The sequence below is a fragment of the Puniceicoccales bacterium genome (genome assembly GCA_031283585.1).
Classification (GTDB): Bacteria; Verrucomicrobiota; Verrucomicrobiia; order Opitutales; family LL51; genus JAIRTH01.
In genome coordinates, this window is sequence record JAITBP010000010.1 from 1 (window position 1) to 57,671 (window position 57,671).

Below are 57,671 nucleotides of genomic sequence, written 5' to 3' on the forward strand. Positions count from 1 at the left end.
TAAAAATAATTAAAAAATTAATTGTGATTTGTATGTTTGTATCTGTTTGCTCGTTGTCTAGAGCAGATAAAGTGGACGAATATATCGATAAAAGTGATGTATTTTCCTCGATAAATAAAGAAAACCTGGAAAAAATTGATCGTTATATAAACGCAGTCAATAACGGAATACATAATGTTAAGGTAACCAAAATTCCTGATTTATGTAGTGGAGTCATAGACATATGTAAGTTATTAAAAGAAATGGCAAATTTAATCTTTTTTGCTTCAGGATTGGATAATTATAAAGATAAATTGAGCTTTATTGGTGAAGGTGAAGAAGAAATTAGAGAAATAAAAAAAAGCACAATAATTGCAGCTATATTCAATAATGGAATAGACACCCTTACCCTTAAAGGATGTGATACTGGACCCTTGGGAATTACGCTTAATGATATAAGCAAAAAGGTATATACAAAACTTGGATTATCTAAAGGTAGTGGTTATTATTTTTATATTATTGGATATGATCTTCATAAATTGCTCATTAGGTTCATGGATGCCTTTGTCGGAACAGACTTTAAAGCTTTGATGAAAAAAATAAGGGAATTGCCTGAAGAAGCTACGCAAACTGAATATATTAAACTGTTAGGTGAGGCAGTAAAAATGTCTATAAAGGAAGGCAGATATATACGTTTTTCAAAATTTGTAGATTATTTTAAAAATAAAAAAAATTCAAATTTATTTGAAGAATATTTTAAAAATGAAAAAAATTCAAAATTTAGTGACAGTTATTTACCTATATTTAAAGTAGAAGACGCTTTACGTGATTTTAAAAAGTTATGTAATCCTCAACCCAATAGATAATCTGGAGAATCTTTAACCTTTGAAAATTGCTTAGCACAATATAGAAAATCAGAATAACTGAAATTTCACGATGATTTCAATTTGATTGGTGGGAATTTTTTCCCAGGCCAAAGAGGAATTCTCGATTGCCATCGGTGCCAGTAATGGGCGAATCGGTGACACCTATAAAGGTACTGTTTTCGAGAGAATTTAGTGAAAAATTGATAATGTTATCCCTTATTTTCTCCTGGAGTAATCGGTCTTTGATTACTCCAGCATATTTGTCAGCATCCTTTTTACCAGCTTCAAACTGAGGTTTTATCAACGCTATTAACATGCCATTAACATCCAGAAGTTTCCAAATATTTTCTAACACAAGTTTTAGTGAGATGAATGACAGATCCATTACAATGAGGTCGAACTTCTTGATTGGCAACATGCTAGAATTTACATTACGGGCATTAGTTTTTTCTAAGTTTATCATCCGTGGATCTTTTTGCAGCTTGTAGTGAAGTTGACCATACCCAACATCGATGCCCAGGACGGTTTTGGCCCCATTTTGCAGTAAACAGTCCGAAAATCCTCCGGTGGACGCCCCGACATCAAGACACACACAGTCAGTAACTTTGACATCAAATATCTCTATAAAATGGGCCAATTTTTCTCCTGCCCTGCTCACAAATTTCGCTGGTTGATCTATTAAAAAAGTTTGGCTGACAGGAAATTTTCTACTCGGTTTAGTGACCACATCATCGGCTGATGCTCGAACTTTTCCAGCCATTATTAGGCACTGGGCTATATTTCGACTGGCAGCTTTACCCTGACTGACCAGCAATTCATCGGCTCTCATCAGCCTTTCCATAGGGCGGTGCATCTATTTTGATGTAAATTCCTTAACTTTCATGAATAGTTCACGACTTACCCAGGCATCGGTTGCGGCGTATATTATTTGCTTTTTAGATAGGATTTCTTTGGACCAATCTGTAACTTGTAGCGATTTAGATATTCTATACCTGAGGAAGATGCCGGCCAATGTGCGCAGTCCGGTGTTTTCTATGCCCAAAATTTTTGTCAAATCGCTTATGTCAACAAATCCAGCATCTTCAAAATTTCCAAGCTCCTTGAGTTTGTTGATATCATCTCTTATGGCGATGCCAACCTTTTTTACATCCTGAGATTCCAGGAGCGGTATCAGTGATTTTATGCCATTTATCTTTGCCAGTTTAAACAGATATACGGTTTTGTCCGTGGAAATTTGAACCAATGAAGGTGAATAGCTTTCGCCTTTTCTAAACGCTGGTTTACTTTCGGTATCGAATCCTAACACATTGTGCTTTAATAACAAATCTACCATACGTTCCGCTTCCTGTGGGGATTCTACCAAAATGATTTCACCATTAAAGTTGAACAGCGGCAATTCGGCAAGCTCGGCTTTGCTTATGCTTTTATTAAATGAGAAAATTTTATCTCTTATTGATCGTAATAATTTTCCTAACATTTCAGGACGATTGGTTTTTAATTTTCAGCAGATCATACATATGCTTAGGATTTTTTATTATAATAATTATAATGGTGGAGTCGATCGGATTCGAACCGACGACCTCGTCATTGCGAACGACGCGCTCTACCAACTAAGCTACGACCCCTTTTTCAGCTTAGATACTCGATTCGATTGGCCCAAAGTCAAGGTTTCGTTACAAAACCACCTATATTTCTATTAATTTGCCCCGTTGCGTGCTGTATATGTACTTCTCTGGTATTGTGTTAAAGATCTTGGTTATGGCATAGCCGTAGAGCGTAATCTGGTTGGAATATTTTTTTTCAAAATGCTTTTCCGTGATGGTGAAGTCGGTTTTCCAATCTATTATTATAAAAACGTTGTTTTTGGTCTTTACCAGCATATCGATTCTGCCATCGATCAGGGTTGTTTTTTCATGAATTACACAAAAGCTATACTCGGTTAGAACGATGTCTGATTCCTGGATAATGTGCATAAATGGTGAGCAATTGATTAGCTTATCTATTTCCAGTGCAAGACGTTCATTGTCAGTTTCATGGGCCGTTTTCACCATAGATTGCTTAAAATTTTTGTCATTCCATTGGATTGAATTCAGGGTTTCATGCCACAATGTGCCGTATATTTGTCCACGGATGTCATGATCATCGGTTTTTGGTGGTGTATTTTCAGCGGTTATTCCGGTGTTATGGTCGGCCGAGCTGGGAGAGATTTTGTTGTATAACAGGTAACTTTTCTCATTGGGGTTGTTGAAGCTGTGAAGAAAGTTTCCTCCGGCTGTTGTCCAGGGTTTCGGATCAGGAGGCACAGCAGATGCGGTGGCCGGCTCGTGGTTAAATTTGGCCAAATTGTTAAACAATATAAAGTTATTTGATGCTTCGTCGGTTAGTTTTAACAGGGCTGCTGTTGAGCCTGAATTATCTGCAAAAATAGCCCTATCATCGATAAATATGGCTGAGGATTTTTGCCTTGTAAGTGCTACATAACCAAGGCGTTCGTCATTTTGTCTAGAGGTTAATTTTTGGGTATTTATATAATCGGTTTCCTGGAGTGCATTCAGCATGATTTTGTAGCCCGACTCGGTCCTTACCAACCTTGGGAATTGCGACTCGTGCTGCCTTTTCCCTCTAAACAGGAATGGAAATATAACTACTTCCCACTCAAGACCTTTTGCCTTATGGAATGTGTACAACTGTATGGCATTTTTATCCATGGGCTGAGGTGGTTGTTCTTCGGATAAAAGCTGTTTCAATTGGTGGCAAAACTCATATATTTGGACACCATGTGCGTCGGCATCCTGGGCCAGTGCAAACAGGTAATCCAGTGTGGAAAAAATTTCATCTCTGGCAGCTGGGAAAATTGCTAAGCATTTGTCCACAAGATAGATCGAGGATAATATTTCCTTTAAAATCGAGCTAATGTTTTTGGTATAAATTTCTGCCCTCAATGCCTCAAAAAGTCCATCTATCTCAGCTATATTTTTGTCTTTTTTTATTTTAAAATGATCGGCGGCCGCACTGTCTTTTATTGCGAATATCTCATGCAAAATCCCGGCAAACTCAAATAAATTATCCGGCTCACAAAGGTATATCAGAACCACTGTTACCCAGGAAAAAATCGTACTATCCCCATGGGTCATGGCCTGGGACTGGATTTGTATTTTTGGCAGAAAAAAATCCCCGGAAAATGCTTCCTTTATCTCTGATAGCCAATTTCTTCGTGGACATAGGATGGCTATATCGGACCAGGTTGAAACATGAAAATTTTCAGGGGTTTTGCGAAAAAATAACGACTTTATGGCATTGGTTTCAACGATAACAGGGTCTTCATTTTTTTCATCATTAATGTTGGATACTGAGATTTTAGACCAGGCGGTATCTGTTGCTGAAGTTTTTTCCGAATCCAGCTTTACTAGGCGGACCTGGCCATTTTCCCCATCTAGTATTTTGTCAAAAAGACTATTTATAGCTTTTGCGATATTCCGGCTGAACCTTTGGGTTAATGAGAAGGTCAATTCAGTTGCGATGTCGTTGGCTATCAGGTCATTATGTATCTTTAAATAGGTTGAAACGTCGGTGCGATCTCCGTAGATAGATTGCTGCGGATCACCGACCATGCAAAAGGTACCATTGGTGGGAAAGCTTTGGTAGTTATTTTCAGCATAGTGTTTGTCTACCAGGCCAAGTAGTAGCTTAAATTGTTCAGGATCAGTATCTTGAGCCTCATCTAAAATAACAGAATATTTTTTTTGCTTTAGTTTGATGGCATAGGGTTCACTGGCATAGACCACCCTGTTGGCCAATTTAAGCAGATCATCGAAGGTCAGCTTTCCGATCCCAATCCTATAGGCCAGAAATTTTTCATTTATACTGTTAATCACATAACCATAGGTATTTGTGGCCCAATTTAATACTGGCATGACCGCCGGCCTGTAGATTTCCAAAAAATCCCTGGACTTGGTTGAACACTCAGGGAATCGGTAGGGAAATTTTTCTATGCTATCCAGCCATCTTTTTAATTCATTTTGAATCTTTGTTATATTTTTAGCCCTTGGCCCTGCTTTGAATGCCAAGACCTCTTCTAGATTGATGCCCGGCCAATCATCGATGGAACCAATTGTTGGGTAATGACTTAGGTGAATGTATGAGGCCTGGATATCCTTGTATTTCAGGAATGACAAAAGGCGACTTCTGATGTGTTCAGGTAGGCATGAAAGATGATCGTTTTCTGAAGAAAAATCGTTCCACAGCAAAGAAACGTCCTGTTCTATTTTGAAGCCAGGGTTCAATCCCAAATACATTAGATTTTCACTTATTATTTTTGTGGCCAGCTCATGGATTGTACCGAAAAATATGCCATTAATTTTCTCCGAAACCCTCGATTTTAGTTCCACATTAGTACGCTCAAGTAGTTCTTTTGCAGCCTTTTGGGTATAGGTGACCACCAGCAAAGAGTCCAATTTTTCCGGGACACGCCGGGCAATTTCTGCAATTCTTTTTGCGATGGCCGTGGTTTTTCCTACGCCGGCCGGTGCAATCACAGAAAAATTCATATGATGCTCCTCTAGGAATCTTTTTCTGTTTAGTGTGTCTGTGCTAATCATCGCAGTGCTATCTGGTCCGTTAAACTCAAAAGGCATAAAGCCGCTGTTTCAGACCTTAATATGTTCTGAGTCAATCTGATAAATTTCACACCCCGGGTTAGCATCATTTCATATTCCCGCTGGGAAAAATCACCTTCCGGGCCAATAATTAGATTTACGGTTTGTGCATTGCATATTTCTGTCTGATAATCAGTTATTCGCTTTTCGTCGGTACTGTATAAACTCCCGACTATCGAAATTTCAGTGAATGTATTTAAAAATAAAAAACTTTCGATGGCAACTGGATTTAGTATTTCTGGAACAAATGCCTCGCCGGATTGCTTGCAGGATTCGATTGCTATTGCTCTCCAGTGCAATAACTTGCTGGTTGCTGATTTTTTATCAAATTTTACCTCGGTTCTTTCGGTGACCAGCGGCAAAATTTTTGCCACACCCAGCGCCGAGGCATCTCTGATAACCAGATCCATGGCTTTGTTTTTCAACAGAGCCTGGCATAGTACTAATCGGCTCCGCTTGTAAATACTTACGGCTCCTATTTGCAGTTCGACCAGGTCCCCAATTTTACCGCAAACGGTGGCGTCGGCTATTTCACCATGGCCGTTCATCAGCCGCACAGAGTCAGAGGGTCTAACTCTAAGAACCCTAAGCAGATGATGTGATTCCTGTTTCGAAATTAGGCATCTTGATCCCGGGGCCAATTTTGTCTGTTCACCAACGAAACAACGGATGGTTGACATATGCCTAGACCTTAGGAATTATCGGTTCGATGTCCGTGGTTTTTACCCAGCCACGCACACCAGTTTTGGATTTAATATGAACAAAATTGTTCTTTGAAGAAGATGCTTTAACATACTCGCCTTCATTGACTTGGCCGATTTTTGAGCTCTTGGATACCGGTGCTGCTAGCAGTTCTGCTCCATTATTTATCACAATTGCTGCGGATAGGCCATCGGTGGTCAGTTTATTAATTTCAACGAGTGCCAACGTAAAAATGATGGCAAACAATCCAGCCATTACCGTAGATATTTTTGAGAATTTCCTTGTCATAATAATCAATGAAATGAAGAATACGGCTTTCCAAAACGAAATACATGCCAGGGCTAGCCATAGCTTGATGGTTTTTGGCTGAGAGTATTCTGCCAGGCCGGTGTCGGGCTGTATTCCCAATTTATTTCGAATATCATTTATCTGGCTTAGAACTTTTTTAGATTGGTTGATATGCCTGGCTCTCTCGAAATTAAGCAATGCTAACCCATTGTTGCCATTATATTTATGCGCCATCCCTAGATTGAATAATTTCGCAAATGAATAGCCTTCTTCTGCTATTGCTCCGTTGTAGGATTCGATCGCTTCCTGGTATTTCCCGTTATTAAAGTATTCATTTCCATCGAAAAAACTGTTTTCTGCCAAAGCAGTTGTAACCAAGAATAATTGTAAAAATAGGTATATTATTTTCATTTTACTTCTATTTACCAAAACTGTTTATAAATTTACTGAATTCGCTAGCCAGCTCTTTTGTATGGGTTATGTCCGGCTGATGGCTACTAAACACTACCATTTCGGATTCGCTGAGAAAATTTTTCAGCCAGGCTTTTGTTTCATTAGTTAAATTAACCCTACCAATCGTTTCATCAATATTGTGTAGGCCAGGATCGATTTTTTGGCCCGAAACCAATTCTAATTTCTTTGCGATGGCTATTCTTGCGTGTTCATAAAATGCTTTAGAGTCAGAGGATTTTAACGCAAGTAACGCTGAGTTATAGGCCTTGGAAAATTCCTCTTTTGCGGATAATTTTGTTTTTTGGGATGAGTTTCTTTGTGCGTTACATGAAGCTCTTAGACGAATTATTCCAATTGCCACCAGAAAAAACATTACCAGGTTCAATAACCAGAACCACCTGTCATATATATTCAGCCCAATGGATGGATAATTATTTGAATCTACATAGATAAGCGAATCATCATAGGTTTTGTGTTTTTTCGCTGTGACATTTTTCTGATTTTTCTGATTTTTCTGATTTTTTTGATTATCATCACCGCTAGGCTGGCTAAAATTGCCGGATCTGGAGACAATTACCTCCCTATCACCGCCAATGTCTATTGTTTTATATTCCCTTAGACTAGGATTAAAATAAGAAAATTTCAGACTAGGGATTTTGATCTGACCAGTTGTTTTTGGCGCTATTACATAGTCAAAGGTTTTGCTACCATAATAGCCGATTTTGTCGTCGGCTGTAAAATTTGCTTTGGGTGTATAAACCTTCCAGTTTTCATCCTCATCCAGCCTGGGAATTTTCATTCTCTGGAAATTACCGTTGCCGGTTATCTCGATGCTTAATGTGATTGGATCGTTCACGAGGGCACTATCCGTGGATAATTTAATCCTTCCAAGCTTAAAATCACCGATGGCTTCGGAAAAATCGTTTGGTTGAGAGTTCTGCGGTAATTGCTTTATGTCCAATGCCATAGTGTCACTTGATAAAATAACATCTTTGCTAACCGGAAAAAGTACGAACTCATAGGGTATGGTGACGGTCATCGGCAACTCGTATAAAAATGTGCTATTTCCTGATTTTATTGGAGTTATTGTGGTATCCCAGGAACATGAAATTTTGTCATTACCGGCTAAAGTCGTATGCGCCGAAAATGGCCCATCAGAGAACGAATCACCGACCTTTATAGGTGCGTTGGTTTTCAGCTGCCATTCACAGGCCGCTGACATTTTTGCAATTATTTTAATCGGTATCGATTCTCCAACAAAATACTCCCGCTCTTTATCAAATTCTATGTCTATCCAACCCTGGCGATTTTCATTGGAAGAAACCTTTTTGTGTGCCGATTTTTTGTCCAATATTTTAAGCGTTGCTGCTGGAACATCATAGGACTTTGATCCAATGTTAACCTTATAGCTTGGTATGGTCACCACTCCCGGTGTTGTGGGTATGGCTGAATATATTTTTACGGATTTCTGTGTCACAGCACCATTGATGTTTGTCACGGTGACATAGCTCTGCACCGAATGCCCCAGCTCAATACCATCTACATTTGGAAAATCCAGGTCAACTGCTCTGACTCCGACGAATTCGACCACATATTGACTAGTGTCATTTATGGAGATTTCGTCCGGATCGAACCGGGCAGTTATTTGCATTTCGGCACAAAACCCGATCAGGCTGTGCGACATACATAGGATAAGAAAAAACTTTTGCATCACTTTCATAAATTACCAGAATTTATCGATTTTTTTTGTCTGTTTAATTTTTGCATCGGAAAAAATTACCGGCATAGCATGTTCATCCTGACCGAGGGAATCCAACAGAGCAGCAGCTTCTTTTTGTGTCATCTTGCCATCGGAATCGTCCTTGTCCTGATTGGAGTCGTCTTTGTCAGTTGATTCCTGGTCCTGGTTTTCCTGGTTCTTTTCATCCTTCTGATCCTTCGAATCATCCTTCTGGTTATCGTCCTTCTGATCGGAATTGTCGTTATTTTTTTGTTGATCAGAGTTGTTTTGGTTATTCTGTTTTTGGTCTTCTTTGCGTTTTTTTAACTCCTCTTGATATTTTTTTACTATATCCAGGTTATGCCTAGCGTCTGAGAAATTTTCATCCAGTTCCAAAGCATTTTCGAAGCAACCTATACTTTCATCGCATAGCTTTATGGCCTCATCTAGATTGCTTTTATCTATTGTTTTAGCTTCTTCGACCAGGGAATTTCCTCGATTATAAAACACTTCCCTATTCAATTTATATTTTGTGCCGGTGCTAAGTGCCTCGGCGAAAACTTTACTCGCTTCTTTGTACTGTTTATTGGCTAATAGTGCCGTACCGTAATTAAATTGTAATCTTTGATCGATGCGCTTATTTCCTTCCTGGGCCTTGATTTTATCAGCATAATATTGAGCTGCTTCGTCATATTTACCAGACATATACAATTTTTCACCCTTACTTTGGGTTGCATTTGCTATGGTTGACAACAGAAGATATAGAATTACGAGACTGGCAATGCGCGTATATATCGGATCTCTGGTCCTCGTTTTTACGTTATTTGGTTTCAGTAATAGCTCCAATATCAGCGCGATGATTGCCAAAAATATGACAATCTGAAATTTTTCGTTATATACTTTACTTTCGACAACCTTGTCGGAAGTTTCGTGGATTGATGACACGGTCTTTATTAAATCTTCTATTCCATTGTCCGACATCCTATAATAAATACCACCGGTTTCCTTGGCAATGGCTGTGAGTGTTTCCTCGTCGAGTTTTGTTTTTATCTTATTGCCGGCTTTATTTTTCAAAAAAGTCTGATTGCCAGCCTTATCAATAATTGGGATAAATTCTCCGTCGGGTGATCCCAGTCCTACGGTGTGGATGGTTATCCCGCTCAATTTGGCCTTTTTAGCAGCTGTTATGGCAGAATCTTCAAGTTCTTCACCGTCAGAAAACAGCACCAGTAGTTTATTTGAAGCGTCTTTTGAAAATACATTGCAGGCAACTTCAATGGCCGTACCAACTTCGGTTCCCTGGTTTTGTATGATATCTGTATCCAATGCAGTTAATGATTGGTCAAATGCTCCATAGTCCAGTGTCAATGGGCATTGTAAAAATGCACTGCCAGCAAACGCAATTATCCCAAGCCGGTGGCCCGGAAGCTTTTTTGTCATATCTTTTATTACAATTTTAGCGCGTTCTAATCGGTTCGGATTAATATCGCAGGCCAACATGCTCTTGGATACATCAACGGCGAGCAAGAGATCGGCACCGGCAGCCTGGCGTTGTTCCAGTTTATACCCGATTTGAGGCCTGGCCAATGCCAAACAAATCAACGCTGTGGCTAGACAGAATATGAAATTTTTTACATGCTGTATTTTAAAACTGTAATCCTTTAGTAAAATGGCAAATAGTCTTTCGGAAGCAAACAGCTTTAGCGATTTAGTTTTCCTCTTTAGGCCAATGGCAAATATCATTGCCATCAATAATACAACCAATGGCAATAGATATAAAAAAATGATATTTCCAAATTTCATGGTATACGTTGTAATTTAGTGTTTTTCAATATGGCTTCGAACACCAATAACAATAATGCAAGTATTGCAACCCAATGGAACAATTCATCATATAACGAGTAATTTTTGATTTTTATTTCAGTCTTTTCCAGCGCATCTATGGTTTTATATATTTCTGTCAATTGATACTTATCCGTTGCTTTAAAGCATTTACCTCCACTTACTTCTGCGATATGTTTCAGTGACTCTATGTCTATTTCATTTTTGGCCCGGCCTACCTTTGGTCTTCCAAATTGGTCCGTGAGTATGCCTCCGTTTGGATCCGGAATTATAAATGGCACAATGCCATTGCTTCCGATGCCAATGGTGTATATTTTGATGCCAAATGCGGCGGCGGCCTCCGCAGCAACGCCTGGTGATATGGTTCCCACATTATGGACCCCGTCGGTCAATAGCACGATTATTCTACTTTTGGCCGTAGAATCCTTCAGTCTATTGGCGCACATGGTTAGGGCCGATGAAATTGATGTTCCGTCGTCTTGCACCATACCATAACGAAGCCGTTTTAAATTGTCACTCAACCAATTGTGATTCATAGTCGTTGGACTTATCAGGTATGCGCTTCCAGAAAATGCAACCAATCCAATCCTGTCATAATTCCTCATTTGGATGAACTCATTGATGACCTGTTTTGCCACATCAAGTCTCGTGTCCATTGGGTTTTCTTTGGTAGCAAAATCCAATCCTAGCATTGAACCAGATATGTCTATCGCCAACATTATATCTATGACATTTACATCTGTCTCTGAAAAACCATTTGGCCGTTGTGGCCTGGCCATGGCGATTATTAATAATCCGATGGCTATTGTGCGCAGTATAACTAGAAATCTGCCAGCACTATTCCTGCGACGATTTGCGATGGTTTTTATGACAGAGGTATTTGAGAAAAGTACCGCCACCGGTCGGCCTACCTTTCCCATAGCCCAATATAAAATTGGTAAGACTAGTAGTAACCAAAGGTACTCTGGATTAGCAAATTCTATGCTCAATTTTTACCTCCTTTGGCTTTTGACACAGAATTCGCACTACGCTGTCTGTTCTTTTTACACTCAATGGCCCTGACAAAATTACATGCCTTGACATAAATTTCGCGCTGTTGCAGATCGGAATAGGTTTTAGCGGCAAACTTGGCAAAATCAGAATATTTCAATATATCAGCCAATAAACTAGATGTTAGCCAATCTAACTTCACGCTTTTATCAAAAATTTTCAAAAATTCCTCACTGGTTTTCGAAATCACCCTTATGTTATATTCACGCTGGAGATAACGACGAATGGCATTGGAAACAAGTACAGCAAACTCATCGGTTGTTTCAGGACCAATAAAGCTTCTTGAATGCTTTAAATCTCGTAAAACTTCTTCGAAAGAGGACAACTGTACCGTCGGTAATTTTTTACCATTAAACCGTCGAAAAATCAGATATAATACCAGGACTAGCAATAATAATATCACAACGCCTGCGAAAACCAAAGGCCAGAGATTACCTATTTCGACCGGAGGTATAGACGGCTTCAAGTCGAATACATCGACAACACTTTGCTCATCATCGGAACGAACCAATGCTAGGCTAGAAATTAAAAGTAAAATAAAACACAACACAACTCTCATAATCGCTGCGTTAAATGATCCTACTTTCTGTATGCATCAAGTCAATAAATTCTAATCAAAATCATGCAAGTTTGCAACAAATTTGACACGAAGCAATGTTATGCCCCCTTGCTTTACAAAATTCCCTACCGAATAAAATCATACGAATATGCAGGTCATGCCATTTGGTTTTATCGAACAGATTTTTGAGATCTGCTTCTGTTTGGGCCACATTTTTACCACTGCTAAGCCTCCAGCGCCTGGCCAGTCTATGAATATGCGTATCCACCGGAAATGCATATCCACCAAAGGCTTGAGAATAGACCACCGAAGCAGTTTTGTGCCCCACTCCAGGCAGAGATTCAAGCTCTTCCAGCGAATCTGGTACCTTGCCATTAAACCTCGAGATCAACGTTTCTGCCATATATTTTATAGCCCTTGCCTTGTTTCTGAATAAGCCGCAGGGTCTTATTGCGGATTCCAATGAATTGACCGACAGCTGCAAAATATCACCCGGAGTTGATGCCATACTGAACAGCTCTTTTGTCACCCGATTAACCACCCTATCGGTGCACTGGGCAGATAATATCACCGCAATTAGTAAGGTGAATGGGTCGTTATGACATAGTGGTATATCGATTTTTGGATAGATTTTACTGAGGATTTTTTCCACAAAATTTGCCCGGTCAAATATGTCATTTATTTGCATCTTCAGACAACCTATCTATTACCGCGGCAAAGTCATCAGGAAAATTTGAGAAAAAACCCATTTCCTTGCCAGTTACAGGATGAACTAACTCCAGGTTCATCGCATGCAGCATAACGCGATCACATTCGATGGCATTTGTATTACAAGCTTGGCCATAGGTCCTATCGCCAAGGATTGGATGGCCAATATGGCTCAGATGTACGCGGATTTGATGGGTTCTGCCGGTAATCGTATTTACGCTTAAAAGTGCCGTCGATTTAAAATTATTGCACAGGTTCCATATGGTCCTGGCCTCTCGCCCCTTGGTTGTAACACACATACGTGTTCTTAGGGTTCTACTCCTACCGATCGGTTCATCTATTATGCCGGTTTTGATAGAAAAATTTCCGTGAACTATACAGCTATATTTTTTCTTGATGACATGGCGAGAGAACTGTTTTTGAAGAGATAAGTAGGCTTTATCTGTCTTAGCAAAGATGATTACTCCAGAGGTTTCCTTATCTAACCTATGGACGACGCCTGGCCTGAGCTCACCGCCAAGTTGGCTTAAGTCGCAATGGGAAAGCACCATTTCTACCAGGGTCGTCTCTCTGGTGCCATTTCCTCCATGGACAACAATACCTGGTCTTTTATCAATAACTATCAACGATTCGTCTTCGAAAATTATGTCTATTGGTGCCGGGGTTGGATTCAGGCTGCATTTTTTGGATTTTATCTTTAAAAATTTCACCACGTCACCGGATTTTAACAAAAAATTTTTCTTTACCGGTCTGTCATTAACAAACACTCCATCCGCCGTGAAAAATTTCTGAATATAGGTCCTTGATATGTCATCAAGTGCTTCTGACAGAAACACATCTACTCTTTTGCCTACCGAATTATCTTCCACAGAAATTTCCTGCCAATTACTATAATCTATGCTATGATTTGTCATTTGATCGTAAAATTTCTAAGCCATGTATTGGATGATGGCGACAATAATAAAGCGATCAATGGATAGCAATCCATGTTTGCAATTATATATTTTAGCTATTTCGTTACCCATGGTTCTGGGAATTAATAAATTTTTCTTTCAATTCGTTTTTAATTCATTTAGCTAATCACACTAGTGGATGAGGGTGTTTCAGTGTTTAATCGCTATACTAAACTGGTTGAAATTGAACCAGTGTATGGCGAAGCGTACCTTAAATGGTTGTACTTCAGCCCTATTGGTGAACTTACCCTTAATCTACTCGTTAAAAGGAAGTTCGTTTCGTCGATTTTCGGGACGTACATGCGATCAAAAAGATCAAAAAATAAAATAGTTCCGTTTATAGAAAAATATAATATAAGCACCGAATCCTTCGAAAAAAAGGTCGATGATTTTTTTTCATTTGATGATTTTTTTTCCAGAAAGCTTAAAAAAACTGCCAGGCCAGTGGTTACGGAAGATGGACATGTTGTGTTTCCCTGTGATGGAAGGCACCTGGTTATAGAAAATACATACGATCTGCCGCCATTTTTTGTAAAAGGCCAAAAATTTGATATAAATTCACTATTATTAAATAAGCAATTACTTGGCCGGATTAGGGATGGATCGGTCGTTATCTCGAGACTCAATCCGATAGATTACCACAGGTTCCATTTCCCATGCAATTGTGTACCAACCCAGCATTACAGTATAAATGGCGATTATCTATCAGTGAACCCTATTGTCACCAAGGAATTTTTTAAAATTTTTCTTCAGAACAGACGTGAAGTTACGCTATTGGAAACGGATGATATAGGTCACATTGTTATGGTTGAGGTTGGAGCCACGTTTGTTGGCAGCATATATCAAACATTTGATCTTGGTGGTAAATATTATGCCGGCCAAGAAAAGGGATATTTTGGGTTTGGTGGATCGACGATTATAACAATTTTTGAAAAACACAAAATCAAGTTTTCTGATGATATCATCGAAAACTCAAGAAAGGGAATGGAGACCTATGTGTTGATGGGAGATTCTATGGGAACAAAAGTAAAATAAATCTACAAAACAAAAACAAAAAAGGGGATTAAGTATGAAACGATTATATGTCGTCCGTCATGCTCAGGCGGTTGTTGATAACGACACGCCTGATTATGACCGGGCATTGAGTAAGGATGGGATAAATGAAGCACAAAATGTGGCTTACAAGTTGGCTTCCACAGGAATGCGACCAGACCTGATGATTACGAGCGGTGCAAGGCGATCGCTGGACACAGCAAGAATCATCAGAGAAGTGTTTGGCCTTTTGTCTAGCGCGATACAGGTACATGATGAACTATACCTTGCCGATGCTGACAAGATTTTCGAAGCACTTACACAGATTCCTGATAACAAGAATTCTGTCATGGTTATATCTCATAATCCTGGTATATCCAGGTTTTTGGAAGACATAACTGGTAATGATAAGGTAACCATGACCACAGGATCTATGGCGGTGGTTGAAATCCATGCTATGCATTGGAGCGATATTGCCTCAAGACCACATATGGGTCGACAATTGATTTTTTTTTCACCTCATAGTGTTACAGATCATGAATAAGAGAACTGTTGTTATTATTGGCAATGGGGTTGAAGAGACTGAGCTGGTGGTACCAGTGGATATGTTACGAAGGGCCGGGACCGATGTTAAAATCCTGTCCATCGATGATAAAATTGTCATTGGATCTAACAATATCTCAGTGGTAGCAGATGGGTTGCTGCGTGACTATAGGTACGATAAACCGGATTGTATTTTGCTACCCGGAGGCCCCTGGGCATTAAAAGCTAGACACAATCAGGATGTGCTTGGCCTTGTAAAAGATCAGTATGATAATAAACTAGTCGTGGCAGCTATTTGTGCGGCCCCATTGATCCTGAATGATGCCGGTGTGCTCGATGGCCACGAATACACTTCTCATTTTTCCGTGAAACTGGAGTGTTCCGATGTGACCAGGCCGGTTATTCTGGATGGCAATATAATTACGGCAAGAGGCCCCGGGGCAGCCATAGAATTTGGCATTGCAATAATAACAAAGCTCTATGGACAGACAACAACCTTTGGCATAGCAAATGCCATGTGCATACCCATGACAAAATAACCAGGAATATTTAGGAAATTAACGACGATGCAGCATCAATTACAAGTTTTTCAATACTGGCAAGATCCGGCTGGTGCTTTAATATGGCACCTAGACCCGTCGCAATGTCTTTAATATCTGATGGATAGTTACTTATGTCTGCGTTTACATTTATACCAATGCCGGAAACGGCTACCAGTATTTTATTATTGAGGACCTTTGTTTCTGTCAACACCCCGGCCAACTTTTTGCCATTGAAATATATATCGTTTGGGTATTTTAGTGTGAATTTTACATGAAACATGTCGGCCAATCCGTCGACCACCAATCCAGCAAATTTGGTCGAGAAGTTAGAAAAATCTTCCGGTGTTTGCTTTGGCTTGAAAGCGATCGACAGGTATAAATTTTTGTCAGCAGGGCTATACCATCGACGATCAAACTTACCACGACCAGCGGTCTGTTTTTCAGCGATTACTATAAACGGCGTTGGTTGCTGATTTTTTTCCAGCAAATCAAAAGCATAGTTATTTGTACTATCGATGATTTTTAGTCTAAAAATTTGCATATTTCATTTTTATATTGTAAAAACATTTCGTAAATATGCCATTTACGTCAATGACCAATGGAAAACTTTTCATAATCTCTGGGCCGGCCGGAGTTGGTAAGTCTACAGTTTGTAAAAATTTACTAGCATCGACAGGTGACAAAACACTTTGTCGAGTCATAACGATGACCACAAGAAAGCCAAGGCATAATGAAGTCCATGCGGAAGATTACCACTTTGTTTCCGAACAGTATTTTGAAGATTGTATCAGAAAAAATAAGTTACTTGAGTATGCAACAGTTTACGAAAAAGCTAGATATGGTACCCCAAAGGAATTTGTTATCGAAAGTTTATTGAAAGGAATCAATTTATTACTTGTGATAGATGTCCAAGGAATGATTGGAATTAAAAAAAATATACTGCCAGAATTGCTGCCTAATGTGGTCACCATATTTATTTTACCAGCATCGCTGGCCACGGTGGTCGATAGATTAACTCACAGGAATTCCGAATCTCTTGATGAGCTTCATCGCCGGATAAAATCCGCGGAAGATGAGATCAAGATGGCCCGGGAATATGACTATAACATTCTTAGTGGTAATGAGCTTGAGGATTTATTATCACTGAAGAAGATCTATGAGCTAGAAACATGCGTATAACCGGAGGAGTCGCCAAAAGTATAAAACTGGCATTGCTGGAATGCGGGTCATTGCGGCCAGCCACGGATTTTCTCAGACAGGCGGTGTTTTCATCGCTTGGAGGCATAACCGTGGGGAAAAAATTCCTTGATCTATTTGCCGGCACAGGAGCCTATGGGCTAGAATCACTTAGTAGAGGTGCTATCGGTGGCCTATTTGTTGAAATAAATTTTTCTTTGAAATCAATTCTACAGAAAAACATAAATGCCGTTTCCAAAAGTATCGACATCGACAGCTCCTGTTGCGGTATCATCATAGGCAATGGCCTGACATTTTATTCCAAAGAAAAGTTTGATCTGGTCTTCATTGATCCACCCTATGATATCTCGAGAAGTTCATCGGATAGGCTTCTAGTAAACGCTCTGACACTTCTGTCGGACAGCTATGATGCACGGTTGATATTTGAAGTGCCTTCGGACTTGCCATCGCCGGTAATACATGGATTACATGAGATAAACCGTATCGGTAAAAGTAATAAAAGAAATAGCCCGGCTGCCATAATATATGGAAAAAGTTGATCACTCATCCATGTTATTTTCATCAGAAAATTGCATGATTTCGGCTAGAGTTGTCCTGCCTTTTTTTACCTGTTCCCAGGCACATTTTGACAACGTTTCCATCCCGTGTTCTATGGCTATATCTCGTATTATTTTCGTCGGCGTACCCTTTATGATTTCCGAATGAAGTCTGTCATTTACCACAAGAACCTCAAACACAGCGAGTCTTCCACGGAACCCATTTTTACATTTATCACAGCCTTTGCCTTCGAATATTTTATCGCTAAATTGTATTTCGTCTTTAGGGTCTATCCCAAGGGCTTTTAGGCAGTGGCTCAGTTCAGCCTCTTCGTATTTCTTTGGTTTTGCACAGTGTGGACAAAGTTTCCTGACCAATCTTTGGGCTACCACCAATTGTAATGAACTTGCGATCATGAATGGCTCGAGATTCATGTCTACTAATCTTGAAATCGCTCCAGCTGAGTCATTTGTATGTAATGTACTGAGCACAAGGTGTCCGGTAATAGAGGCTCTTATGGCTATGTCAGCCGTTTCCTGATCTCTTATCTCACCTATCATCACCACATCCGGATCTTGCCTCAATATGGAACGCAATGCACTGGCAAAGGTCATGCCGATGTCTGACTGAACCTGGCATTGGTTTATACCAGCGATTTCGTACTCCACAGGGTCTTCCACAGTTATTATCCTGATTTCCGGCGATCTTATCTTTCTTATACAGGCTCCAAGCATTGTTGATTTACCAGAACCTGTTGGACCGGTTACCAATACGATACCATGCGGCCTGGTTATTGCATTCACTATCTTTTTTAACTCAGGTTCTCCCAGCCCCATGTCTTCTATGGATACTGGTGCATCACCCAGGTCCAATAGACGAAGGCTGATGCTTTCTCCATATACCATTGGCAATGTGGACACACGTATATCCACAGATTTTTCGCTTGATTTAAAAGATATACGGCCATCCTGAGGTCTTCTTTTCTCAGAAATGTTCAATTTGGCCATGATCTTTAGGCGAGAAATTACCGCTGCCTGGTAATAGATCAAATTTGGCGGAAGTTTGACTGGTACAAGCGCACCATCAATACGATATCTTATTTGCAAAGCATTCTTTTGGGGCTCAAAGTGAATATCGGTGGCTCTATCTATGAGCGCCTGTTTTATTACCTCATTTACGAATTTTATTATTACAGCATCTTCATCTTCGTCAATGACTTCTGATTTTGCCTGAAGATTACCACTTTCATCACCCTCTAGAAAATTATCTGCTCCAACACCAAATTTGGCGTTTATTATCTTTTTTATTTCACTGGCATCACCCAGGAGATATTTGTGATCGCTTGGACAGGCGGCCTTCATCCAACGCTTCATCATTTCATTCGGTGGCCAGCCAAAAATTATGGCAATCGATTCATCTTCCTGCTTTATAGGAATGCATATATATTCATGGATGATTTGTGATGGGATTACCGCCGTTATATCATCACAGGCCTCGAATTTCTCAACAAACTCCAAACCTGAGGCTTTGGATAACCAGCTATAGGTATCCTTGATACTATAATCCAATTTTTCTGCAAGAACTTTGGCTCTTTTTTCAATTTGTGCACCGAGAATATCGCTTTCAACGTCACTGCCAAGTTCACTAATCTTATTTTCCAAATTATCCATTTTTACATAAATAATACCATTGTCTACCAATCATAACCATCGTAATCATCATAATAATCATAGTCGCCGTAGCTACTATTCTCACTACTACTATAGTAATTATTATCATATGAATTACTATTACCCTGTTGCTCACCTGGTACTATTTGCTTTCCCTGTTTTAGTATCTCCAGATCCTGCTCCCTTCCATTTTGCTGTTTGATTCGTATAACTTTTTTAATCGGATCATAGGCCACAATGGAAAGTGGATCAGCTTCATTGGTTGAGTTTGTATTAATCACAAAACTTCGTTTCTCAGCCTTGTTATAGAAACTGAAAAAGTCTCCTTTGCTTTTACTATTTTTACCAAATGTAAGAATGCCATGGAATTCCAGATCCAGCTTTGGTAAAGAATCCATATTTGGGGTTGCATCTTTATCTTCGCCTTCTTTGTCTTTGCTACCTTTTTTATCACTGGGTTTTTCCACCGGAGCTGGAGGAATATATTTACCAAATGGAGAATTCTCCAACAAAGAATCAAATTTCAATAACTCCTTATTAATTGGCTTATCCTGGTCCTCATCTTCGGCTGACTCATCCTCATCAGATTTATCATCGGATTCTTCGGAGGATTCCTCTTTATCCTGGTCCTCATCATCAGAGGATTCCTCCTCGTCATCAGATTTATCATCGGACTCTTCGGAGGATTCTTCTTTATCCTGGTCCTCATCATCAGCTGATTCCTCGTCGTCGGATTTGTCGGCCACAGCTTCGGCGGGCTTATTGCTACCAGCTGCTGCCACACCAGCTTTGCTCTTATCAGGTTTAGCGGCATCTTCGGAGGATTCTTCTTTATTCTTGCCCTCGTCATCAGAAGATTCCTTGTCGTCGGATTTGTCGGCCACAGCTTTGACTGGCTTATTGCCACCAGCTGCGGCCACACCAGCTTTGCTCTTATCAGGTTTGGCGGCATCTTCGGAGGATTCTTCTTTATCCTGGTCCTCATCATCAGCTGATTCCTCGTCGTCGGATTTATCGGCCACAGCTTCGGCAGGCTTATTGCCACCGGCTGCGGTCGCATCCGCCTTACTCGGATTAGAATTTTCAGCTGTAGCTATATTAACCAGCAGAAGAATTGCTAAAAATACTTTAATAGCATCGCGCATCGTCATAATAAGTTTAATTCACTACCTTCTCCTGCGAAATCGCTTTATGTTGTTCTTATCACCTACATTTCCACCGGTATTATTTTGACTTTTATTATTTTTATTTCCATCCTGCGGTACATTGGTCACATTATTAACCGTTGTATCTTTACTTTTCTCCTCCAATTCTAGCTGTTGATGTTCCTGTAATATTTTTTCGCGTTCGCGCTTTTTTCTCCTACTTTCAGCTAACTGTAATCCAAACAAGGTGTCTTCAGGGAATGGCTCTCCATCTTTGAATTTTCCGTTTCTAATATAGGAATTCATATCCTGGGTGAGGTCTGCAGCAGTTAATCTTTTTTCGAGATAGCCAACCTCATCCTGGGGCTGTAATATTATCGTCGGCTTGATGAATATTATTAGTTCTGTTGTTGTTTCTTTCCTCCTTCTTGAAGAAAACAGTGCATCGCCGACAACTGGTAAATCGCCTAATAACCACATCTTGCCTCCGCTATTTTCCATAATTTTTTCCTGTAATCCTGCCATCACAACTACGTCCATATCGGCTACGCTTACAAACGAGGTTGCATGTTTTGTAGAAATAATAGGTTGAGTCCCTGCGGAAAATACGGCTTCCCCTATTTTCTTTTCAATTTTCTGTTCTATTTCCAACTGAATTATCCCATTATTACCAATAAGCGGCTTAACTTTCAGCATAATGCCAACATTCTTGTAGGTTATATTGGTTTTTACTCCACCGCCGGTATTGGCATCGGATACACTTGATTCAAGGATCGGCATGGATTCTCCAACTTCTATCAAAGCTTCCCTGTTATGGGTTGTAACTATGGTTGGTGCCGACATTATTTTTATATTTGAGTCGGTTTTGGCTTTTCCAAACACAGTATCTAGTGAAAAATTCCTTAAATTTCCTGTCAGTTTGAAATGGCTATCAGCTCCACCAATGGTATAGCTTATCTCACTACCTTTACCACCGGACGAGTCTGATGAAGAAGAGGCTCCCTCTGCCCCACCTTCGCCACCGGATGAGCCACCAGATGAACCACCGGACGGTTTAAAGCCAACATTGAAAGCATCCAGTCCACTTACCTGCCCCTTATCCAGCGTCACCTGGGCAATAACCACTTCTATCCTGACCTGATCCAGTAGCACATCAAGTTTGCTTATAATTGACTTCACCCTGGAAATATCCGAAGGGGTTCCGTGGACTATGATAGAATTGCTGCGATCATCGTGTTCAATAGCCAATGAATTAGAAAATTGCATATCCTGTTCACCTAATTGATTGCTTATGGAGTTGGCAGAACTTGTATCGGCGCTATTTGGCATACCTATTGAGAATCTGGGCGGTACGGGTGCGGAATTTTGATTCCTCTGAGCCTGCAATTCTAGATTAGCAAGTCTATAGGAATTGGCCTTATCTTCTTGTTTTCGTTGTTCATCTATTATTTTTCTCATTACTTCCGAGATATCTTTGGCATCACCATGTTTTATCCTAATTACCTCGGTCCTGGTTAGCGGCTCCTTATTTACATCTAGGTTGGTTATAATTCTTTTGATCACACTTAGACTTTCCGAAGGTGCCATTATTATAAGCTGATTGGTCGTTTCATCGCTTTCGATGGTAGTATTGTTTGAAAAATATTTTTTAAACGAACCATGATTGCATATATCCTTTATGCACTTCATCACCGATGAAACCTTTACATTGTTTAGCACATGAAAATACATCTCCTCTTTTATATCAATCGGCACATCTACCCTTTTTACTATTTCCTCTATTCTCTGCAAATTGGCGAGACTATCTATAACCAACAGCGAATTCGATGACTGGAAATGAATTACCTGGGACAGCGAGCCGGTGACTAGAGGTTTTATTAGCTTATTGAAGTCACCAGCATCGAGGTATGAAAATGTAAAAAATTTCGAATAGGCCTTTTGGCTGGCAACCACATCAACTAGTGTATCATCAACCAGCTCCGGCGCGTTACTAGAGGTATTTTTAGCTGTAACAGCTTTGATAAAATCATCGCCCATATCTATTATTGCTATGCCATTCAAAGCCAATAAGCTTTCTATGGCCAATATGGCTTCGGCCCTTGTCATAGGCTGCTGAATTTCCAGGCTTATTTTAGTCTCTGGTATTTTTTCCCTCAAAACCGTTTTGCCGGTTAATTTCTCTAATATGGATAGCACCTGATTAACCCCTTCTTCGGCTAAAACAAGTTGTTCCACTATGTCATTGCTTGGATCACTATCATCATCCACCTCGGTATTATCATCCACCTCGGCCTCGGTATTGTTACCACCATTAGAGCCGTCAGAGTCATTGCTATTTTCAGCATCATCACCACCAATCTCGCCAGCTGCCATAGGGTTATTATCTTCATGTTGTTGGTCCAATTGGTCCATATCCTCGTCTAAATCTGCACAGTGTGAAGAGGTATACGCAAAAAAACATAAAATGGTTAAAAATAAAACTTTGCCTCTATTCATTTTCATTTATAAAATCGTAATTCATGTATATTTGTGGTAACACATACATATTTGTGTCTTTTATCAAATTAGCTATCAGATCATTGATATTTTGTTTTTCACTGTTTATACCAAGAGCCGTAATGACAAATTTCGCAGATATTATGCCATTACCCGACGATGACAGATCAACTTCCTCCACACGCAAATTCTTTTGTTGAGTCTCTATCATATTATCAAATAACAACAAACTTTCCATTTTTAACCCCGAGAAACTGATAGCAATTTTATGAAATTCGAAAAAATCCTTTGATTCGGTTGATGGACTTTCTAGCGAATATTGTTCATCAGCCTCGCGTGCCGCATCGTCTACCACCTCCATTAATCGATGCTCATCCATTTTATCATTTTTAAAAATATTAGCTACAGTATCTTTAAATTCATCGGAAATAATTTTTTCGTCATCAAGCCATTTTTTTTGACTAGACATTAAATTTTCATTATTAGTCCGCATTTCTACTAAAATTTTAGTATTTTTAGACACAAGATACAGTGAAGAGATCAACAAAGAAAAAGCTGTAATTAGAATGATCCTGCGTATATTTGGACTCATGTAGAAAAACATACCTTTTAATTTGGCGAATATATTCATGATTCCTTTGCCTCCAATACTATGGAAAACGTAGTTTGACCTCCGCTGGTCACAGGCCTAATACATTTAACTGATCGTAATGAATCTAATTCCGATAGCTTATCTGTGTATGCGTTTACTTCTTTTATTTCCATCTTTGCCACAGCTGAGATCTCTAGCTTGTTGCAAGCAGTACCCTTAACAGATTTAAACGAAATTTTATCCGGCCTCAGCCTGTTGACATCGTTAAGCATTTTGAAATATATTTGCCTTTTTTTAGCAAAAGAATCCAATTCATGTAGCCTTTCATTTTTTTCCTTAACCATCTTCACTATTTTTTCTTTATCAGCTAAAGTGCGGGAAATGGACGTTTCTTTCGATACATTACGTTCGATCCCAGACAAAAATAAAAACGCTGCAGTGGCCACAAGAGCGGCTAAAACACCACAATCGAATGATAATAATTGCAAAACTTTGGCTTTACTTCTGGCAGAGTTAAAATACCTGTCATGCAGTTCCATCCACCAAAATTCTTTATTTTTGAAACTTAGTAATGTTTTTTGTTCTGTGACATTGCCATTCGATGTTATGGTAACAAAAAGCTTTATTCCTTCAGAAATAACCACTCTATATTTGCGCAACTCCACCACCGGCAAATGTAAATCCTTGCTATCGTCAAATGACCTTATACCAAAAAATGAGCCATCTATTTTTTCTATAACAATCATCCTATTATTACGCTTAAATACGACATCTTCCGAACCAGTATTAATCAGCAGAGCTGGTAAAAATTCTGGAAACATATAATCAGAATCGCTATAGGATGACACAATCCTTTCCCTAAGTGTGGAATATATGAACACACTGCCATTTTTACGATTTACGAAAAAACCATAAAACATGTCATCTTCTTGAAAAGGGCTAGAAGTTTCAAGGCTCAATGACACTATATCCCCTAGGCTCTTATCGGAAATTTTCTCATCGGGTAATTGGTATCCAGATGCGAAAAAAAGATCACTGCTGATAAATGATACACTTTCACGTATGATCCTGTATCTCTCCAGGGTTCCAGGTCTTAACTTTTTTCTAGTTGCCATTTATTATATAACATGTCATGTTTCACTTATACTTAAAATATCAAATGTTTCAAACCTACCTTTAGATTTATTAGCAGGTATAGAATTTACAAGCGCTACCAAAGTGAATTCATCTGCAGTGGATTTAGAGACTTTTATTGTAATTTTCAAATGTGTGGCATCAATTCCGATAAAGTTCTTAAACCTACCACGAGGAAAGCTTTTGTCTCTATTATTAGCCTCAGCGCTTTTTTGCACGATAGCTTCCTTATATTTAGAGTATTGCTGTGGATTTTTTCTGGCATTTATTAATGCATTGTTATCCTTTGATCTGGCGCTTCTGATTATTTTTACTTCATATAGCCATTCATCCCTAAAGTCATTGTGTGAATAAAAATTATCACTATACTCATTACTACCTGCACACAATAATCCAGTATTTGGCTCAGATGATTGTGGACCAACTATAGTATTGCCATCAATAATAATACTAGCAGCTGTAAGTATATTTATCTTGAAATTATTAACATCTTTTCCCAAATTTGGTATAATGGTAAAATATTTGCGTAGTTCAGCAAAATATGAAGTCTCGATTCCATTTTCGTCAAAAAATTTATTTTCATTACCCTTAACTTTACACCACTCTTCTTGAAATAGCTTAGCAAAGTGTTCCAAGGACCTTACCTGTAGTTGTGATGCTAATATGGTTTCAATGATTGCCTTTATGTTCTTGTTTTGTAACCCTTTGGCTAACACACAACGACTGATAATACCTGCATATATGTTTTCAACCTTCCCAGACTTTTCACCCGTTAGCTTTTTATAAAATTCAGCACATAGTGGGAGCTTACCGGTTTCATCCTCCACTGTTATTTTTATCGTCATATCACCATCCTTTATTCCGGTAATATATTCATGTTGTTGTATTATACTACCATTTTCACCTTCCACATTTGATAACTTTTCTTTGATAAAATCTGAATTTGGTATTCCAGCTCTTTGCGTTATAGTCTGCATTAAATAATTATTCAGAGCGTATTTTTTCAAAACATAATTTCCCTTTTTACCTTCACTTACTGGTATCTCCTCATATCCTCTCAGCCAACCTCGGGTAAAAAGTAATCCACCGCCCCACTCTTTTTTTAATTGATCGAGGGTGGCGATGACCAAATCCATGTAAGAGTATGCCTTAATCTTTAAATCAATTGGCTCTTTTAGCTGAGAATTATAGGTAATTTCAGATATAACGCTTTTAATGAACACAGTGACCAAACTGGTCGCAATCAGCATCAAACTTAGCACAAGTAGCAATATACTGCCTGAAGAATTATTTTTACTGACTTTTTTAAACAAAACCACCAACTTGATAATAATGAAACTACAAAAATAAAAAAGCTTTTTTTATATATATACCCTACCGGCCATATATTTATAATTAAAGCCACCATATCTTTCCCTATTATCCAATCACTATTCCAAATATGTCAATAACGTTTTGTCATATTATAGGTATTATCTCATTGTCTACTAATCAAATCCCGCCTATGCTGTGACCATATCATGACAAGCCTAGCAGACCATCACAGGATGATAATAACCGAATGTTGCACAGAAATTGGCTGTAAAATTACAGCACATGCGATCTATATATCGCTTTCAAAATCGAGATTGTACCATTATAATAGCTGGCTGTTATCCAAATCCTATGTTATTTCCTATTCGCGCAAGCCTATATCACAGCTGAAAGATTCTCTTGGGACTCCCCTAGGGTTACATGAAATAATCGAAAAATATGGAGATAATTTACCGCCAGGCACAATCCTGAAAGGCCGCGTAGCCACAAACAAAACCTACTTCGATTTGGATCCTTCCGAACAGAAAGGCAACTATGTTACAACACGCATACTAAGGCTATCTGGCCTACAGCAGGGGTTTAACAAAGGCGGAAACTGCGACTCCTATGAGCGTTATATATATATACATGGTACAATCCATGATGAAAAAATCGGTGAAAGAATATCCAATGGTTGCATATGTATGAAAACCAACGACCTAATAGAACTATATGATATTGTACCTTGTGGGTCTTTGGTGATGATAGCCAATGATTAGCCGGTGGCCCAGGGCATTTGTATCTTGACCTTTGACCCGATATATTTAAAATTTAACTCACAATGGGTGGTTGTGAACTGATGGCGGAAGCCGTGACTGCATTTGGCAACGAAATAGGTATATCACTAAATGTAGATAACGAAAATTATTGTTGCATATCGATAAATGATGACATGCAGCTTCATATGAAGTTCAATGACTATTTTGATGGAATCGTTTTCTATGCCGAACTGGGCGAAGTTCCGGAAATGAATCAACACAATACGTTAAAATATTTTACCTGTGAAAATTGTGCCCAAAGCAACACCGAAGGTATGACATTTTCCTATGATGATGAGTCGAAAAACATAGGAGTAGCATCATTGCTACCAGCAAATGTTATCAACCTGGATAACCTGAAAAAGATTCTGGAAAAATTTATTACCAAAGCCACCTCTTTAAAAGAGAAGATGGTTGAATTTATGCAAGGAATATCAAATCCCTCTGACAAAACCAGCCCTGGTGAGCCAATTCAGCCAAGTGGCCCGACCCAAGGGTTATCGCCGGTTGATCAATTTATGAGGATATAAAGTACCACTAGTGCTTACCTATCAAAAACTTTTCAGCCACTGCCATGGTAACGAGTATCATCAGCACAGAAATATGAGAGGTAATAGAAACTGCCTTTCCATTGAGCCCTGGCATAGTAATAATAATATTGTAAAAAAATATAACTATATACCACAGAACCGCTTAATTTTGAGCGATTGAATGGGTATGTCTTTTATGTCTTTTATGTTTTTTATGTTTTTACAGATTTGTTCTCACCAGCCTATGCTTCCCATTTGTTCTATTATGCGCAGCCCCAGGTCTAATAAACATAAAAACGGTGGAATCGAATGGTGATAATGCTATGCATAAAAGTTCAGAAATACTGTTGCCAAACACTATAAATACAGTAGCCATTGATCCTGTGATTGAAAATACCCTAATGATCTTGAAGCCGGATTGCATGGAGAAAAAGCTTTCTGGTAAGGTGATTGATAGAGTTCAACAGGTTGGCCTGGATATAGTTGCCTGTAAAATGATGGCCCTGGGATCCGATATATTGAAGGATCATTATTCGCATCTAGCCAGTTTGCCATTTTTCCCAGAAATACTATCATTCATGGGTTCTTGTCCGGTTATTGTGCTGGTGCTAAGAGGCCTCGATGGTATAAAAAAGCTCAGAGATTTGCTAGGCCCCACCGATTCTGCCCAGGCTCCAAAAGGCACAATTCGTGGCGATTTTGGCCAGGATAAGATGAGAAACATCGCCCATGCATCGGATTCGGCTGAGAGCGCCCAGAAGGAAATAAAAAGATTTTTCAGTGAGTCGGAACTATTTTTGTAATTTTTGTAATTTTTGTAATAACTTAGATACCAATGCACTATTTGGTGCTATTCGGATTTGGTGGAGGTTCATGCATACCTTCCAGTTTTGTTTTATATACATTGGTTCTATTATTCTTGGTTGGTGCATGTCTTAGTGGAACGCCACCCGGGGAAAGAATGTTCGCCGTAACAAAAATAAGGAGGTTCTTTTTTTGCGATGTTTCGCCTTTGGATCTAAAGAGCTTACCAACCAGTGGGATATCACCTAATATGGGAATTTTATCATGGACTTCTTTGATCTCTTCTCTGGTCAATCCACCCATCACCACCGTAGCTCCATCAAACACTGTCACCTCGGTTTTTATTTCACGAGTTGAAAAAATTGGCTGAAGAAATCCCGAGGGGATATTGACAGTTGTGTCTCCGGAAATAGCTATGCTTCTGCCACCATATTCTATAAATTTTTCGAATTCCGTAACCCGAGGTTCTAGCCGCATGCTTATGCAATTGTTTTCCTCAACCACCGGTGTGACACTCATTTCAACTCCAAGGTTCCTTGTGGTAAAATCACTAGGTGTACCGGCCGTTATGGTAACACCAGCTGCACCTGTACCGGTGGCACTGGTCGTAGAACCCACATCAGAGGTTATTGCGCTATAGGTCCTTGGATAAATAAATTCCTGGGCAACGGTTATTTTGGCTGTTTTACCTGATAATACAGTCAGTTTTGGAGCACTCATCAGATTTGATCCCGATTGTTGCTCCAGCGCCTTTATCAGTAAATTTACCTTGACACTGTTATACACACCGGTGATCGCACCCATAGCACCTATTCCCATGCCTAGATTTACGCCACTTGGTGACGAAGGTAATGTGTTTGATATATCAGTTTTTTCTATGCGCGTTGTATTGGTTGCGCTATCGTTTACCCTTTGAACAATCGACCCCTCGCCACTGGCAGAATCCTGTAATCCAAAGGTACTGCCTAGGGATCTCAAGGCGTCCCTTGCCTTGGAGTCCTTTCCACCGGTTCTAAGATATTGCTCCTTGTGAGGCTTACCAAAGGACACTGTCCAGTTGAAATTTAACTCATCTAAAACACCCTGTTGAACCTCCAAAAATTTTGTTTCTATCTCAACCTGTTTGACCGAATTGTATTTCCTGAGTATTTCTGCAACCCTTTTTATGTTTCTTGGTGTTTGAGTTACAATAAGTTGAGTTCCATCATAGGCGATATCACTGCCTTCTATTCCAACAAAATTTACACCAGCATGCTGGAGAAATTGCTTTATTAATTTTTCCTCCTTGGCAATTAGAGTGGTTTTTTGTTTTTGTTCTTTCGGAGCTTTTATTTCAATAGCCGGAGCTTCGGCAAAATTTTTTGTCGATTTGTTAAATAAATTTTTATCTTTTTTAGGCCACATTTTTTTTGATTTTTTAGCATTTGCACTTCCAGCCTCGGTGGAAAAATCCAACTGGTCATCCTGAAGCCCAGTCATTCTTATGATCGTCGACCTGGAGATGGTGAAAAATTTTGTTTCCAAATTATTTACCTTCGGGCTACCGGCCTGGGTCAGCATTATGGCATTATCTTCTATATCCAGTTGAAAATTGCTTGCTCTGGCTACAAAGTTAAGAACCTTGCCAAGGGACAATGCTCTTAGATTAAGACTAATACATGGATCGATTTCATTGGCCCTAATCAGTACTATGTTTACACCTTTGGTATCTTTGTTTTCATCCTTATCATATTGTTCTGACAATTCAATTATGGTTTCTATTACGTGGGACAACGGTGTTTTATTGAAAGAAATTTTTGGTATCACTATGCTTGATAGCTTTTTTATTATAGGATCGTCATCAATTTCGTATTCCGTGACAGGAATATCAGCCTCGATTATTTTTGGGGATTCCCAGGATTTATCAACGGTATTCATCATCTCGGTCTTTGATTCCAGGTAGTCCTTTTGAGCTAGCCTATCGAATGTACGCATATTTCTATTAATTAATGCCTTAAGATACAAAGCATCCTTGTTATCAGGTTCATATTCCAGAATAAGACTTACCAACCTAAAGGCCTCTTCATAGTCAGAATTAAAACAAAGTGACCTGGCCCTTATCAGGGTAAATTCTTTGCTACGCCGGTCCAATTTGTCATAATTTTTTCTTTTTCCATCCATTGATTGTTCTGTTTTTTCATTTCCGGCATCATAGATATCTGTTTTTTGCTCAAAATCTGCTATCTTTGAACCCGATTCAACATCAGCGTGACTATGATTTGTGAAAATTGTGTTACCTATAAAATAAAACCAATAGAACATGAAAATAAGAGAAACGGCGTTACAATACATCCAGGGCTCCTAGCAACACGTTTTTTATTATATATCTTCTTACATTATAGTCAATAACTTGTAGCACACGTTAACGGTACAACAAATTCCAGGTGCTTCACAAACAGGTTACGACTTTCATAAAAATATTTTTACCTAATACGGCTGTTATTATAGAGGCTATGCCTTCCAGTTCTGCGTCGGTGTTGAAGTTTACCAAACATGCACTGCCAGAGCCTGTAAAAGACATATCAAACCCGTTATCCGCGAGGGTGTTTTTAAGTTTCGCCAGTGTTGGATAATGACCAAATACCACAGCATTGAAATCATTGTAAATTAAAATTCTTTTCCCCTGCTCCAGACAGATTAGGAATTCTGTCATTAGTTCGTTGGAGACCTGCTTATCAGTATAATCTCCAGATAGTTGACCGTAGGCCCAGGCCGTAGAGATATCGATGTTCGGTTTAAAAAGTACAAATTTCAGCCTGTGGATTTTGTCGACATATTTGGAATCTAGATCGGTTAGGATATCACCTCGACCAGATACCAATTGGGGAGTTTTTTTCGAAAAAAATGGGCAATCTGAACCTATTTTGGCCAGGTAAGCCAGGAGAGTCTTGGTATCCATGGTATGTCCCATGGCCTTTAGCAATGACAGAAACACGCAGGCTCCATTGCTACTTCCTCCGCCTAGCCCTGCACAGCCGGGTATTTTTTTATGGATGTGAATATTAACGCTTCCTTTAAACCCGGATACACTGCGTATAATATTTACGGCTCTGGCCATACTGTTGGTTTCATCCAATGGTATTTTGTAAATACCAGAGGATGAAATACTGCATCCACCCAAATTGTCCTGGTCTAATTTCAACAGAATTCTATCATAGAGATTTATCCTAGAAAACAGGCTATATAACTCATGGAATCCATCTTCTCTTTTTCCAGTAATTGCCAGAAAAAGGTTGATCTTTGCAGGTGAAAATATATCCATCGACAGCTGGCTAATTTCCATTACCGCTATGTTAATAGACGAACTCCGTGAAATATCAAATGTTAAAAGCATTGGAATATTTGGCGCCGGAATAAGCGGAATTGCCGCATATAATCTGCTGCAATCAATGAAATTAAACTGTATCGTCTATGATGAATTCAATGAAGCCTATGCTGGGTTTACCCAGGCCGATGTAAAAAAACATCATGTCATAATCTGTAGTCCGAGTTTCATGCCAGGCCATGAATGGGTAGATCTGGCCAGAAAGCATTCCATAAAGTGTATCCCAGAACTTGATCTCGCCTATGCAGCTATGATAAAAGGTTACCAGGGCAAAATCATTGCTGTCACAGGTACCAATGGGAAAACAACCACGGTGGAATTTTTGACATTTATACTGAAAAATGCTGGCTATAGAGCCATAGCCTGTGGTAACATTGGCCGCCCATTGGCAGATGTGGTCCTATCCGAAGATATTGTGGATAATGATTACCTGATATGCGAAGTCAGCTCTTTCCAGGCATCGATGCTTTCTCTTTTTTCACCGGACGTTTTGCTGTGGACAAATTTTTACCCAAACCATTTGAATAAACACAGGACGATGGAGGAATACTTTAATTGTAAGTCAAACTTATTAAAGACCTTACGATCTGACCAATTCTTCTGCGGTCAAAGCGTAACCGAGGTTGCTAGAAAAAACAACATAAACAGCAAAAAATTCAGCCAGGCAATCGAGTGTATCTACAGCGATGAATACGAATCTATGGTCACAGGTACATCCATGGCCCTGGCAACAAATAGGGAAAATTTCGCAATTTCAGCAAGGTTCTGTGACAGAAACAACATACCACTTACAAAACAGCTCATAGAAAAGTTCAAGCCGCCAAAATATAGATTGGAATTTGTGTGCAAAAAATATGGTAAATTTTTTTGGAATGATTCGAAATCTACCACATTTTCATCCCTTAGAGCAGCCCTTAACAACTTCAATCATAAGGTAATATGGATTGGTGGCGGCAGATCTAAAGGCGAAACCATGGAAGATCTATTGCCCATTATTCGCCATAGAATCGAATATGCGCTGCTCATCGGTGAAACCGGCAGTCCACTGGGTGAACTCTTACATCAAAACCACATACCCTATAAATACACCCATAGCATTGAATGCGCAATAAGGGAATCCGTACAATTAGTGTCTGATACTGTTTTATTTAGCCCCGCTTTCACCAGTTTCGATCAATTTAAAGATTATAAAGAAAGAGGTAAATTTTTCGAAAAATGCATTTTCAGTTTGAAAATTTAATACAGTATGCATGTAGTTTAATTGTGGGTTGTAACTCAATGGGATGAAGATAAAATTTAATATGAAATTGGTAAAATTTTTTTATAAGCTGCTGTTTTGTGGCATAGGGTTAAGTTGTTTTGCATTGGTCGGATGTAGTACTATTTTCCACAAGGACGATGGGCCGACCCCCGGCGATACGGTGGTAAAAATTGATGACCTTCAATCGGATGAGGCTCCCATGGTTGCCCTATCGCCCAGGCCTCGACACATCCCAAATCGACCGGTTGTAGTTCCAGAACTAATTGACATTGATGTCGATATTACAAAGGATGTGGTGGTGGCTGATAGGCCGAAATCCGGCAGTGACTATGTGGTAAAAAAAGGCGATACCATATGGAAACTTTCACGCAGATTTGGTCTGAAGGTTGGTGATATATTAAGTGCTAACAGCCTGGATAAAAACGATAAAATACTTGTGGGACAAAAAATCTTCCTGCCGAACATCTCCGAGGATGCTGTCAAAAGTGTGGCTTCTAGTGACAAATACACCATCCAATCCGGGGATACACTGTCTAAAATAGCCAGTAAATACGGGGTGACCGTCGCTGCCATAAAATCAGCCAATGATATGACCAGTGATCGAATAATAGCAGGTAGAACCATAGTCATACCAAGTGGCAATAGAAATTTTTCTAATCCGAGTTCGATGGCGGCCAATACACACTCCATCCCTCTTGGTGAATACGTTGTTAAACCCGGAGATACCCTGGCAGCCATAGCCAAACGATCCGGCATCAGTGTCTCTAATCTACAGCAGGCAAATAGCCTAGGTGACCCATCCAGGTTACAGGTTGGTAAAAAATTAATTATAGCGAAACCATCACCTAACACTGCCATCGATGCGTCCATCACCGAAGGCCCTGGTGTTTCCAAAGTTGCCAGCGTGCAAAATGAACACCTCAGCAATAGCAAAGCCAAATCTTCCAATTACGACTTCATGAATGATTCTGATTTTTTCCAGGGAATAGATAATATACCCATAGTACAGATAAGTGAATAGCAGTAACTATAAGCAATATAGGGACTTTTTTAAAAACAGTTGGATTGGGGTTTGCCCCCTGGTGGTTGTTTTTTTGCTAACCGGCCTAGGGCTATTGGCACTTTCAAGTGCTTCATTTTCAATGTCAGATAAACTACTAACCAGACAGTTTATTTGGCTAATTATTTCGGTGATTTCGGCGATGATCTTTGCGTTCATCCCGCTGGAATTACTGCATAGGCTGCGGAATCCGGTCACATATGTCATGTTTGTCGCCCTAATCCTTGTACTAATCCCTCCCATTGGCCATGTGGTAAATGGGTCGCGACGATGGATAAAAATTGGAAGTATCGGGATCCAGGTCTCAGAGTTCGCTAAAATCGCCATTATAATCTGGTTGTCCGCCTATATATCAAAACATATCCATTTGATTGATAACCTATTGTACGGTTTTGGCTATCCGATGATAATCACCTGTATCTTTTCCACCTTGATATTACTTGAACCGGACTATGGCACGGCGTTTCTATTCATCTCTGTTGCAATTACGTTACTGTTTTTATCCGGAGCAAAAATTGTATACCTGTTATATACGGTGATTTTTGGTGGAATTATTTTCTCCATTTTGATATGGTTAAACCCGGTTCGATTGAAAAGGATAATGTCTTTTTTAGATATCGAAGGCAATAAATCCGATGGCTCTTATCAACTCTGGCAGGGCATGTTGAGCTTTGCTGCCGGAGGTATATTTGGTGAAGGTATCGGTCTGGGTAGGCAGAAAATATCCTATCTGCCAGAAGCACATACAGATTTTATCCTGGCCGTGATTGGCGAAGAAATGGGGTTCATTCTCACAGGATTTATCATGTTTTTATTTTTCCTGTTTGCCATCAGCTGCCTATTGATTTTACGGCAACAGAGTTCCCTGTATCCCAGGCTGCTCGGCTATGGCGCGACATTGATGATAACCTACCAGGCAATTATGAACATGTGTGTCGTAACCGGCTGCATGCCAACAAAAGGCATATCGCTGCCATTTATAAGCTATGGCGGATCTAACCTGTTATTGCTCTACTCTTTGGTTGGGATAATTTTCAATTGCATGAGATATGATAAGCCTATTTTAGAAGATACTTCAACCCAGTGATTCTTTCGGTAGATTTATTGTTTTTGACCGCCAGATAATAGGATTTTGGATCTCCAACCAGGAAAACTTTACTCCGGCCGCGGGTTATGGCCGTGTATACCAAATTCCTTTGCAACATGACGTAGTGCTGATTCATCAGCGGTAATATAACTATGGGAAACTCGCTTCCCTGGGATTTATGTATTGTGATGGCATAGGCCAGGGCAATGTCACCGAGGTCCGACCTTTTAAGCTCAACGTTCTCGCCGTTAAAATTCACGGTCATCAAGCCTTCCAGGCTATCCATAGAAATTATCCGGCCCAGATCACCGTTAAAGATATTTTTGTCATAGTTGTTCCTGAGCTGGATAACCTTATCTCCAAGCCTGAAATTATTCCATGAAGTTTTCGACGCAGCATGACTAAAGGTTTCCTGTAAAATTTCATTAAAATTGATAACCCCAACGCTACCCTTGTGTAATGGGACCAACACCTGTACGTCGTCCACCGGATCAATGCCATACCATTCATGTAATAGATCCTTACATAGAATTTTTACAATTTCTATACATTCCTCCGGAGTGGTTGCGAGAATAAAACTGAAGTCTCTATTTTTATCGACATCATAGACGGTTTTAGTAACCACCGGTAATCCCTGATTGCCAGAAATTATGCTGTGTGCCATCGACACGATATCGCTCCGATTATCCTGGCGAAATACGTTTTTCAACCTCGTGACCGAAAACATGTTGGAATCTATGCAATCCCATAAAACATTACCAGCACCCACCGACGGCAACTGGTCCACATCGCCGACTAACAGTACGCTGGTTCTGGTATTTAGTGCACGAAATAATGCGGCAGCCAGCTTTGTATCAAGCATACTGGCTTCATCAATTACCACAAAATCTGCATCCAATGGCATGGTTTCATCGTGCAAAAACCTGTGGCCATCGGGTGTAAATTGCAACAATCGATGAATGGTTTTGGCAGGAACTCCGGTCATTTCACCTAGTCGTTGAGCGGCGCGTCCCGTGGGCGAAGCCAACAAAACCTTTGCATCTTTTGCAGACAAGATGCTCACAAGTGCACGCAAAATCGTTGTTTTGCCGGTGCCTGGCCCACCGGTTATTATGGACAATTTGCTGGTCAATGAGGTTTTCAGTGCATCAACCTGTTCCTTTGCAAAAACAAATCCTTCTCGGTTTTGTGCCCAGAGGATTGCGCCGTCGATGTCTATGCTAGGCAAGGACCTATCAATTGATTTTGAGATTCTACGGAGGCTGTTCGCAATGGTTTCTTCGGCAATTTTTAGAGCCGGTAACTGCAGCAGCCCACCTTCCAGCACAAAAATGCTTCCAATCTGGATGAGAAAATTCAATTGATCGTCAATTTTATCTTCGGGAATTTCCAACAAAGCCCTGGCGGTTTTAAGCAGCATTTCCCGGCTAACACAGGTATGGCCAGCTGTCTCGAAGTTATTGAAACAAAAACAGATACAAGCTTCTATCCGGGAATGATGGTTGCTTGGCACACCCAGGTTAGCCGCAATCCTGTCGGCGGTCTTAAACCCAATGCCCGGCACTTCGTTGGCAACCCTATAGGGATCGGTCTCCAGTATGGTTTTTGCCTTGTCACCATAGGTCTTATAAATCCTAAGGCATACGGAATTCGACAGTCCATAGGTTTGCAAAAAAATCAATATATCACGTATAGCAACCTGCTCATCCCAAGCGCGTTTTATGCTCTTGGCCCGCATTGGACCAACCCCAGGGACCTCTCTCAATCGTGCCGACTCCGACGATATGATCTCGAAGGTCCTGGCACCAAATTTGTCAACAATTTTGTCCGCATATATCTTACCTATACCAGCAATTAACCCACTTCCAAGGTATTTGCGAATGCCACGGACATCGGCCGGCAGGGAAGATACAAACGACTGGATTAAAAATTGCCGACCATATTTCGAATGTTCATCCCAATGGCCACTAAGTATCAACGTCTCACCACAGTTAACGCCTGGCAAATTTCCACGGGCCATAAAGGGCTTTTTCGTTGTTACAAATGTCAGTTCCGCAATGGAAAAAAACGACTCCTCGTTTCTGAAAAGGAAACGCTCAAGCACAGCACTTATGTTTTCACAGGACTCCACCCAAAGGACTCATTATCAACACCGATCAAATATTCAAGTCCTAAAGTGCGGTGACTAAGCTGCATATTTATGTTGAAACCAAAGATTCCTGTCAATATACAGTCAGATGGATGTCTAAGAAAGTTTGTCTCCTGTCATTTGGTTGCCGTTTGAATCAATCAGAAATTGTAACCCTGGGTGAACAATTGGAAGACCTTGGTATGCAAATATCCAGGCAAATAACCAGTGATATGGATCTCCTAATTATCAACACCTGCGCCGTCACAAACCAGGCCACATCGAAATGCCTGCAGAACATAAGGTCGATGGTTTTAAAATTTCCGATGGCTAGGGTGATTGTAACTGGTTGCTACACAACTATTGGAAGAGATATTTTGGCCAAAATGACCGGCATCGATCTCATCGTAACAAATTCACAAAAAAATACCATCGCCGGCCATGCCTTGGAAATAATTTCAAAGCCAAAAAATAAAGTACCAATTCTAATAGAAGAACCTGGCAATGAGAACACTGGATATTTTTCGCAGAAAATACCCAGGGCAAGTTATAATAAAAGATACAACTTAAAAATACAGGATGGATGCGACTTTTTCTGTTCCTACTGCGTCATCCCATTCACCCGAGGTCATCCTAGAAGTAGAGATTTCAAAAACATTTTGGACGATGTCAAAGCCCATGCCGACATAGGCGTGAAAGAAGTAATAATAACCGGCGTCAACATAGGTAGCTACGAAAATCACAGCAGGAAACTTTTTGATGTGATCGATTCAATAAACCATATGGATGGCATCGAAAGAATCCGGATCAGCAGCATAGAATTCAAAACCATCGATGATAAAATTTTAGAAAAAATGGCTGATAAAAACCACAAGTTGGCTGCCTATTTACATATACCAATGCAATCCGCATCAAATTCAATTCTAGCCGCAATGAAACGGCGGTACTTCATTGAAGATTTTTTTACATATATACAAAAAATATCAAAATTTATACCAACCATTGGCCTGGGCACAGACATCATGGTCGGATTTCCTGGTGAATCCGAAAAAGATTTCATGGAATCGGTAAATTTTTTAAAAACCTCACCGATCCAATATGCTCATATATTTACGTTTTCGCCAAGACCTGGCACTCCAGCGGCCGCAAGTAAAGATTTTATAACAGAACAAGAAAAGATATATCGAAGCAAATTCCTAAGACAGATAAGCCGAGACAAAAGAAGCGAATTTTATGACCATAACGTGGGACAGATTGTGGATGTGCTATTCGAAGATGAACATCAGGGAAAATTTCCTGGCTATAGTGAAAACTACATAAAAGTGGTTACCGATTGTGCCCAGAACATAAGCAATCAAATCAGGAAGGTAAAAATAGTCAAAAATGAACAAACCCATGTGCTGGGAAAATTAATTTTTTGATCGACAATGTTGTTGCAATAATTTCATATAGTCAACTCAAGTGGCTTTGTTTTTCTATGGAAATATCGGAACAAAACTATTTTATGTCAGGTGTGTTATTGATCGGATACATCATCGGCTCGATACCATTTGCTGTCATCATATCCAGGATGCATGGAGTCAATATACTCAAGGTTAATAGCGGAAACCCCGGCGCAACCAATGTGAAAAGATCCGTCGGTAACAAGGCAGGAAACCTGGTATTCATTCTTGATTTTTTAAAAGGATTTATCCCCACGGCACTTGTGCAGTATGTATTTCTGCGCCAATATGTAAACTTTACAATCAATGTAAATATTGCATTGCTTGCCGGATTGATACTCGGCCATAATTTTTCTATTTTTTTGAAATTTAAAGGAGGGAAAGGCATAACCACAACCATGGGAGGAATGCTCGCCATAATGCCAGGTTGCTTCGGCGTTGGCCTGGTTACCTGGTTGGTTATATTTAAAGCCACAAGGTTCGTTTCATTGGCCTCTTTATTTTTTGTAACAAGCTTGCCATTAACATCCTATCTATTCGGTTATCCCAAAGAAGCAATAGTCTTCTGCATCGCCCTGATGGTGATAGCAATCCTTATGCATAGAGCGAACATAAAGCGATTGCTAGATGGCACAGAGTATAGATTTATCAAAAACCAACAGGAGAATCATGATATATAGCTATTGGCAGAAATGGCTGGTTTCACTTTAAGCGCATTCCATTTTAGCAAAAAATCCACCTTATTCTCAGCAAACAACGGCGAGATTTCTATGTTAAACGGTGGTAATCCGGTTGCATCGACCGGAATTTCTGCCCCTCCAGCCAAAAGCCATCTTGCGAATAACCTAAGCTGATTCTGCTTACAGGTAGCCAGAGAGTCCGTGCCATGCAAATTTTTTATTGGGCTAAAATTTTCCCGCCTATCCGCTTCCAGAACTAGACTCCTCTGAGCAAACTGCAATGCATCAAACACAAATGTTTCAAATTTAACCCCATTAACAGATTCTGGTTCAATGTAATTGCCATTGGCATCGATGGTTGGGATCCTTTTCTTGGCCATATGAACCTGCAGCTGCTTAAGAGCATTTTCATCACCTATTGCTTTTACAAAATCCCTGTCAAAAATATGAATCGCTGCATTGCCGGCCCTGAATCTTAACCGACCTGTAATGTCTTTCTCACCAGCAAGTTCCGCTGACAAATCGCTATACTCTATAATGGCAGTCTTATCATACATGGTACAAAAAACACCTATTTTTTCCTCAGGATATGTCTTGGTAACCATACGACAGGACATTTGGGATTGCTGCTTTATATGAAATCCAACAAAGTGTGGATCTATGCATCTTACCAGCGGATTATCCACCTGAAAATAGCTTATCATATCGATGTCGTTTTCATCTAAAATGTCGAGTAAGCCGCTGTTTACAAAAGCACCAAATACACCACCATGACCATCCGGATGCATCGCTATCCTATGCTTTTCTTCCATCATTATCTTACCTGAAAAATCAACGGCCGGCAGAGATCCTTGATTAAAGAAATGTACGTGAGCTAGGCCAAATGAATCATTTTCATAAAAAAATTTTATTATCTCGTTACGATTCCTGTCGCTGGTCATTATAAACCAGTGGATTTTATGGCCGTATTTTTTTTCCGCGAATCGAATTTTTTCAGCAAAAACCTGAAATAAAGTTTTTCCATTGACCGGAGTTACCTTCAGCATACCTTTGGGACTTGCCCGGCCAAGCCTACTACCTTGGCCACCAGCAGCGGTTAAAACCGCGATACGACCCTCGCCTAGAGCCTTCTCGCCTATATGATAAGCCTCGGCCCATTTTTTTTCATCGGTATCGTTGTTTGGTAATCCAATAAAATTAACCTGGGTAGCCACGTCCTTAAAATGCAGGCCGATAAATCCATTGTTCAGAGCCAATAACGTTCTAATTTTGCCGGATAATTTATGTAAATTTATTCCTTTGGCCTGGCACAAAAGATCGGCCCTCTCGGTACTATTAAGATCATTTAAAAATCTAAAAACATGATCTTGCCCGTAGTAGCTAAATTTTTCAAGCAACTCCCGCTCAACTGCCTCCATATAATCTAAGCCAAAAAACTAATCAAAACGAAATAATATCTCATCATTCTCTACATAACCAATTCTTTGTCTTGCTATGTGTTCTACAAATTCATCGTCGTTGAGCAACTGAATTATATGGGCCCTGTATTTTTCATTATCTTTATGCAAACAATCCAACTCAGAAGCTTGACAAGCCTCCAAATGTAAAACATTTTTATATTCCCTCCAGGTTCTGATTAAAACAATACTGGACACGGTGAATACAATAAATAATGACATGCATGAAAAAAACAATGAAACTTTATATAATTTCAGGGTCATCGAAAAAGGCGTTTTTTTATTATATTCATGCTCAACCATTTTTAAAGCAGAAAAGTATTTCCTTTGCAATATGATTCCCATGGTTAACTTCGAGAAAACATTTTAATACCAAAAACCTATGGTTAACACAAAAGAATCAAATACTAACAGAACCAGATGGTGTATTTCAGTAATTTTATGTTTTGCAAGTCAATTTTTATGCTATATGTGTTTAGGCAATTCTAAGATAGAACAATCCAAAGCTATGCAATTTTGCATGAAAGATAACCCGAATGTGGTTTACGGAAAACTGGGAAATGGTTTTCAATATGCGATATATAACAGTGATACGATTACCAATCAAGAAATCTGTATTCGCCTTGTGGTAAATGCCGGATCCATTATGGAAACCGATGAACAATCCGGTGCAGCACATTTTCTCGAGCACATTGCATTCCGTGGATCAAAAAATTTCCCCGGCGGAAATATGATCGAAGAAATGCAAAAAATCGGCATAGATTTTGGTACCGGCCTAAATGCCTCTACTTCCTATTTGCATACGATTTTCAAAATAAAAATACCCGATACAAATTCGGAAAAAATATCCAAATGCCTCATTGTAGCGAATGATTTTGCGAACGGCCTAACCATAAGCCAAAAAGAAGTAGATAGTGAGCGCGGAGTAATATTGGCTGAACTCCGAGATGGAGATAATTATAAATCCCGTCTCACAAAAAAATTCATACAATTTATCTATGGCGAAACAATTATGCCTAAAAGATTTCCCATAGGAAAAAAAGAAATAATTGAAAAAATAACCGCCGAAGATTTGAAAAATTTTTACACCACCTGGTATACGCCGAACAGGATGTTTCTTGCGGTGGTTGGAAAAATAAAAAACACCGAGGCAGTGGAAACCGATATAAAAAACCTGTTTTCTGATATGAAGAACCATGACCCAGATGTCGCCGATGTGCTTTTGGGAAATTTCGATAGACATGGAATATTTTATCAGTTTAATGTGGAGAATGATCTGCCATCAGTAACTGGCCATATCACCTGCATCAATGGCAACGACCACCACAGAGAAGATACCATTGAACAAAGGAAGAACGACATACTAAGAGCCATAGCTACATCCATAATAAACCTAAGATTGGATAAGCTCGAAAAGAAAAAAAATTTCCTGCTGTCCGAAAGTGAATTTTCTTTCAACTTTAACCGGGCTCTTGGCTGTGAACAATCATCCATAGAATTCACCTGTAGGCAGGATAACTGGAAGGAATGCCTAACGATTATCTGGCAAGAAATAAAAAAAGTCCTGGAGTTTGGATTCACGGACAAAGAATTTGACCTGGAAGTAAATGCATACAGAAAAGTTATACGCGAGCAGCTCAGGAAAGCCGAAAATAGAAAGTCCATTGAAATAATAAGAGATATGTGCAATGCGTATATCACTCACAGGCATTTTCTGGCAATTAAAGATGAATGTGAGATGAACAGTTTGATAATCGACGAAATCACGAAAGCCGATTGTGAAAATATGGTTAAATTCATATGGAATAATGACAATCTATATCTGTCTATAAACTCAAATAAAGCCGAGGAAGATCCGGAAAATGCAATAAAAGAAACATTTGAAAAGGCACGGGACCTGCCGGTTGAACAGGATATATCAATGGATGTCCATGAACTTCCAGCGATAGATTTTGAACCCGGGAAGGTAATCAGCAGGAAAGACATCAAAGATTTAGATTTTTGCCAGATAAGATTTTTTAACAATGTGAGGTTAAACGTAAAAACCATCCATAAGCCTATCAATCAAGTAGATGTTTCGGTCAGGTTTGGCAATGGGTTGCTTGCGGTAGATAAATCAAGGATAGGCTCCAATATTTTGGCCGAATCAACATTTATCAACGGAGGGCTTTTGACCCATAGCATTACTAATATCAATGAAATCCTTTCGGACAAATACGTATCAATGTCAAGCCTTGTCCTAGAAAGCGATAGCTTCAAACTCCATGGCCAATCATCCTCGGATTTGGACGATTTTAATCTGCTGATAACCCTGCTGTATCATTATATTAAACAACCCGGTTTCAGGAATGAAGCCATCCAAGAATTCAGGGAAAATATGGCAAGATTTTATGTGGCGCTCGAAAAAACTCCCAACATGAAATTGATGGATGTCACGTACAAGTTAATAACCAACAATGATTTTAGGTTTTGTTTACCAAGTTTTGATAGAATCAACCAATTGACATTGGAGGATGCCAAAGGCCTAATGCAGGAATCCCTTAGCCACGGCCCGATGGAAATAACAATTGTTGGGAATGTCAGCATTAAAGATGCCATCGGTCAGGTTGCGAAAACCTTTGGGACATTGCCCGCAAGAAAAGCCACAAAACCTGCCTATAAAAATGAGCGCAAACTGAACATAAATCACAGTTCCGGGTTATTTCAGCACTATTTCGATGGAGACGATGAAAGGGAATTATTATCGGTTTTTTGGATAACCTGTGGTCTTAATAATAGAACAATTTCTGATCATCGGATACTCTCGGTCATTGGATCCATAATAGGTGACAGGCTGAGAGTTAAGGTACGAAAAGAACTCGGAGAGGCCTATTCGCCCTGTGTGGTGAGTTATAATAACGACACATTTGAAAATCTCGGGCTATTAAAGATAGATGTTTCCATTGATCAAACAAAATTCGAAATGGTTAGGCACATGGTCGATAAAGAAATCAATGATCTCTATAAAAATGGTGCCACCGAAGACGAATTTATCCGGGCGCTGGAGCCAATAATCCAAAACACAAAAAATGATCTGGACGATGAATCCTATTGGCTTATAGCCCTATCTGGCTCCCAGGAAAAACCAGAAAAATTGGATTATATACGATATCGTCACGATTTCTTCAAAAGCCTATCGCTCAATTCCGTTAATGTTGTTATAAAAAAGTACCTGAAGCCAGAGGCCATGACCTATATACGAATGTGCCAAAAAACAAAAAATACCCAGAACGCCGACGCTACTAGGTAAAAAATTCCGCCGTTATCTCGAAGCTATCTATGGTTCCTGACAAAATATAGGATGTAAGGTAATTCAAATAAACAGTGATAGGCGTATTCAGAAAAGTCAATTCATAGCTGACATAGGCCCAGGATTCACCGGTTCTTTTTGTAAAGGCTAACTCGAGCACTGGATCATCCTCCGGGTTACTCCATTCTTTAAATTCAATTTTTGCGCCATAGACACCAGCCTCACCATTAAAATATACCATGGATAAATCAATACTGGCCAGGGAACTAAAATTCCACCAACTATCATAACTAGATCCTATAAATTTCGGGGCTCCAGTTATCCTATATCTTGGAAGCATTGAAGAATCCAATGCACTGAAATTCCTGTTTATAACATATGGAGACTCCGGAGTTTGATCTAGAGTTATTGTATAGCTATAGTTAAAAGTTACCTTTTCCAGTAGCCAGTAAAAATTACACATATCACTGGGAACGAACCATAAAATCGTTACCGTATCCGTAATATTGCTATTAATGGGAATGAAATGTGGCACACCAGCTTCATTAACCCTACAGAGAAATGGATCGAAGTTCGTCATAGTTCATGGTACAAATGGTTCACTGGCAACGGAATAGCGTTTCTTGAAAACCCCCGAGTCTGAAACATCCTCTTCTCTCAACTTCACTAGCAAATCTGTTGGTAAAGTTGAAACGTCCAGGACCATCGATTTGCCAGAATCTTCAGGGTCTTGGAATGTGATTTTTTTATATTTACCTGGGCCATAGGAAGAATTCTCGATTCGAGAAAATTTTCCCTGTTCCACAAAACCGCTGCCTTCAGCTTCAGCCGTTGACCGGATACCAAAATTTCTCGATGAGAATCTTGTTCTATTTGTCCTGGTAAGCTCTGAAAGGTCATCGGCACCGAGATGCCTAGCCGGCCCAAACACCACCAGGGTTTCACCGGCATCGAGGTCTTCATTAACTTCTTGAACCACAGCATCCATCGTGTTCCAAACCGATTGTCCACCGGAAAGATTTAGTTTCTTACCCATGAAAGCCAGCGAAAGTTCCTTTTCACTGAAGCGAATAAATCCATCGAATTGCAACACACTTACACTATTATAAACCTGTTCGGCTAGATCCAGTGGCACATCTTCTTCGGTAACCAAGGAAGTAAGCCGTTTATATGTGTAGGTGGTGGCATTAGTGGCGTTCAATTTCACGGCCACAGCACGATTATAAACCGATTCATCCGTGGTTTGATAGGATATTTTTGCAGTAATCACATCCTGTTCGACGGTTCTGTTCATCCAATCGGCCACATTGCCCTGGATGATTTCATTTGGGAGCAGGCTAGATCTGCTCTGATCTGAAATGGAAATACTATCCGTTGGTACCTGTTGCAGGCCAGGAAGATGAGCTTTCCACCAGGCCACGCTGTCGATCTGGATTGGCTCGGTTTTCATGTATTGCTTAACATAGGTCGCCTGCACACCTTCGAGCTCTATGGCCATAACCAAGGATTTCAGTTCTGTTCCGGTGGCCGAAATTGGGCACCTTTGAACCTGTACCGTTTTCCAACTTTTACCATCTGTGGAGTGGGTTTTTTCAAACTTAAGCACCACCGAAGAAACCTGAAGATCATATCGTGGCTGAATGGAAAACTCAGCTATGTCAGTCTGAGATAGTATGTTAAATGTAACCGACTCCAGCTGGCTTCTGGTTTTAATATATAGGGTTGGAGTATCGGTGGAATAATCAAAATAGCATATGGCATCTGGAATCCAGCGAAGTAATTTTTTTATGGCCTCGGCGCAGGAAAGATCTTTGCATTCATCGAATGGAATATTCACCGGCAGATCCAGCTGATCGTCAAGCAGGATTGGCACAGCGCAGGCACCAATAGCATAGCTTACAATTTCATCGATCTGATCGCCTATGGTTATCGCATCACCGTCAGAATTTTGGCCCAAAATCAGGTGACTTTTCGTAATATTTTTCAGCGAACTTGAGGGATCATCCGGATCCACAGGTTCTTTCCAAACCTGTTGATAGATAAGATTTTCAAGAAACCACCAGGTCCCAGATAAGGTATAGTTATGAAACTCCGCATCCATGGAACCGTAAACCGGTGTCATGGTAACCACGCCCTGGAACCAAATGCTAGCGCCATGGTATATTTTTATATATTCATTCGCATCAAAAACCGGTTCATCGAGTATTCCTTTCGATTTGACTGCAAAGGTAACCCTATCGGCAGCCTGATTGCGAAGTTGTCGCTTTAGGGCGCTGATCCCCCAGTCGGCCAACGATCGCTGTTCTCCTTTATAAAGCAATGACCAATCCATATTCAACTCCTCAAATTATTTATCTGTGAACGAAGCGTATCTATTTGCTGCTGAAGAGTATAGCTAAGCCTGTCCAGCTCATCTCTAAGTTTATTTATCTGACCAATGAGTATGTTATCATCCATATTAATTTATGCCATAGATTGAAAAATTACCACCGGTAATATTGCCAGAAATGGCTTCTATTTTCAGTGAATTTACATTTACAAAGCCCGAGTTTAGGAATGTGGAGCTGTATCTTCCAGCACCAGCTTCATTGACGTAGGTATCAGAAGATGGCACATGCCACAGGTAATTAATTTCGGCCAACAGCTGTATGTAGCTACTGGTTTTACCAGCTTTCCATAGAGAAACATCACCATTGAAAAATCCATCATAGGAACGGAAATTTGTACTGCTATTCCCCAGTGGCACATAACCCACGGTTCCATTATACTTCTCATATCTTATTTCATTGCCTCTGAGATCTGATAGGGATGAAATATATTCTGAAGCTGTCGTTATCCAGGATGTTTCATTGTCCACGGTGTTTCCAAAGACAATGGATAGAAGTGCATAGACTGGACTTTTGGTACAACAATTCAGGACAATTTTGTAATGCAGGAACTGCGAACTATTCAGCACTTCGGTAAAAATAACCGCTGCGGTGGAAGAACTCAGGCTGATCGTTTTCAGAAGTTTCCAGGGATAATTTTTCCAAGAAAGTCCGGTCTCGGAAGTCGAATCAACCATCAATACCTGATTTTCATCACCCAAAGCTAATACCGTTGATGAATTTTCTCCACCGCCAACTATCATATCGCCGACACTGGATATGGGCGACAAGTTATTGAATGCTGACACCTTATCCTCGGCACCTGTTCCTCCACAGCCAATGCTCAATGGGGTAATACCGGAAATGCTGCCACCGGTTATTGAGATAGCATCGCTATGCTGAACAGCCATCGACCCAAGGCCAAGATTAGATCTAGCAGCTGCTTCATCATCCACATCCAGCAGGTTTTTTGATCTGTTCATGAAGATGGCGTCGCATTCTGCGGCGGTGTAATATGATTCCAATGGCGGTGGCGGAATAATTGTATCGCTATTGCCGCCGTCAATCACCCTGATCTTACCAGCACAAACGGTTACGGTTTTTGCGTCGGGTTTCGTGATAACCCACAGGCTAAGCCAATAGTCATCGGCGGCCAGAGATGTTTCATTTTCGGAAAAATCAATGACCGCATGTTGAGCCGTTCCATTGGCCCAGGACTCCGGGGTGACACTGTTATCCAGCGAAGAAGTTTCGCCGTACATCAACACCTGATTACCGCTGTCCACCGTCGTTCCATCGCTACTTAAGACCTTAACTGCCAAGCAGATCTTATCTATATTCGAAACATCTACCAAGGTTCCATTGGCAAATAATCCCAGCTGGAATTCCATGTCATTGGACTTCCAAAATTGGACCATCTCCTTGCGATTTACATCTACTGGTAGACAAAATGTTTCTGTATCTATCCCAAGACGCAGTATAAACTTATCTATTGTTGTCATATAAAAAAATAAAAATTCTATCCAATGCCATTGGTTATCCTTCCGCCGGTGATTTTATAATAATGCAGCGCTGTGTTACCATTGGCTGAAGATTGCACTGTAACCAGTACAGCATTATGCATATAGTAAGTATTATTACTGGGCTCACCGACCAGGGTTAGGTAGGACTGCAACCCGGTGAGCTCCGATGAATGTTCCAGAGAATTGATCTGGGCACTTTCTACCGAATCGTATTTCTTCATGACCTTGAATTCTATGGTGATTTGTAGATTTCCTCTATCTATGGCCTTGACTTCGGTCCCCCTTACGGTCTCGGCAATTTGGACGTTTCTCTGGCCGGAAATCTTCAGATCGAAAGGGTTCTCCCGTGCATTATCCCCGGCGGCCAACACTATTGTACCAAATGATATTTTCATGATTTTATATTTTTTTATAGCGAGCACATCGCCGTGAAGGTTAAAATTATCAGGTTGGTTTGGTTCTCAACCTCTGATACCCATGGTTTTGTCTCAGAACACGTTATATATCCTTGCCAGTGCTCCACATCAATTTTCACCAAATGAAGCAAGGCGGTGATTTTTTCTGCAACAGCTATGGAACTTTTTCCCGAGCTGTTTGTATAAATATTATCTATTATCTTCAGCTGAATGCTGATGGTCTCAAACACCGGACCGGGGACATTTTTATCGATTCTTATGGGCACAGGAGGCATCACAAGAATCGCCACACTAATACCTTCACGCACAGCGTTTGTTATTATGCTCTCAACATTACTTTGCCTATGGGTAAATATCGGGACGCCACGTAGTTCAACATTTTTTTCGATCAAAGTGACTAGGTAATCCTGAATTTTTTCTAAAATCCCATCGTTTGGCCTATACATATCAGAATCCCCCTAATGTTTCACCGGTTACAGTGTTTTCCCTATGGGTTACTACTTCCACGCCAACAGGTTGGTAATCTTTGGCTTCATCAGGAACCGATATGGCCACCTCTCCTTTAGCCACCCTTCGCAGAGATTCACGGGCCTGATCCGCCAGACGAATCTGATCTTCAGATAGCTTCAAACCAGGGATTCTGGTCTGGGCAATCTCCAATATCAGGCTGCAGGCCGCGCTTTTTAATTCCAACGGAATAGCCCCGGCGGTAGCACTTAATACATTCTGCCGGTTGCTCTTGATTTCAGATCGAATCCTTGAAGAAACATCTTTGATGATCTCCATAATCGGATCGATCTGATGTTTGGCCAGCGCCTGTTTACGTAGTGCATCTACCTGTTGCGCAACCAAATAGTCATATAAATCTTCGGGTATAATTTTAATCCAATTGGTCATGATATTTTTGTCTATCCGGAGGATTTTTTACTTCTTTTATTTTTTCCATTTTTTCTGTTTTTTTGTTTTTTCTGCTTTTTCTGTTTTTGCTTCCTATTTTGAATTAAAAATCCCCCGGAGGTTGTTTATTTTGGTTTTGTTAGCCTAGCTGTTAGGTGGCTGAAACCACAAGTTTTCTTATTCCCGTGGTTGATGTTACCACAATGTTACTGTAGTGCTCTACGGTTATGTCGCTGAATTTGCTGTGTTCCTCGACATAAACCCTAAATGGTGAGCCATCGGCCGGTGTCACAAATCTTTTTATATTGGCCGGTTCATCTTTCATGATCTCATTGTTTGTAAAAAATGCATATATGCTATTGCCCAATATGGCTTCCTTGGATGTGGCCGCATTTTGGTAGCGTGCATTAATTACACGGACTTCATCTACAAATAATTTACAAGCAAGTTCTTCCAGCGTTAACCCCGCAGCACGACTAGCTCCGGCATTGTTCTGAGCGTCGTAGGAATTGGCTCTGATATCCCAGGCAGCTTCGCCTATTACAATCCTGTTCGGTCGCACACCGGTGATGTCCGTTGCGGCTTCTAACTCCGAGCGTATATCTGCATCCGGGTTTGACTCATCCGCCCATACATAGTTAGCGGAAGCAGTTTGAGCATTGGCTTCCAGAGCAGAAATTGCCCGGCGCAACTCATTGCGATATAACCTCTGCAGCAGCAGTTGGACATAGCGTTCACGCCAATCATCACCAGCCACATCATCGTGATCAATCCGAATTGTAAGTCCTTTATTAAAAGTCTTCGATGTAACGGATGTACCGGTAAATTCGACCCTTTTAAAGGCTGATCCAATGGAACGGATATCGTCGGTTTCAGATAAAAATGCCTCATTATTGTTGGCTACCTTAAACTCAAATCGACGGGAGACCGGAACTATCGGTGCCAAAAAGTTCAACAATGACTCTATGTTTTCCCTGTCCTTCCACCCAACGGTAAATGCCGTAAGTGGTTCTGAATAATTGGATGCAGTAAACCGCGATTCGTTGGCTGCACAGACCGTTCCATAGTCCTGAAAACCGTCATCTTTTGGTAATATTTCGAATGTATTCATTTTCATAATATACTTAAAATTATTATGGCATTACGTGTTTAGTTGGTACGCAGGATAATACCTCCACCATGCCATTTGCTATGGCACCATTCAGTGCTATCCCAATGCAATTATAGGTTCCTGTTGACGTACCGAGGGGAGTAATTTTTCCATTGGCCGCCGGCATAAGACGCGTACCGGCCGATATTTCTGCACTGGCAATGGCTTTTATGGTATCCGCACAGCCAAGTAATGCCACATTCACAATGTCTCCGGCCGATGCTTCGTCGGTTGCGACGCCTATGGGCAGATCCGAACCAGTACAAATATCGACTTCGGCAGAATTGCTGCTATCGATTTTAACCAGAGTATACTTTTCGGTGATGTCGGCTTTCGCAATCCTGGTGATATTGCCTTCGTGGGTACCTTCTGCAATGTTAGAGAATATTTCTTTTTTCATATTTTTATGGGTGAAAATTTTGTTAATCAACGAATTAATCAGTGAACAGTGATGGATTGGTTCTTTTTGCCCAGGCCCAGGCTTCGCTATATTTATCGCCGGTGGCCATCATATGTTCCTGTACCAAAGCCAGGATTTTGTCCTTTTTTTCATAAAAGCACCTGGCCCGGCTGTTTAGACCGATGGTTTTTGTTTTAGTATTTAAATTGGTCGATGGCAAAGATTCCTCATCCCTATCATTAGCCATGTCCATGGTGACCGGTGCCGAGCCATCCACAGCCAAATTCACTGCCATCGATTCATTTTCTTGTTTTTGCAACTCGTTGGGTTGGATCATGTGATAAAGGTTTTCAGCCTCGGCTCTGAGCTTTTTATTCTCGTCGATCAGTTCCTCGGCCTGAGTTTTCCATTTTACTGAATTTTCCACCATGGATTTCAATGTGTTTAGTTGCTCTTCAAAATCCATTAACTCATTCAATCCGAGCAGGGTTATGAACCTTGCAAGCTTTTCGCCATCGGATAGTCGCGCATTTTTCGAACCCGAGTGATCGACTAGCCTGCAGGTCCTGATATTTGGATTGTTTGTAAGACCGACCGACAGCAATTTTATAGGCTCAAAGCCATTGTTTCCTATATTTTTCATGCGCCACCTGGGCGATAAAAATCTGAAAAAACCATTTCTAATCAATTGATAACCTACACCGGACCAATGGATTAAAAGCCACATACCATCGGATCTTGGCTCAATATCCTTGACCCTTCCATAGACCAGGTGACTTTTGTGACCCGGACTACCGGAAAACCTATCATCATCGGGATGGCCTATAAAAATCGGTAACCCGAGAAATTTTCTGCTCAGCCGACCTCGCAGTGATTTAAAATTTTTTGCGATTATCTCAGCCGACGACCTGTTGAAATGCTGCACACCTCTGGGATGTGGGTAGTCACCATAGGGCAGTAATTTGATCCACTGATCCAGCACCGGCTTTTCCATGGTTTTTAAATTAGTGTTCATTTTATACATTTTTTATCAGAATATTTTCCGAATTTTCTGGAGTGGTAAGACCAAACTTTTCCCTGATATCCTCGATGGCCAATGGCACTCCCATGTCAAAAAGTTCGCGATAAATCACTATTTCATCCCTGGTATTAGCTCTGGGTTTTGTTACCAACCTGATATAGGCTTTCGGATTTGCGTCGCCGAATAAATGCCTGATGACAAATTTGTCCACCTGCTCATTCAATGTCTCGGAAATCATGGTTGCATCATCCTCTTCTATCAGTGCAGTTTCATCGGCCTGAAGCGAAGCTCCCGTTCCAGATGCTCTTGATAATGTAGATAGATCTGACCCACGCCACAGGGCAGAGATAGCTCTGTCCATCCGATCAACCAACGCCGGATAGGGTAGCTCACCACGGCTGGTTAAGTCTATGGCTTCGATGTTTGTGCCTTCGGACATTAGGGCATTAAATTCCGCTCCAAAGTCTTCCACCGCATCCCTGGCCGCCTCCCACTGGGGTGATCCGGGCGAAGCATCGGTCACTCCTTTGACACCGGGCATTCCATTGCGCTCACAATATACAAGCCAATCCCGCAGAGGAAGATGCTTGAACAGATAGGCAATCGAAGAAGCCTCCATCAACCCATCTCCGACGGTTACAAGCCAGGCTCCATCATCCAGTGGAACGCCATCGGTGGCCGTGTCGCTTTCAAGAAATCTCAAGGACCCGGTCTTGTTCTCAAAGAACCACAGCGGCACAAACCTGAAAACAGCTGTCAATTTAAGTTTATCTCCATTGGCCAAAGGAATGTAGATTATTTCATGTACTGCATACTTCTTGCCTATGGCATCCATCATTTGCTTCACCAGTAGGCCGAAGCCACCTCGCTCATTACCATCGCAGGCATGGGTAGCCGAAAGATTATTATAAAAATATTCCAGTGCACATTTATGATTCAGGGCTTCTTCGGATTGGTCCAACGCAATGATTTCCCATTGCAACCTGGCCACGGATTTTTTCCTTTTTGCTGCCACACCCTGGATCACATCGTCTCTTCGTTCAATCGAATCCCAGGTCATCGCAGCGCTACGAAGATAGCCTGCCGCAAATGCATCCAACATCTGGGATAGCGAATCTGGTGTCAAAGTTTTTATTGGATTAAACCTTGCTCTCATGGAGCTCTTAATCCTTGCTTCCGAAATCTGCGAAATTGTTTTCATAAAATTAAACTACTGTTAAGCGATTGGGTCTTTGTATCTTAGTAAAAAATTGTTGCCTGACTGCCGGCATACATTGCTGGGCGGCATATATTGCCAGGGCCAATGCCCAAAATCTATCCGCATGGCCATTTTTACCGCGATCGGCATAGAACCTGATATTGCCAGAAAAAGTTACCTCCTTCTTTATAGCCCTCAGATCGGCACGGATGGCCGGATCATCAGGAATCTTCACCGAACCAGTTTCGAAAGTCGTCAGCAACAAATAGGCCAATTTTTCTTTTATATAATTGGTAAAAGTGATGCCTTCGACCTTGTATTTTCCAAAAAACGCCGATGCACGCTCTGTAAATTGCCTACCGATACCGGTCTGATCTATGCCAATTCTTCTCAAAAATGGTATGCTCAGAAACTCATGCAGAACCCGCTCTTGCTCGGAAAACGGTGCGTCTTTTAGGCAAATCACCCGCCTTGTTTCCAGGCAATCGCCACTTCTTTCTAGCAACCAAAACACCGTAAGGTCATGATCACGACCAATATCAATTCCAAGAAACACATTATCACTCTGCAAAGTTTCATAATTCAAAATCTCCCAATCATCACCATGTTTATAGGTGCATTTATCGATCAGTTCCGTTGGCAGGAAAATTGACTGATCATCCCAGGGAACACACATATATTCCTGCATAAACGACTCCTCATCCGGGCAAGAACTTCTGACATAATCGAAATACTCTGCCTCATCCATATGCTGCCTAGGATCATCTTCGGGTAATTTTCCTTTTAGTTTTGCCAAAAACCCTTGATCGAGAGCATCCTGTAGCGTAACTCTGTGATGTGAAAATTTCCTAAAATTACCGTTTTCACTTATATCTTTCAGCAACCTATTGAAAAAATTTTGAGAACCCCGGTGGGTGGATATGATTTCCAGTCGACCACCCCAGGTTATACCTGGGTAAGCCACTGAATATAAAGCCCTTGGGTTTTGATGAAGGGCAAATTCGTCCAATACACGATTGCCGCGCTTGCCAGCCTGCGCATCTGGGCTTGACGATAGGGAATGGATATGTGTATTATTTAAAAAGCGCAGGGAAAAAGAAGCAAAATGCCTCGATTCTGGCAATATTTCAGAGCCCAGGGCCCGCGCGGCAATGTGTAAAATTTTACTAAATTTCCTGCAATCTTCTAGGAAAAGCTTCGCCTGGATTTCGTCCCTTGATGATACCCAGGAATCGATCTTCTTGTCACAGTTAGCATGTTCTCTAACAAGGCCATAAGCCGAGGCCATAGATATTCCGATTTGCCTGGATTTTTCCATTATTTTCAGGCTTGAATCATCATTGATCCATCGCGACTGATAGGGTAAAAAAAATTTTTCCGAAACATCCATCTATAATAGCCTCAATTGGGTTTCAAGATCCTCGATTACAGCCTCGGACAAAGGCTGCCTAAAATCTGTGTTTTGACTCCCATGTTTTGACTGTTCCATGGAACACATGGTTGTGTGGCAGGTAAAAAGTTTTTGAATGACGCCGGACAGGGTATTCAGGTCCGAAACAGAAACCTCATCGGATCGACACAGTAAATCGAAAAGTATTTGCCAGGTGCGAGCTAGAGAAGCCCCAGCTATGGACGAGGAAATTTCCAGGCTATCCAGCATCACATCAGCACCAGGTTTCACGGATTTTAATATCTGCTTGGGTTCCATTGACAACGAGCAGAGTATAACACAGAAATCCCCGATGATAATGAATCGGTTTGGGCTATTGGATAGGGTCGCAGGAACTATTAAATTGCGACAAATTGCAGGATTGGGTAGACAGATTTAACCACCCTGGCTGCCCGGCCAGGATTCGAACCTAGACTAACGGGACCAAAACCCGCTGTGCTACCGTTACACCACCAGGCAATATTAGAGTGAATCGAATAAACAGCTCAAGGTCTTGCAAGTAAAAAGTAATGCAATCCATGGCCTGTCATTTATCCTCGCCATAGTAAACTTCACCTGGTATACCGCACTCTAGCCCTAGAGCCTTCATGGTTTCCCTGTTAACGCATATATGTGTAGCAGTTCTTTTCACAGGAATATATCCCATTTTTACACCAAATTGATTGATCTCAATGATATCTGCGGCTGTTCTTCCGGCCATATTGTAATCAGGTGTGGTTCCCATAAGGGCACCTCCAGCAACCATCTCTTCGGTTTCAGCAATCAACGGAATCTTCAATTCGTTTGCCATGGCTACGATCTCCTTTATGTTTGAAGCAAACAGTGAACTAGCTGTCAGGAAAAGCGCATCAACTTTATACATAGCCCGATTGGTTTTCATATCGAATATTATACTCATTAGATCTTTACCTTTATTTACATCGATCCGCTGTACTACAAATCCAAAATTTTTCGAACTTTCCACTATTTGATAGTAACTATCAACGCAACTTTGCTCCTTGGTACTGACAAACACACCAAGTTTTTTAAATTTCAGGAACTTTACCGCGTTGTTGATCTGCGATTCTATCGATACAGAACACTTAACACCGGATAAATTGCCACCGTTGTATTCACTGTTACTATTGATAAGCCCACATTTCTCTGGAAAGCTCACGATATTGAATACGTGTGGAATAGAATTATTGAGTTTTTCAGACACCATCAATGACGTGACCGTCCCAAATGTATAAACATAGTCAATCCTGTCTGTGGTTATTCCGGTTGATAGGAATTTTTTTAATGATTTTGCACTCTTCCCGGCGTCAAAAACTATATATTTGGCATCATAGCCAAGCTCTTTTAATCTATCAAAAAAACCAAGTTCTGCCTCGGTTTCACCACGCCAGGTGATAACAAATATGGTCAGATCTTTTTTGCCGTAGTGCGGAAAATCAACTAACCTGGTTGCATCAGCCCCAGGGCCCTGGGACATTACAGCTTTTTTCGGTTTTGTATCACCACCACATGGGGAAAAATAACATAAGTATAATAAAGCCAATATACTTATGGATCGTATATTCATGACCATACCCTACAGGAATATAGGATTATGTCAATTTTTTGTGAATCATAATCGAATATCGATCCCAACCGGAGCATGGTCCGAGCCATAGACATTATTGAATATGAATACCCCATCGACGTAACCTTGTAGCTTCCTACTTATGAGTATATAGTCCAGCCGCCAACCCACATTACGTTCCCTGGATTTCATCCTGTAGGACCACCAGCTATAGGCCTTCTTCTCCTCTGGATAGAAATGTCTGTAGCTGTCTAGGAAACCACTGGCTATATAATTCGAAAATCCAGACCTCTCTTCGTCGGTAAATCCATTGCTGAAATGGTTGTGATCCGGATTCTCAAGGTCTATTTCCTGATGAGCCACATTGAAATCGCCACAGGCTATCACCGGCTTCGTTGATTCCAATTTTAGCAACAATTTTAAAAATTCTGGATCCCATATTTTTTGCCTAAATTCCAACCTGGACAGATCGGGTTTGGAGTTTGGTGTGTAAACATTTACCAAAAAAAATTTGTCATACTCGACCACAATCACCCTACCCTCTTTCTCACCGGTGGTTGAATCAAGAACCGTATTTGAATCCACCGCTATGGTATCCAGTTTTGAAAAAATAGCCGTACCCGAATATCCTTTTCGGTTGGCGTTGTTAAACATCAGGTTACTGCACTCGAAATCGATAGTTGCGATGGCTTCCTGGTTCACCCTGGTTTCCTGTAGACATAATATATCCGGCTTAAGAAAAGAAACCGCACCGGAAAAATCTTTTTTCAGGATCGAGCGTAACCCATTTACATTCCATGAAACGATTCTCATCGGCAACCTTTTATTGTTTCCTTGTTTTTGGACAACCTGCTTTCAGCCAAGCATTTATGAACATATCTATATCACCATCCATTATTGCCTGGAGATTTGTTCCTTCCACACCGGTACGCAGATCTTTCACCAATTGATAGGGCTGAAACACATAGCTGCGTATTTGGTTTCCCCAACCAATTTCACCTTTTTCGCCATAAAATTTGTCCATCTCCGAACGTTTTTCATCCTGCATTCTTTCATATATCCTGGCTCTAAGCGTTTTCATTGCTGAGTCTTTATTTTTATACTGGGACCTCTCGTTCTGGCATGTCACAACTATGCCCGTTGGCAGATGAGTTATTCTGATGGCAGATTCGGTTTTATTCACATGTTGGCCGCCTTTTCCACTAGAACGGTAGGTATCTATCCGGATATCATCCTCCTGTATATTTACGGCAATGTCATCTTCTATTTCCGCAATAACATCCACCGAGCAAAAGGACGTGTGGCGCTTATGGTTTGCATCGAATGGGCTAAGCCTTACCAGTCTATGTACACCACGCTCGGCCTTTGCATAGCCATAGGCATTCTTCCCAACTAACCTAAGGGTAATACTGTTCAGGCCTACACCATCACCTTCCTGAATATCCTGAACCTCGACCGTAAAACCTCTACGCTCGGCCCATCTCATATACATCCTAAATAACATATCGGCCCAATCACAGGATTCGGTTCCTCCGGCCCCGGCATGTATACTAAATATGGCATTACAGTGATCCTGGGGCTGATTCAAAAAAGACACCAATTCCAGTGAATCAAGCTCGTTGGCCAAGGTACCAACCGTGGCTGAAAGCTCCTGAAGATGCTCTTCATTGTCATTCTGTTGGTCAATCAATTCAGCTAGAATCATCGCATCATCAAGCTTTTGCCTAAATTCAATAATCGCTTTGATCGAGGTTTTTAGATCGCTTACCTTGCCCACCGTATTCTGTGCATTTTCCTGATTGTTCCAGAA

The 57,671-nt window shown here is 40.5% G+C and carries 53 protein-coding genes and 2 tRNA genes (1 of these 55 running past the window's edge); 15 read left to right on the plus strand and 40 right to left on the minus strand.

Annotation, left to right across the window (positions count from 1 at the left end; translation table 11 throughout):
- Positions 1-845 (plus strand): hypothetical protein (locus tag LBB20_02675; protein MDR2735715.1); only part of this gene is annotated, 845 nt, incomplete at its 5' end.
- A gap of 76 nt (positions 846-921) precedes the next feature.
- Here LBB20_02675 and LBB20_02680 read toward each other — a convergent pair.
- The 12 genes from LBB20_02680 to LBB20_02735 form a co-directional block, all read right to left on the minus strand.
- Complete coding sequence (locus LBB20_02680) at positions 922-1,686, minus strand: TlyA family RNA methyltransferase (protein MDR2735716.1); 765 nt, start codon at positions 1,684-1,686, stop codon at positions 922-924.
- Between the two features lie 12 nt (positions 1,687-1,698).
- Positions 1,699-2,322, minus strand: coding sequence for a 3'-5' exonuclease domain-containing protein 2 (locus LBB20_02685; GenBank protein ID MDR2735717.1), 624 nt, complete (start codon positions 2,320-2,322; stop codon positions 1,699-1,701).
- A 72-nt stretch (positions 2,323-2,394) separates the two neighbouring features.
- Positions 2,395-2,470, minus strand: a tRNA-Ala gene (locus LBB20_02690).
- Positions 2,471-2,530: 60 nt separating this feature from the next.
- Entirely contained in the window at positions 2,531-5,479 is a 2,949-nt protein-coding gene (locus LBB20_02695) for a UvrD-helicase domain-containing protein (protein MDR2735718.1), read from the minus strand.
- Positions 5,440-6,180 carry a 16S rRNA (uracil(1498)-N(3))-methyltransferase gene (locus LBB20_02700; protein MDR2735719.1) on the minus strand — a complete coding sequence of 247 codons (741 nt, stop codon included), beginning with the start codon at positions 6,178-6,180 and terminating at the stop codon, positions 5,440-5,442. The genes LBB20_02695 and LBB20_02700 overlap by 40 nt, the downstream gene beginning before the upstream one ends.
- A 4-nt stretch (positions 6,181-6,184) precedes the next feature.
- Complete coding sequence (locus LBB20_02705) at positions 6,185-6,853, minus strand: SH3 domain-containing protein (GenBank protein MDR2735720.1); 669 nt, start codon at positions 6,851-6,853, stop codon at positions 6,185-6,187.
- Positions 6,854-6,908: 55 nt separating this feature from the next.
- Positions 6,909-8,654 carry a BatD family protein gene (locus LBB20_02710; protein ID MDR2735721.1) on the minus strand — a complete coding sequence of 582 codons (1,746 nt, stop codon included), beginning with the start codon at positions 8,652-8,654 and terminating at the stop codon, positions 6,909-6,911.
- Between the two features lie 12 nt (positions 8,655-8,666).
- On the minus strand, positions 8,667-10,466 hold the full coding sequence (locus LBB20_02715) for a VWA domain-containing protein (protein ID MDR2735722.1): 1,800 nt from the start codon (positions 10,464-10,466) through the stop codon (positions 8,667-8,669).
- A complete protein-coding gene (locus tag LBB20_02720; GenBank protein ID MDR2735723.1) occupies positions 10,463-11,494 on the minus strand; it encodes a VWA domain-containing protein in 1,032 nt (343 codons plus the stop codon). Before LBB20_02720 ends, LBB20_02715 begins: the two co-directional genes overlap by 4 nt.
- On the minus strand, positions 11,491-12,114 hold the full coding sequence (locus tag LBB20_02725; protein ID MDR2735724.1) for a hypothetical protein: 624 nt from the start codon (positions 12,112-12,114) through the stop codon (positions 11,491-11,493). The genes LBB20_02720 and LBB20_02725 overlap by 4 nt, the downstream gene beginning before the upstream one ends.
- Before the next feature lie 61 nt (positions 12,115-12,175).
- Entirely contained in the window at positions 12,176-12,802 is a 627-nt protein-coding gene (gene nth, locus LBB20_02730; GenBank protein ID MDR2735725.1) for an endonuclease III, read from the minus strand.
- Positions 12,789-13,736 carry an RluA family pseudouridine synthase gene (locus LBB20_02735; GenBank protein ID MDR2735726.1) on the minus strand — a complete coding sequence of 316 codons (948 nt, stop codon included), beginning with the start codon at positions 13,734-13,736 and terminating at the stop codon, positions 12,789-12,791. Before LBB20_02735 ends, nth begins: the two co-directional genes overlap by 14 nt.
- 174 nt (positions 13,737-13,910) lie before the next feature.
- On the opposite strand from LBB20_02735, the gene LBB20_02740 reads away from it, so the two are divergent.
- Genes LBB20_02740 through LBB20_02750 form a run of 3 tightly spaced genes read left to right on the plus strand, consistent with a single transcriptional unit; the run spans position 13,911 to position 15,889 of the window.
- Positions 13,911-14,810: a phosphatidylserine decarboxylase gene (locus tag LBB20_02740; GenBank protein MDR2735727.1), complete on the plus strand. Its 900-nt coding sequence runs from the start codon at positions 13,911-13,913 to the stop codon at positions 14,808-14,810.
- Positions 14,811-14,844: 34 nt separating this feature from the next.
- Positions 14,845-15,351 (plus strand): histidine phosphatase family protein, encoded by a 507-nt coding sequence (locus LBB20_02745; protein MDR2735728.1) that lies wholly within the window; start codon positions 14,845-14,847, stop codon positions 15,349-15,351.
- Positions 15,344-15,889 (plus strand): DJ-1/PfpI family protein, encoded by a 546-nt coding sequence (locus LBB20_02750; protein ID MDR2735729.1) that lies wholly within the window; start codon positions 15,344-15,346, stop codon positions 15,887-15,889. The genes LBB20_02745 and LBB20_02750 overlap by 8 nt, the downstream gene beginning before the upstream one ends.
- Positions 15,890-15,899: 10 nt before the next feature.
- Here LBB20_02750 and LBB20_02755 read toward each other — a convergent pair whose 3' ends face one another.
- Entirely contained in the window at positions 15,900-16,433 is a 534-nt protein-coding gene (locus tag LBB20_02755; GenBank protein MDR2735730.1) for a biotin--[acetyl-CoA-carboxylase] ligase, read from the minus strand.
- 35 nt (positions 16,434-16,468) lie between these two features.
- Between LBB20_02755 and gmk the strand changes: the two genes are divergently transcribed.
- Entirely contained in the window at positions 16,469-17,071 is a 603-nt protein-coding gene (gene gmk, locus LBB20_02760) for a guanylate kinase (GenBank protein ID MDR2735731.1), read from the plus strand.
- Positions 17,062-17,628 (plus strand): RsmD family RNA methyltransferase, encoded by a 567-nt coding sequence (locus LBB20_02765; protein ID MDR2735732.1) that lies wholly within the window; start codon positions 17,062-17,064, stop codon positions 17,626-17,628. Before gmk ends, LBB20_02765 begins: the two co-directional genes overlap by 10 nt.
- On the opposite strand, the gene LBB20_02770 is transcribed toward LBB20_02765, so the two are convergent.
- Genes LBB20_02770 through LBB20_02795 form a run of 6 tightly spaced genes read right to left on the minus strand, consistent with a single transcriptional unit; the run spans position 17,629 to position 25,982 of the window.
- A complete protein-coding gene (locus tag LBB20_02770; GenBank protein MDR2735733.1) occupies positions 17,629-19,296 on the minus strand; it encodes a GspE/PulE family protein in 1,668 nt (555 codons plus the stop codon).
- 23 nt (positions 19,297-19,319) lie between these two features.
- The gene (locus LBB20_02775) at positions 19,320-20,447 is read right to left on the minus strand and encodes a hypothetical protein (GenBank protein MDR2735734.1); all 1,128 of its coding nucleotides are present in this window, start codon (positions 20,445-20,447) and stop codon (positions 19,320-19,322) included.
- Positions 20,448-20,462: 15 nt separating this feature from the next.
- Complete coding sequence (locus LBB20_02780) at positions 20,463-22,943, minus strand: hypothetical protein (protein MDR2735735.1); 2,481 nt, start codon at positions 22,941-22,943, stop codon at positions 20,463-20,465.
- Complete coding sequence (locus LBB20_02785; GenBank protein ID MDR2735736.1) at positions 22,930-23,568, minus strand: hypothetical protein; 639 nt, start codon at positions 23,566-23,568, stop codon at positions 22,930-22,932. The genes LBB20_02780 and LBB20_02785 overlap by 14 nt, the downstream gene beginning before the upstream one ends.
- Entirely contained in the window at positions 23,565-24,644 is a 1,080-nt protein-coding gene (locus LBB20_02790; GenBank protein MDR2735737.1) for a hypothetical protein, read from the minus strand. The genes LBB20_02785 and LBB20_02790 overlap by 4 nt, the downstream gene beginning before the upstream one ends.
- Before the next feature lie 15 nt (positions 24,645-24,659).
- On the minus strand, positions 24,660-25,982 hold the full coding sequence (locus LBB20_02795; protein MDR2735738.1) for a hypothetical protein: 1,323 nt from the start codon (positions 25,980-25,982) through the stop codon (positions 24,660-24,662).
- A gap of 201 nt (positions 25,983-26,183) precedes the next feature.
- Here LBB20_02795 and LBB20_02800 point away from each other — a divergent pair, with 201 nt between their 5' ends.
- The 3 genes from LBB20_02800 (at position 26,184) to LBB20_02810 (ending at position 28,107) form a co-directional block, all read left to right on the plus strand.
- Entirely contained in the window at positions 26,184-26,735 is a 552-nt protein-coding gene (locus LBB20_02800) for a L,D-transpeptidase (GenBank protein MDR2735739.1), read from the plus strand.
- Between the two features lie 62 nt (positions 26,736-26,797).
- The gene (locus LBB20_02805; GenBank protein MDR2735740.1) at positions 26,798-27,304 is read left to right on the plus strand and encodes a type III secretion system chaperone; all 507 of its coding nucleotides are present in this window, start codon (positions 26,798-26,800) and stop codon (positions 27,302-27,304) included.
- 323 nt (positions 27,305-27,627) lie between these two features.
- Positions 27,628-28,107 carry a nucleoside-diphosphate kinase gene (locus tag LBB20_02810; protein MDR2735741.1) on the plus strand — a complete coding sequence of 160 codons (480 nt, stop codon included), beginning with the start codon at positions 27,628-27,630 and terminating at the stop codon, positions 28,105-28,107.
- A 37-nt stretch (positions 28,108-28,144) separates the two neighbouring features.
- On the opposite strand, the gene LBB20_02815 is transcribed toward LBB20_02810, so the two are convergent.
- Positions 28,145-30,409 carry a hypothetical protein gene (locus tag LBB20_02815; GenBank protein MDR2735742.1) on the minus strand — a complete coding sequence of 755 codons (2,265 nt, stop codon included), beginning with the start codon at positions 30,407-30,409 and terminating at the stop codon, positions 28,145-28,147.
- 127 nt (positions 30,410-30,536) lie between these two features.
- Complete coding sequence (gene ispE, locus LBB20_02820; GenBank protein MDR2735743.1) at positions 30,537-31,409, minus strand: 4-(cytidine 5'-diphospho)-2-C-methyl-D-erythritol kinase; 873 nt, start codon at positions 31,407-31,409, stop codon at positions 30,537-30,539.
- Between the two features lie 28 nt (positions 31,410-31,437).
- Between ispE and murD the strand changes: the two genes are divergently transcribed.
- From murD to LBB20_02835, 3 genes are all read left to right on the plus strand, one after another.
- Positions 31,438-32,712, plus strand: a complete 1,275-nt coding sequence (gene murD / locus LBB20_02825; GenBank protein ID MDR2735744.1) for a UDP-N-acetylmuramoyl-L-alanine--D-glutamate ligase — start codon at positions 31,438-31,440, stop codon at positions 32,710-32,712.
- A gap of 61 nt (positions 32,713-32,773) precedes the next feature.
- Complete coding sequence (locus LBB20_02830) at positions 32,774-33,754, plus strand: LysM peptidoglycan-binding domain-containing protein (GenBank protein MDR2735745.1); 981 nt, start codon at positions 32,774-32,776, stop codon at positions 33,752-33,754.
- Positions 33,755-33,815: 61 nt separating this feature from the next.
- The gene (locus tag LBB20_02835) at positions 33,816-34,880 is read left to right on the plus strand and encodes a putative lipid II flippase FtsW (protein ID MDR2735746.1); all 1,065 of its coding nucleotides are present in this window, start codon (positions 33,816-33,818) and stop codon (positions 34,878-34,880) included.
- Here the strand turns inward: LBB20_02835 and LBB20_02840 are convergent.
- Positions 34,852-37,011: an ATP-dependent RecD-like DNA helicase gene (locus LBB20_02840; protein ID MDR2735747.1), complete on the minus strand. Its 2,160-nt coding sequence runs from the start codon at positions 37,009-37,011 to the stop codon at positions 34,852-34,854. The genes LBB20_02835 and LBB20_02840 overlap by 29 nt on opposite strands.
- Before the next feature lie 110 nt (positions 37,012-37,121).
- Between LBB20_02840 and mtaB the strand changes: the two genes are divergently transcribed.
- Positions 37,122-38,429 (plus strand): tRNA (N(6)-L-threonylcarbamoyladenosine(37)-C(2))-methylthiotransferase MtaB, encoded by a 1,308-nt coding sequence (gene mtaB / locus LBB20_02845; protein ID MDR2735748.1) that lies wholly within the window; start codon positions 37,122-37,124, stop codon positions 38,427-38,429.
- A gap of 56 nt (positions 38,430-38,485) precedes the next feature.
- The gene (plsY, locus tag LBB20_02850) at positions 38,486-39,130 is read left to right on the plus strand and encodes a glycerol-3-phosphate 1-O-acyltransferase PlsY (protein MDR2735749.1); all 645 of its coding nucleotides are present in this window, start codon (positions 38,486-38,488) and stop codon (positions 39,128-39,130) included.
- Here the strand turns inward: plsY and LBB20_02855 are convergent.
- Both LBB20_02855 and LBB20_02860 read right to left on the minus strand, forming a co-directional pair.
- Positions 39,118-40,548, minus strand: a complete 1,431-nt coding sequence (locus LBB20_02855) for a UDPGP type 1 family protein (GenBank protein MDR2735750.1) — start codon at positions 40,546-40,548, stop codon at positions 39,118-39,120. The genes plsY and LBB20_02855 overlap by 13 nt on opposite strands.
- An 18-nt stretch (positions 40,549-40,566) precedes the next feature.
- The gene (locus tag LBB20_02860) at positions 40,567-40,932 is read right to left on the minus strand and encodes a septum formation initiator family protein (protein MDR2735751.1); all 366 of its coding nucleotides are present in this window, start codon (positions 40,930-40,932) and stop codon (positions 40,567-40,569) included.
- Between the two features lie 163 nt (positions 40,933-41,095).
- On the opposite strand from LBB20_02860, the gene LBB20_02865 reads away from it, so the two are divergent.
- Positions 41,096-43,876, plus strand: coding sequence for an insulinase family protein (locus LBB20_02865; GenBank protein MDR2735752.1), 2,781 nt, complete (start codon positions 41,096-41,098; stop codon positions 43,874-43,876).
- Here the strand turns inward: LBB20_02865 and LBB20_02870 are convergent.
- The 16 genes from LBB20_02870 to prfB form a co-directional block, all read right to left on the minus strand.
- Complete coding sequence (locus tag LBB20_02870; GenBank protein MDR2735753.1) at positions 43,869-44,456, minus strand: hypothetical protein; 588 nt, start codon at positions 44,454-44,456, stop codon at positions 43,869-43,871. The two genes, LBB20_02865 and LBB20_02870, sit on opposite strands and share 8 nt — an antisense overlap.
- Before the next feature lie 3 nt (positions 44,457-44,459).
- Complete coding sequence (locus tag LBB20_02875; protein ID MDR2735754.1) at positions 44,460-46,208, minus strand: hypothetical protein; 1,749 nt, start codon at positions 46,206-46,208, stop codon at positions 44,460-44,462.
- Between the two features lie 126 nt (positions 46,209-46,334).
- Positions 46,335-47,744: a hypothetical protein gene (locus tag LBB20_02880; GenBank protein ID MDR2735755.1), complete on the minus strand. Its 1,410-nt coding sequence runs from the start codon at positions 47,742-47,744 to the stop codon at positions 46,335-46,337.
- 17 nt (positions 47,745-47,761) lie between these two features.
- Entirely contained in the window at positions 47,762-48,160 is a 399-nt protein-coding gene (locus LBB20_02885; protein MDR2735756.1) for a hypothetical protein, read from the minus strand.
- Positions 48,161-48,174: 14 nt separating this feature from the next.
- Positions 48,175-48,627, minus strand: coding sequence for a hypothetical protein (locus LBB20_02890; protein ID MDR2735757.1), 453 nt, complete (start codon positions 48,625-48,627; stop codon positions 48,175-48,177).
- Between the two features lies 1 nt (position 48,628).
- Positions 48,629-49,078, minus strand: coding sequence for a hypothetical protein (locus LBB20_02895; GenBank protein MDR2735758.1), 450 nt, complete (start codon positions 49,076-49,078; stop codon positions 48,629-48,631).
- Positions 49,079-49,229: 151 nt separating this feature from the next.
- Positions 49,230-50,195, minus strand: coding sequence for a hypothetical protein (locus LBB20_02900; protein ID MDR2735759.1), 966 nt, complete (start codon positions 50,193-50,195; stop codon positions 49,230-49,232).
- A gap of 16 nt (positions 50,196-50,211) precedes the next feature.
- Positions 50,212-50,628 carry a DUF2190 family protein gene (locus LBB20_02905; protein ID MDR2735760.1) on the minus strand — a complete coding sequence of 139 codons (417 nt, stop codon included), beginning with the start codon at positions 50,626-50,628 and terminating at the stop codon, positions 50,212-50,214.
- A 34-nt stretch (positions 50,629-50,662) separates the two neighbouring features.
- Positions 50,663-51,622, minus strand: coding sequence for a phage protease (locus LBB20_02910; GenBank protein MDR2735761.1), 960 nt, complete (start codon positions 51,620-51,622; stop codon positions 50,663-50,665).
- A gap of 22 nt (positions 51,623-51,644) precedes the next feature.
- On the minus strand, positions 51,645-52,850 hold the full coding sequence (locus LBB20_02915) for a DUF935 domain-containing protein (protein ID MDR2735762.1): 1,206 nt from the start codon (positions 52,848-52,850) through the stop codon (positions 51,645-51,647).
- 4 nt (positions 52,851-52,854) lie between these two features.
- Positions 52,855-54,237, minus strand: coding sequence for a hypothetical protein (locus LBB20_02920; protein ID MDR2735763.1), 1,383 nt, complete (start codon positions 54,235-54,237; stop codon positions 52,855-52,857).
- Positions 54,238-54,528, minus strand: a complete 291-nt coding sequence (locus LBB20_02925) for a hypothetical protein (GenBank protein ID MDR2735764.1) — start codon at positions 54,526-54,528, stop codon at positions 54,238-54,240.
- Between the two features lie 154 nt (positions 54,529-54,682).
- Positions 54,683-54,756, minus strand: a tRNA-Gln gene (locus tag LBB20_02930).
- A 67-nt stretch (positions 54,757-54,823) separates the two neighbouring features.
- A complete protein-coding gene (locus LBB20_02935) occupies positions 54,824-55,861 on the minus strand; it encodes a hypothetical protein (GenBank protein MDR2735765.1) in 1,038 nt (345 codons plus the stop codon).
- Positions 55,862-55,906: 45 nt separating this feature from the next.
- Entirely contained in the window at positions 55,907-56,674 is a 768-nt protein-coding gene (gene xth, locus LBB20_02940) for an exodeoxyribonuclease III (GenBank protein MDR2735766.1), read from the minus strand.
- A gap of 10 nt (positions 56,675-56,684) precedes the next feature.
- On the minus strand, positions 56,685-57,671 hold the 3' portion of the coding sequence (prfB, locus tag LBB20_02945; protein MDR2735767.1) for a peptide chain release factor 2. Its footprint extends 135 nt past the window's final position; only the last 987 of its 1,122 coding nucleotides appear in the window; its start codon lies beyond the right edge, outside the window; the stop codon is at positions 56,685-56,687.

What these genes read in the sequence shown, in the direction of transcription:
- LBB20_02680 (MDR2735716.1), bottom strand. Translation starts at nt 1,686, where the DNA reads ATGGAAAGGCTGATGAGAGCCGATGAATTGCTGGTCAGTCAGGGTAAA.
- LBB20_02685 (MDR2735717.1), bottom strand. Translation starts at nt 2,322, where the DNA reads ATGTTAGGAAAATTATTACGATCAATAAGAGATAAAATTTTCTCATTT.
- LBB20_02695 (MDR2735718.1), bottom strand. Translation starts at nt 5,479, where the DNA reads ATGCCTTTTGAGTTTAACGGACCAGATAGCACTGCGATGATTAGCACA.
- LBB20_02700 (MDR2735719.1), bottom strand. Translation starts at nt 6,180, where the DNA reads ATGTCAACCATCCGTTGTTTCGTTGGTGAACAGACAAAATTGGCCCCG.
- LBB20_02710 (MDR2735721.1), bottom strand. Translation starts at nt 8,654, where the DNA reads ATGCAAAAGTTTTTTCTTATCCTATGTATGTCGCACAGCCTGATCGGG.
- LBB20_02715 (MDR2735722.1), bottom strand. Translation starts at nt 10,466, where the DNA reads ATGAAATTTGGAAATATCATTTTTTTATATCTATTGCCATTGGTTGTA.
- LBB20_02725 (MDR2735724.1), bottom strand. Translation starts at nt 12,114, where the DNA reads ATGAGAGTTGTGTTGTGTTTTATTTTACTTTTAATTTCTAGCCTAGCA.
- nth (MDR2735725.1), bottom strand. Translation starts at nt 12,802, where the DNA reads ATGCAAATAAATGACATATTTGACCGGGCAAATTTTGTGGAAAAAATC.
- LBB20_02735 (MDR2735726.1), bottom strand. Translation starts at nt 13,736, where the DNA reads ATGACAAATCATAGCATAGATTATAGTAATTGGCAGGAAATTTCTGTG.
- LBB20_02745 (MDR2735728.1), top strand. Translation starts at nt 14,845, where the DNA reads ATGAAACGATTATATGTCGTCCGTCATGCTCAGGCGGTTGTTGATAAC.
- LBB20_02750 (MDR2735729.1), top strand. Translation starts at nt 15,344, where the DNA reads ATGAATAAGAGAACTGTTGTTATTATTGGCAATGGGGTTGAAGAGACT.
- LBB20_02755 (MDR2735730.1), bottom strand. Translation starts at nt 16,433, where the DNA reads ATGCAAATTTTTAGACTAAAAATCATCGATAGTACAAATAACTATGCT.
- gmk (MDR2735731.1), top strand. Translation starts at nt 16,469, where the DNA reads ATGCCATTTACGTCAATGACCAATGGAAAACTTTTCATAATCTCTGGG.
- LBB20_02765 (MDR2735732.1), top strand. Translation starts at nt 17,062, where the DNA reads ATGCGTATAACCGGAGGAGTCGCCAAAAGTATAAAACTGGCATTGCTG.
- LBB20_02770 (MDR2735733.1), bottom strand. Translation starts at nt 19,296, where the DNA reads ATGGATAATTTGGAAAATAAGATTAGTGAACTTGGCAGTGACGTTGAA.
- LBB20_02775 (MDR2735734.1), bottom strand. Translation starts at nt 20,447, where the DNA reads ATGACGATGCGCGATGCTATTAAAGTATTTTTAGCAATTCTTCTGCTG.
- LBB20_02780 (MDR2735735.1), bottom strand. Translation starts at nt 22,943, where the DNA reads ATGAAAATGAATAGAGGCAAAGTTTTATTTTTAACCATTTTATGTTTT.
- LBB20_02785 (MDR2735736.1), bottom strand. Translation starts at nt 23,568, where the DNA reads ATGAATATATTCGCCAAATTAAAAGGTATGTTTTTCTACATGAGTCCA.
- LBB20_02790 (MDR2735737.1), bottom strand. Translation starts at nt 24,644, where the DNA reads ATGGCAACTAGAAAAAAGTTAAGACCTGGAACCCTGGAGAGATACAGG.
- LBB20_02800 (MDR2735739.1), top strand. Translation starts at nt 26,184, where the DNA reads ATGACAAGCCTAGCAGACCATCACAGGATGATAATAACCGAATGTTGC.
- LBB20_02805 (MDR2735740.1), top strand. Translation starts at nt 26,798, where the DNA reads ATGGGTGGTTGTGAACTGATGGCGGAAGCCGTGACTGCATTTGGCAAC.
- LBB20_02810 (MDR2735741.1), top strand. Translation starts at nt 27,628, where the DNA reads ATGCATAAAAGTTCAGAAATACTGTTGCCAAACACTATAAATACAGTA.
- LBB20_02815 (MDR2735742.1), bottom strand. Translation starts at nt 30,409, where the DNA reads ATGTTCTATTGGTTTTATTTTATAGGTAACACAATTTTCACAAATCAT.
- ispE (MDR2735743.1), bottom strand. Translation starts at nt 31,409, where the DNA reads ATGGATATATTTTCACCTGCAAAGATCAACCTTTTTCTGGCAATTACT.
- murD (MDR2735744.1), top strand. Translation starts at nt 31,438, where the DNA reads ATGTTAATAGACGAACTCCGTGAAATATCAAATGTTAAAAGCATTGGA.
- LBB20_02830 (MDR2735745.1), top strand. Translation starts at nt 32,774, where the DNA reads ATGAAATTGGTAAAATTTTTTTATAAGCTGCTGTTTTGTGGCATAGGG.
- mtaB (MDR2735748.1), top strand. Translation starts at nt 37,122, where the DNA reads ATGTCTAAGAAAGTTTGTCTCCTGTCATTTGGTTGCCGTTTGAATCAA.
- plsY (MDR2735749.1), top strand. Translation starts at nt 38,486, where the DNA reads ATGGAAATATCGGAACAAAACTATTTTATGTCAGGTGTGTTATTGATC.
- LBB20_02855 (MDR2735750.1), bottom strand. Translation starts at nt 40,548, where the DNA reads ATGGAGGCAGTTGAGCGGGAGTTGCTTGAAAAATTTAGCTACTACGGG.
- LBB20_02860 (MDR2735751.1), bottom strand. Translation starts at nt 40,932, where the DNA reads ATGGGAATCATATTGCAAAGGAAATACTTTTCTGCTTTAAAAATGGTT.
- LBB20_02865 (MDR2735752.1), top strand. Translation starts at nt 41,096, where the DNA reads ATGCAATTTTGCATGAAAGATAACCCGAATGTGGTTTACGGAAAACTG.
- LBB20_02870 (MDR2735753.1), bottom strand. Translation starts at nt 44,456, where the DNA reads ATGACGAACTTCGATCCATTTCTCTGTAGGGTTAATGAAGCTGGTGTG.
- LBB20_02875 (MDR2735754.1), bottom strand. Translation starts at nt 46,208, where the DNA reads ATGGATTGGTCATTGCTTTATAAAGGAGAACAGCGATCGTTGGCCGAC.
- LBB20_02880 (MDR2735755.1), bottom strand. Translation starts at nt 47,744, where the DNA reads ATGACAACAATAGATAAGTTTATACTGCGTCTTGGGATAGATACAGAA.
- LBB20_02885 (MDR2735756.1), bottom strand. Translation starts at nt 48,160, where the DNA reads ATGAAAATATCATTTGGTACAATAGTGTTGGCCGCCGGGGATAATGCA.
- LBB20_02890 (MDR2735757.1), bottom strand. Translation starts at nt 48,627, where the DNA reads ATGTATAGGCCAAACGATGGGATTTTAGAAAAAATTCAGGATTACCTA.
- LBB20_02895 (MDR2735758.1), bottom strand. Translation starts at nt 49,078, where the DNA reads ATGACCAATTGGATTAAAATTATACCCGAAGATTTATATGACTATTTG.
- LBB20_02900 (MDR2735759.1), bottom strand. Translation starts at nt 50,195, where the DNA reads ATGAAAATGAATACATTCGAAATATTACCAAAAGATGACGGTTTTCAG.
- LBB20_02905 (MDR2735760.1), bottom strand. Translation starts at nt 50,628, where the DNA reads ATGAAAAAAGAAATATTCTCTAACATTGCAGAAGGTACCCACGAAGGC.
- LBB20_02910 (MDR2735761.1), bottom strand. Translation starts at nt 51,622, where the DNA reads ATGGAAAAGCCGGTGCTGGATCAGTGGATCAAATTACTGCCCTATGGT.
- LBB20_02915 (MDR2735762.1), bottom strand. Translation starts at nt 52,850, where the DNA reads ATGAAAACAATTTCGCAGATTTCGGAAGCAAGGATTAAGAGCTCCATG.
- LBB20_02920 (MDR2735763.1), bottom strand. Translation starts at nt 54,237, where the DNA reads ATGGATGTTTCGGAAAAATTTTTTTTACCCTATCAGTCGCGATGGATC.
- LBB20_02935 (MDR2735765.1), bottom strand. Translation starts at nt 55,861, where the DNA reads ATGAATATACGATCCATAAGTATATTGGCTTTATTATACTTATGTTAT.
- xth (MDR2735766.1), bottom strand. Translation starts at nt 56,674, where the DNA reads ATGAGAATCGTTTCATGGAATGTAAATGGGTTACGCTCGATCCTGAAA.